Source organism: Bartonella sp. MU37NMGALS, from assembly GCF_042194015.1.
Lineage (GTDB): Bacteria > Pseudomonadota > Alphaproteobacteria > Rhizobiales > Rhizobiaceae > Bartonella > Bartonella grahamii.
Genome location: NZ_JBHIML010000011.1, coordinates 1 through 44,727 on the forward strand (window position 1 = coordinate 1; position 44,727 = coordinate 44,727).

Here is a 44,727-nt window from a genome sequence, read left to right on the forward strand (position 1 = left end):
TATGGCTAAGAAATTAGACATATCTGTAGCATTTTTATCTTCTGTCGAGATTGGCAAAAAATCTGTTCCTGTAGGACAAAAGATAATTGAACTCTATGCTTTAGATCAAGAGAAGGCTTTACTCTTAAGAAAAGCAGCTTATGCTTGTCGCAAAAGTTTTACAATCAAGACTTCTGATCGGTTGAGGCGTGAAGCTGTTGGCATGTTTTCTAGATTTATAGATATTTTTACACAAGAGGATTTAGAAAAATTCAAACAAATACCAGAAGTAATTCGCGAATCAAACAGAGAGAAAAATGCTACCTTTGTAGAGAAATGTTAAAAAACCCTATTCCTCTAACTTTATTCAGACATTCCTCACAGTAAAAAAGATGTATAAATACAGCAAGTTATAGGATAAGAAAAAGAATCTGGTGGGCGTGACAGGGATTGAACCTGTGACCCCTACGATGTCAACGTAGTGCTCTTCCGCTGAGCTACACGCCCATTCATTGATGTTGCATACACCATATAGAATGACAAACGTCAATGCCTAATTTCGTTTTCTCTTTCAACAGATGCAAATAACTTAAAAAATACTTTTTAAGCAGCGATAAGGATCTTTTCAACCTCATTGACGAGTTCACGTAAGTGAAATGGCTTAGAGAGAACCTTTGCATCAGGAGGGGCATCACTATTTGAATTGAGTGCTACCGCTGCAAAACCTGTAATGAACATTACTCGTAAATCGGGGTCAATCTCAGTAGCACGTCGTGCGAGTTCGATTCCGTCCATCTCTGGCATCACAATATCAGTCAGGAGAAGGGAAAATGGCTCTTCTTGTAAACGTTCATACGCGCTAATACCATTATCGAAATCGGCGACTTCGTAGCCTGCACGTTCTAAGGCTTTTACGAGAAAGCGACGCATATCGTTATCATCTTCTGCGAGCAGGATTCGTTTCATGATTATGTTCCAATGGCTCCATTTGTCAGAGTTTTGCCGCATCAATTATACAATATAGAGTATTTATAAAAAAGACGGTAAAATGCTCATAATTGAAATGAATGGCAAAATGGTTAATTCTTACATTCTTATTCAGAATACAGCATATTCGTTGTGAGTTGGTTAAATTCAAAATATATGTGATTTTGAAAAAAGAAGGGGTTCTCTAGAACTTTTAAGGTGATTCATTGCTATCTTTTAAATTCGATCTTTTAAATTCGCTGATTGTTATCAGAATTTCATTAAAAAACTTATGAAAACCGTTACTGTAGGGATTTGCTATATCGAGAAATTAGAAGAATATTATGTTAATTTATTGTTTTTAAAAAGTTCTCCTAAAAATAGAAATTTTATAGTTATTTGTTTTTATAGAGATTTGTAATAAATATTATAAATGCGCTTTATTTTCAGTTTTTTTTCCTTAAATAGATAAAAACTATTATTTTTCTAAATATAATATTAAATTAACACTTAATAATATATCGAAAATAGTATTTTGATGATTTATTTATAAATATGTATCATGCTATATTAAGATAGATTTATTATCTTCATTTTTATTAATTATACAAAATATTTTTATTTATATAATAGTTTTTATTAGAATGCCTGGTGAAATATTTAGGTCATGGCTTGCCTGTAGAGGCTAGAAAACGAATCATATGAGTGGTTGGAAAGTAAAATCCGTTGTATTAAGAAGTGTTTGTAGATCCAACACTCGTAGAAATTTTTTTATGGGGCGGAGTGGAAATTAAGATTTAGTGTTATTTTACAGATACATTATCGGGAATAAATGCATCAAATGCAGCCCAAAATTGCTTTTTATAATTTTCATTAACCATGATTGTGTCCAGTTCAGCGCCTGTAATAGTAATACTTTCTGTCAGGTGTGTGTGTTGGCATAATTGCCGCACTTCAATGTTATTTGCAATATTGTTTTGATTGGCAAGAATAAAGAGTGTTGGAATTCGTAAATCTCCGTGGAGTACATTTCTTTTCATAGAATCGATCGCATTAAATACCGATGCCATCCATTGGGATGTTGGGGGCTTAATGGAATGGAACGGCACTTTATGCATGTGTCCCAATTGTATATTGTTTTGTTTTGTTTTGTTTAATTTTTTCCCATCTTTCGCTGGTATAAAGCCAAGACCTATATCAGAAAGAAATTGTGTTAATTTATGTTGAAAACCATTCGTTTTATTATCGAATGGAGCAAAAAGGGGAGAAACACAGAGCAATTTATTAAACCGATGATTAATGAGATCTAATCCGCTAAGTGCCATCAATCCACCTATACCATAGGTGAGCATAGAGTAAGGAGGCGGACAATTAGGATAAACAATATTTTTAAGAAATTCATATAAGTCATTAATATCACTATTTATATCAAAACAATGATGTCGGCTTTGTTTTCTTATCTTGAAGGATTTTTTTTCTTGATCAAACCAGTCAAATATTGCTGTATGAAAACCGCGGTTAGAAATTTCATTTATTAATAAAAAATATTTTTCTAAAGTACTTGCGTAGCTTTTGAGAATAACAATTGTTCCCTTAGATTTTTCCACCTCAGGATATGTTATCGCAAAACGAATTTCGTGATCTATTGCTATTTTAAGAGTACCATGATGGATATTAGGAGGAGTGGAAGCCCAGTCTATGGGATAAATAGGTGTTTCCAATTGAAATCCTTTACAGTGTATTTGCCGCTTAGTGCAACGTGAGATAATGAGAGGACTTTGACATTTATGTAATGAAGAAAAAGGATTTTAAAAGGGGTATATTGCTTTTTAGATAGTTTTTATCAATTTAGGTTCCAAAGAGTTGAAATAAAGAAAAACAATTACCAGATAATATAGTGTGGTTGCCATGATGGGGCCGCAGGTTCACAAGTAAGTTTGCCATTTGGGAACTTTGTGAATTAATTGTTAAATTATAGTCGCTCTAGAGGAGGGCAATATTATGCGTCAGGTAGATTTTTCACCATTTTATCGTTCCACAGTAGGTTTTGATCATCTTTTTAACTGGTTTGATTCTAGAACACAACCAAATGAAGTTTCTTCTTATCCCCCTTATAATATCGAGCGTTTAACTGAAGATTCTTATAGAATTTCTATGGCTGTTGCTGGTTTCTCTCAAGATGAAATTGATATTGAAACGCATTGTAACCAGCTGATCGTTAAGGGAGACAGAAAGTCTGAAAATGATGATGAAGAGCGAGAGTTCCTTTATCGAGGTATCGCTTCGCGTGCTTTTGAACGGCGTTTTCATTTGGCTGATCATGTTAAGGTTATTGGAGCAGAACTTGGAGATGGGCTTCTTCATATTCAGCTTAAAAGGGAAATGCCAGCTGAATTAAAACCCAAAAAAATAACCGTACAGATGTCACCATCCATTACAAAAAATGATAACAGCGATATTGTCGTGTAGGAAAAGTTAGAAAATATGAGACCGAATAATTATAAATTTTTCTGAAGAATAAAAAACGCGAGGCAAAAGGTCTCGCGTTTTTTGTGTGTGTTATCCTCAGAACGAAGCTTATTTTAATAAAACCGCTTATTTCGAGTTTATGATAAAATGTTATTGAACATTATTCTAAGTTGAAGAAAAAATCCATGTATGTGCTAATTGAAATGCATGATAATCCACTTTTTAAGTAAGCTTATTTTTTTATTTTATAGCATTTAAAAAATGGTCGGAGCGGCGGGATTTGAACCCACGACCCCTTGACCCCCAGTCAAGTGCGCTACCAAGCTGCGCTACGCTCCGAGTTTGTGTAAAACGATTAAATGACTGTTTCTTTAAAGGCAAGAGAAAAAATAAACAGAATAAAATCTAAAATGCTCTTGCACTTAGAGCTTTTGAAAGTAAAAATTTTAGACATCACTATTTTGTTATCAATTCAAGATACATAACGAATCTGTAAAATTCTTTGTAATCATTAAATTTTTAGCTCTATAGTTAATAGATCTATGCATTTAATTACTTTTGCAGATTGTGAAGGGTAAGATTGGTGGCTTTAGGGGTATGAATTGGAGAAGGGGGGAGCAAATGAGTACGGGAGGTATATTTTTTCCTTATCTAATCGTTACTTTTCTAAAAAGATAAAGATTTTCAAAAGGAGAGGATGGAATGTATGGTATTGAAACGTTTTCCTTTGTTTAGAGTTTTTATAGACGAGGTATTTTGCGTTTTATGTGGACAAAAAATTGTAAGTTCTGGATTGTATAATCATAAATCTCATTTTACGGGTACGCGTTTTTATCCAAATAAACAAGGTCAGAATACTTTAATTTATGTTTTGTTGTTTTTTTTCTAAAATACTATAGAGGAAAAACTTTCAAAGTGTCTATTGAACTAAGAAAAGAGTAAATGATGAGCCGTTTTTCGGTAATAAATTTGACAGAAGCAGCAGTGGATCGTGTTAAAGCGATTATGGATGCAAAAGATGCACAGGGTATTCTTGTTGGTATCAAAAAAGGTGGTTGTGCAGGGATGGAGTATACAATTACTCTTGTCAAAGAAAAGGGGATAGATGCGGATGTTGTTGAAGTGAATGGTGCCCGTGTTTTCGTAGCACATGATGCGGTGTTATTTTTATTAGGGACGCAGATGGATTATGAAGTGACAACGCTTCGTTCTGGTTTTGTCTTTAAAAATCCTAATCAAGTTTCAGCATGTGGGTGTGGCGAATCGGTGGAACTTCGTCCTGCTACGCAGGATCAATATAAAACAAATTGAGCTGAGCTGAATTATAATTCAGTAATTTTAGAGGAACTTGTTCTTTGAGGTAGAAGAAATCTAGTATTTTTTATTGTTCATTTTTAGCTTGCTTCCAAAGCGCTTCCATTTCATTCAGGGATGCGTCAGTGAGTGTTTTAGATTGAGTGGATAGCTTTTCTTCAATATAGGCAAAACGGTTTCGAAATTTTATATTCGTTTTTTTTAATGCTTTTTGTGAATCTATCCCTAAGTGGCGTGCGAGATTAAGGAGAATAAAGTAGAGATCTCCAAACTCTTCTTCTATCTCTGAATTTTGTTTATTTTTGATGGCTTCTTTAAGCTCTTCGAGTTCTTCTTCTATTTTTTCAAAAACTTTATCACTTTTTTTCCAATCAAAACCTACTTTAGCTGCTGCTTCTTGTAAAGAAAGTGCTTCTTGGTTTGCTGGCTGGATTTGTTTTACTTGTGCGAGTATGCTTGTGGAGGAATTGTTGTTTTTTTCTTCGCACAAACTTTTTTGTTCAACCTGTTCTCTTTTTTTTATATATTCCCACTCCTCTTTTATAAATCCTCGTTTTTTTTGCTCGGCATTTCCAAAAACGTGAGAATGGCGTCGAATCATTTTTGCCGTGATTGCATAAACAACATCTTCAAAAGTAAAGCTGCCTTCTTCTTGTGCAATGGTAGCATGATAGATAACTTGTAAAAGGAGATCTCCAAGTTCTTCACAGAGATCCTTTCGGTTTTTTCGTTCAATGGCATCGATGACTTCGTAAACTTCTTCGAGCATATAGGGTATGAGGGATTCAAAAGTTTGTTTTTTATGCCAGATACAACCGCTATCAGAATTTCGTAATGCAGTGATAATTGCAACGAGATCTTTGATGTCTTTTGAGGCTAACATTTGCACTTCCTTTGTAAGCAATAGAGCCTTATGTTAGATGTCCCAACGTCTATGTAACCACATCCATTGTCCAGGATATTCACGGACCCAAGATTCAACAATATCATTTAATTTTTGCGTAGAAGCAGCTATATCGATATCATTTTTTTCATCACGTGGAAGTTCTATATGTTCATATAATTCTAAACGATGACGTCCATTGGGCAAATGAATACAACGTGCTGGATAAATATCACAGTCATATTGTCGAGCAAGTTTTATAATTAAGGGATTTGTTTTAAGAGGTCTGTTAAAAAATGTTCCCATGATACCGCGGCGAAATTTTTGATCAACGAGCATACCAACATTTTCACCTTCTTCTAATTTGGCTGCTAGTGCCCATGCTGCACCGGCCTTGGAGGGAATAAGATGCCCCATAGAAGTTTGTCGTGCTTTAAGGACTCGTTTGGCAACATAGGGATTATTGGGTGGTCTAAATAATACCGTAACATTAAGATCAAAACTTTGTGCACAAATAGGCAGAAGTTCAAAATTTCCAGTATGTGCGGTGAAAAAAATATGTGGTTTTTTTTCATTTTTTAATCGCTCAAATATTTCAACGCCTTTAACTTCAATGAAACCTGGCTCGTCCGCATGAGGATCAAAATCAAAAATTTTATCAAGAAAAATATATTCGGCTAGGAAACGTCCTATATTTTCCCACATTTCTATTGCAATCGCATGGAGTTCTTGCTCTGTTTTTTCTGGATATGCACCTCTAAGATTTGTAAGTGTGATTTGATGACGATGTAAAAGGGGACCAATTTTTTTTACCAACCAAGAAAAAAAAGAGACTCCCATTTTGGCAGGAAAGCATTTTAGAATAAATAAAGAACCAAAGAGCAGATACGCCCATAACAAGTAGGATATTTTTTTAGCTATAATTTTAATAAGATATATGAGATTTTTAAGAGAAAGCTTCATCATGATTTAATCGACTTTAAGGATAATTTTACCAAAAACATCACGACTCTCCATTCGTTTTAAAGCTGTATCAATTTCATCCAGCCCAACAATTGTATCAATGACAGGGTGTACGGCTTTTTGTGCCATTTTTTGCATGGCATTTTTCATATTTTCCATACGGCAGCCAAATGAACCGAATATCTTAAGCTGTTGCTGGAATAATTGCATGAGATTTATTGGTGCTGAAACACCAGAGGTAGAACCGCAAGTCACTAAGCGTGCTCCTTTTTTCATACATAACAAAGAACCGTTCCATGTATCTACACCAACATGCTCAAAAACAACGTCAACACCTTTTTTTTGGGTTAATTTACGCACTATACCTTCAAAACGATCTTTACGATAATTAATCACATGATCTGCTCCAAGAGAGTGTGCTTTTGCAATTTTTTCATCTGAACCTACAGTTGTGATAACTGTACAGCCCATGTGTTTTGCAAGTTGAATGGCTGCAGAGCCAATACCTGAACCACCAGCCTGTATCAGGATTGTTTCTCCTGCTTGTAGTTTTGCGTTATCGAAAAGCATATGTTCTACGGTACCAAAAGTAATTGGAGCAACCGCTGCCTGCAATTCATCACATTGAGGAGGTGATGGAACTAATAAACGTGCTGGCAAATTGACAAGCTCACACGCAAATCCATCAAGGTGAAAACCGTAGACTCCCTTTACATGGCTGCAAAGATTATCCCGTCCTTCATGACAAGCTTGGCATACTCCGCAGGTTTGTGCACCATAAATTGAGACAATCTGTCCAAGTTGGAGATGTTCAACGCCATCTCCTATTTGTATAACCTCACCAGAGGCTTCTGCACCAATGATGAGTGGCATTTTTCTTTTCGCAAAAGCCATGCCACGCCATCCCCATACATCAATATGATTAAGAGCAACGGCTTTTATCCGCACAGTTACTTCACCTAGACTAGGTGAAGATGGCGGGGAAATATTAGTGATTTCAAGCCGACGATCATCGAAGAGCTGCAGTGCACGCATTACCATCCCCTTTAAATATGTTATTAGGTTAGCGTTATAAAATTTTATTATTAAAGGATTATCCTTTATATGCAGTGATGACAAGACTCATATTTTGACCACCAAATCCAAATGAGTTGGACAAAACCGCATTGACACAGGCTTTACGGCTATGATGAGGAACAACATCTAAAGGGATAGCAGGGTCAGGATTATCATAATTTATTGTAGGTGGAAGTATCCCCGATTGAATGGTTAAAAGCGAAAAAACCGCTTCTATTGCACCAGCAGCAGTTAATGTATGCCCAATCATTGATTTATTAGAAGAGACTGGAATATGCTCTAAAAGATCACCGAATACTGTTGATAATGCAAGATATTCCATTTTCTCATTTTCAGGTGTTGAAGTTCCATGTGCATTAATATAATCAATTTCATTGATGGTTATTTTTGCATCGTCTAAAGCTTTGCGAACGGATTCAATTGCTGGTGATGCATCGGGTTTTGAACGTGTACGGTGGAAATCATCGGCTGTTTCTCCACAGCCAGCTAAAATTCCTAAAACTGTAGCATTACGGTTTAATGCGCTTTGAAGAGATTCAAGAACAAAAGCACCTGAGCCTTCTGCCATAACAAATCCATCTCGATCACGGCTAAAGGGTTTTGCTGCTTTTTCAGCAGGATCATTTTGGGTTGAAAGAGCGGATAGTAACGAAAAACGGATGAGAGATTCTGCTGAAACTGATCCATCTGTCGCAATTATGAGAGCTCGATTTGTCTCTCCCCGTCTAATAGACTCAACACCTAATTGAATTGCTGTTGCACCAGATGCACAAGCAGTGGAAAGTGTAACAGGAAGTCCTTTTGTGCCAAATGTTTTTTGAAGTTTTTCTGCAATTGCACCAAATTGTGTGGTTTCAAAAAGCGTTTCATGGAGTTTATCCTTACAGACTTTAAGAAGATGTGCATAAGAAGGTTCATTATTGAATTCTTGCTCTTGATCAAGACTAAAACGTGCGGTCCATTCAAGTTCAACAGGAGGAGCTGCTAGAAAGAGTGGTCCATTAAAATTTTTTATATCAATAGCAGCTTGTTCCAAAGCTTCTTCAGCAGCAAGATGTGCAAGCTTCTCAGAAAGAGCTGAAGCACCAAGTGTACTTTCTTTGAGAAAATCAATTGTTCCAGCAATATATGTATTTAATCCCTCAACGGGAAAACGTGTTATTTTGTGGATACCACTTATACCGCTTGTTAATTTTTGCCAATTTTCATGTTTCCCTTGTCCCAGTGATGTGACAATGCCTGCCCCAGTTATTGCGACAAGTGGACGCCCAAAATGATCATGATATTTCACGATAGAAATCCCCTTCAAACAGCTGTAAGACGCACAATACCTTCAGCTCTTTTTATGCCAATAGTTGTAACAAATATTTCACGTACTTCTTTAGAAAAAGGTTTTTCATGAGGACTTAACGCTGGAAAACATTGGTTTTTTTCAATTGAAAGTGCTGCAAGAGCTAGAGCTAGAGGAAATTGTGCTTCCCGCATATAACCAAATAATGTTGTAATGCCACGGTAAGATAGATCAGCATCATCAAGAGCATTTTGTTCTGCTTTTGTTGCTTCGTGAGCTCCTGAGGCTGCTGAAATGGCTAGGGCAGATTTAGCACTCGCAGTTTTTAACATTGTTGCAATTGATTCTCTAAGTGGAATTTTGGTTCTATCTGTTTGGTCTGTAATAATTTGGCTAATTTCAGCATAAGCACGTGCGTTGCGCTTTTCTGCATGTTCTCCACTTTCAAGAACTAGGAAGATACCACCAGAACCGGCTATAATACCGCCGCCGGGGTGGATTTCACGATTCCACACTGGGCTCCATCCATTATGGGTTAAAAGACCACCAAGCTCATGCGCCAACAACATATCATAACTTTGTGCATTATAGGAACCTCCTACAAGAGCATGGGTACTTTGACCTGATTTAATACGAGCTACAGCAATTTGAAGCGCAGAAAGCCCACTACCTTCTTCTCCCATAAATGTACGAGATGATCCAGTGACTTTATGAACAATTGAAATGTTTCCTGCCAAAAGGTTTGAAAGTTGTGCTAAAAATAATGTTGGACGAAGTTCGGTTGAAAGAGCAACATTTAACATAGAAGCATGATCGGCAACTGTGCGCGCTTTAGAAAGAATCTGTGTATCAACAGTAATATCACGCTCTCCTCCACTTGCTGCTACGATCATATCCATTGTTGAAGTGAGTTGTTCATTATTTTTCATGCCAGCATCATCAAGAGCAAGACCAGCCGCATAGGTACCAAGACGCTGCCATGTTCCCATTTGCCGTTGATCACTTTTTTTAGGAATTTGTAAACTCCAATCAATTTCGGGCAATTTATGAACCGTGTAGGGTAAAAAAGTTGTACAATCTAGGTTTGGTGTACGGATTGGATCATTTAAGAGATTCCAATGTTGATCAGTTCCTTCCCCCAGAGAGCTTATGATTCCTATACCAGTGATGAATACAGATTGATCATGCATGGTGAAAAAATTACTCCGCCTGTTTTAAGGCAACGAGATCATCAATTTTTGTACAAAGGTTTTTAAGAACAAAGTATTCTTCTGTTGCAACGGTACCTTCGTTGACTTCTTGTGTCCATTGTTCTAGAGGGACTTTTATTCCGAAAGCTTTATCAATAGCGAAAACAATATCAAGAAAATCAAGACTGTCGATTCCTAGATCGTCAATTGTATGACTTTCAGGTGTAATTGTATTGCGATCAATTTCACTGATTTCTGCAATGATATCAGCAACTTTATCAAACGTGGAAGGCAATGTACGGATTCCTTATTATAGAGTTAGTAAATTCAAAATACATTTAATATTGTTCTTCTAGCCTTTTTTTTATTTTAAAAAAAGACTTAATCCAAAATATAGCTGTCTTTATCTATAGAGATAAGAGGTTTACAGTACATGAAACACTATATCTCAATTTTTAAAAAACTTTGAAATTTTATTGCGCATTTATTTTACGAGACTATTTTTTCTATTGGCCGCAAGGACAGCAAGGGCTGTTATATTAACAACTCCCCGTGAAGTTACTGAAGGCGTTAAGATATGGGCGGGACGTGCTGCCCCGATTAGAATAGGACCAACATGGAGTGCATTTGTGAGGCTTTTAACAGTGTTGAGCGTGATATTGGCTGCATCAAGTGTTGGAAAGACAAGCAAATTAGCTTCACTTTTAAGACGAGAATCAGGAAAAACACGATCACGAAAAACTTTGGAAAGAGCAGCATCACCATGCATTTCACCATCTGCTTCTAATTCAGGGTGTAATTTGGCAAGAATTTCTGTTGCACGTCGCATTTTACGCGCACTTTCTGTGTTTTTAGAACCAAAGTTTGAGTGTGATAATAAGGCTGCTTTTGGTGTTATTCCAAATGCTTCAACTTCTTGAGCTGCCAATACAGTCATTTCAGCGATTTCTTCTGCAGAAGGATTTTCATTGACGTAAGTATCTGTGAGGAAAAGAGTACGTTGTTGAGAGATAAGCAAACTCATAGCAGAAAAACGGTGAACATTAGGATCAAGACCAATAATTTGTTCAATTAATTCAAGTTGACGTTCAAAACGTCCTTCTAAGCCGCAAATCATTGCATCTGCTTCTTCACGCATGACAGCAAGGGCAGCAATAGCCGTTGTTGATGTTCTCACTACTGTTTTTGCCATTTCAGGCGTAACACCACGCCTTCCTGTATAATGAAAAAATAAATTAACATAATCACGAAAACGTGGATCATCTTCAGGGTTTGTTAATTCAAAATCTATACCAGGACGAATTCTTAAACCAAAGCGTTTTAATCTCGCTTCTACGACATGTGGACGGCCGATAAGGAGAGGCGTTGCTGTTTGTTCTTCAATGACAACTTGTGCTGCACGAAGGACGCGTTCATCTTCACCATTCGCATAGATGACGCGTTTACGTTTTGCTGTTTTTGCTGCAGCAAAAACAGGTTTCATTGTTAAACCAGAAAGAAAGACAAATCGATTGAGGATATCATAGTAGGCTTCCATATCTTCAATGGGACGAATGGCGACACCAGTTGCCATTGCTGCTTTAGCAACAGCGGGAGCAATACGCAGTATTAAACGCGGATCAAAAGGAGAGGGGATCAGATAGTCTGGTCCAAAATTGGGTGGTTCTTTTGAGTATGCACGTGCTACAACATCTGAAGTTTCTTCACGTGCAAGGGCAGCAATCGCATGAACAGCGGCCATTTTCATTTCTTCATTAATTGCACTAGCACCTACGTCTAATGCACCACGGAAGATATAGGGAAAACAAAGGACATTATTAACTTGATTGGGATAATCAGAGCGTCCTGTACAGATCATTGCGTCTGGTCGTATAGAGCGTGCTTCTTCAGGCATAATTTCTGGTACTGGATTAGCCAGTGCTAAAATGAGTGGATTTTGAGCCATTCTTTTAAGATATTCAGGCTTTAAAACACCACCCGCAGATAGGCCTAGAAAAATATCTGCATCATCAATAATATCAGATAAAGTTCGTGCGTCTGTTTTTTGTGCGTAATTGATTTTCCAACGATCCATAAGGGTCTTGCGACCTTCATAAACAACTCCCTCTAAGTCACTAAGCCAAATATTTTCAACTTTCGCCCCAAGACGAACCAAAAGATTAAGACAAGCTAGGGCAGCAGCACCTGCACCTGAGGTAACTATTTTTGCATTTTCAATTTTTTTTCCTGAAAGATTTAAGGCATTTAATACAGCCGCAGAAACAATAATGGCAGTTCCATGTTGGTCATCATGAAAAACTGGAATATTCATTTTAGCACGAAGCTTTTCTTCGATGTCAAAACATTCAGGAGCCTTAATGTCTTCAAGATTAATACCACCAAATGTAGGTTCTAAGGTCGATATTGTTTGCACCATTTGTTCTATATCGGATGCATCAATTTCAATATCAAAAACATCAATATTCGCAAATTTTTTAAATAAAACTGCTTTACCTTCCATAACTGGCTTTGACGCCAGTGGACCAATGTTTCCTAAACCAAGAACAGCAGTTCCATTGGATATAACAGCGACTAAATTAGCACGGGAGGTATATTGAGCAGCAAGATTGGGATCTTCATGAATCGCAAGACATGGTGCTGCAACGCCTGGAGAGTAAGCAAGAGCTAAATCACGTTGATTATCAAGAGGTTTTGTTGCTTGTATTTCCAATTTTCCAGGTTTTGGGTATTGGTGATAAAAAAGTGCGGCACTGTCAAGTTCAGCTTTTGGTGAACTGAAATCACTATTTCGTTCTCTAGACATTTTTATGATATCCAAGTTAGCGTATGTGTATATGAAATGTTCCATCTACGATAAGGTTTTGTCCACTAATAGATCCTCATTTCTCTGAATATCAAAATGCATGAGCATGAGCAAACTCTTCTGGATCGTAAAACCAGTTTGATGATTCTTTTTGTTTGTGTGCATGAATAATTTCATTGATAGCAGCACTTTTCTTTCTCTCTCCTTAATAAAACTCATAAAAATTGATTAGTTTACAAAAAAATAAAATATTTTCTAACGATTACATTATCAAGCCATTATTTTTTTGCAATGTTTACAAAATAAGGAAAGAACAGAAGAACATTTCCTATCAATTTCATCCATTTTTTATAAAATATATATTTTATTTAAAGTTTCATACGGAGGTACAAGAAATTTTAAATAACAATTTGTAATTTATAAATTGTTTATTCAGCTATTTTAAAGGAGACTGGAATGTTGAAAATGGAAGTGGTGTTGTTCATTGTTTAATTGGATTCTTAATAGTGAAAGCTGTATTTTTTATATACTAACAATTATGTGTTTTAATAAACAAAGATGTGGCTGAAATGGCTGTAATTGCGGATTTTATAACATGAAAATCATATATTTTCCATAACGCTTTTCTTTATAATTTATAATGCATCATTTCGTATGTTGGATGGGAAATTTGAATACAATAAGATTCTTTTATTTAAAATTCACCTAATATAATAAAAAATATTTACTTACATAATTCAAACGAGAGTAATGTGTGGATAAAAAACATTTAAAAAATAAATAGAAATGTTTCTATGAGCTATTTTAATGTAAAAGCATGGAATTTTTTCACAATTAGCAAAAATAATTATTACCTATTTTGTACCTTTATGAAACTATGAAAAATAAAGGAGTTAAGAAAAAGATAAGGAAATAGAAAATATGCTTTATCATTCTTAGAATGATATGTTGTTTTATAAGTCATTACGCTTCTTTAGGGTTATTGCTTAGGATATCACAGAAGACCGCACGCCAATTATCCCAGCCTTTGAAGTACAAAGCTGCAGTTAAAAGCAAAGTACTCTACAATGAGCCATTAAAACAACTGGAGAGGAAAAAAGTGGAAAAAATATCTTTTTCCACTTTTTTTATTTTTTATTGGATTCGACCACTTGCATGAGCAAGCATAGTATAAACTTTTCCGGTATCTGATATCAGGTATTTGCGAACTGAGCTGGAAGAACCAGAACTGCGCGATATATCACGTAAGAGTTTTTCAAAATCTGTAACATATTGATTCACTGAACGTTTAAACTCAAAATCGCTCATATATTTTCTCTTAATCATTTCAAATATTTTTTGTCCATTTAAGGTATAAAGGCGTTCTGTTACGATGTTTTTTTGTCCACGTTGATAATGATCCCATAGCTCAACAATGGCATTGTGATTAATAGCTTGCACTATACCAGAAGCTAATGAATTAAGAGAGCAGTTTGCAGGACATGGTTTTGTTTGCACTGATGTTAAAACATCATCACTAGGGGGAGCATCATAAAACGTTTCTTCACGTGAAGCTCTTTCTAAGAGATTTGACACCCATTTATTTGGTCTTTTTTTGCTTTGATCTTGTTGCAGAATAGGCTTAGGTGGTACGATCTTTTTAACGGACTCAGTGGAATTGTCACTTCTTTGATTAAATATTGATGATGCAGGAAATTCTGATATCAGCTGTTTTTTTGCGCCCTTTTGATCATTTTGTATAACACTGACTAGATCTTGTAACGCTGTAATCTGTTCATTCAAAGCTGTGCGAATTGTTTGCGTTGTTTCTTTTGTCTTTTCCGGAAGTTTTTTAACATTTTCATTGATATCATTATTAATCTTTGAAAGCTCTAAACGAACTTCATCAGCGGAGCGACGTATGTCTTCTGCTGCTTCTGAAAAACGCGCCGATGCTTCACTAACAAGCCTATTAAGTGATTGTTGGAATGAATTTGTGGAGTTACGTGCATTCTTATCAGAGCGTTCAAGTGCTGAGTTGAAGATTTTTTCATAATGCCCAATCATTTGATTAATTTCATGAGACTTTGAAACAAGAGCATCACTTAATACAGAAAGCGTATTATGTTTTTCTTCAAGTGTTGCACTCAGTGAATTTTCAGACTGTTCAAGAACATGAATAGTTTGGGAAAGTGTTTTTGCATGTTCACCAAAACTGCTCGTTATATGATTAATTTGTTCAAAGGTATTCTTTGAAAGCCCTTGCAGAATTTCAACATTATTATTGAGCACTTGATTTGAGGCTGACAGACGCTCTGCTACTTGGTCCGTGTTGCGGAAAAAATTACTCGCACTCTCATTAAACTGACCATCAATATTTTGAACAGCTGATAATAAAACATTACTATTTTCGTGAAAATTGTAAATTGATTGATTCAACTGTGTTAAGACGGATGAGACATTATTAACAAGTTCTTCCTTCATAACCGTTATTGTTTGAAGTGTTTCAGAGTTAGCTTTTGTTAAGCTATTCACTAAAAATTCATTGTGTGCATAAATTCTTTGTTCAGCTTCTTGTGTGGAGAGAGAGAGTTGTTCACCGATATGCTGTGTTAAAGAATCAATTGATTCTGTCGTATTTTGCGCTGCTTGATTTAAGTGATTTGTCAGCTCTGTTATTTTTCCAACATGTTTTGAAATTTGTGTTGCTGTTTGATTTTCTGCAACTTCCAAACGGCTCGTTACATCAGAAAGTTGATAACCTAAATTATTTTTAAAATTTTGCATAGAGTGATGAAGAACATCACAGCGTTCATTAAGAACTTGCTCTATTGCTGTTGTTGATGTGTGAATGGTTTCGTTCAATAATGCTTGTGCATTATGACTGGCTGTTGCGAAAGCTTCGACAGTATGCGCTGTTTGTTCAGACAGAACGGACAGAACTTTTTCACTGGTATCATAAACAGTTTTTTTGACATTTGATACAATGCGATTGCCTGATTCTGAGAGAATATTTTCTGCTTGTGCAGTAACATTTGTAACAGATGAAAGAATTTGTTCACTCGTAGAAGAAAGAATATCAGAAGCTTTTATAATCTTATTATGCAGGTTATCTGTAACTATATTAACAGAGTCTTCTAAGGTTACACGCATATTGTCAACACTGCTTTCCAGTGCTTGTTGAATTATCTGACTTTGCTCATTATTAAGCATGAGAGACGTTTTTAACGTGTCAGAACGTTCCTCAATAACAGATGTTTGCATATCAATGGCTTCACAGATTTGGCTAAATTTTTCAGATAAGGTTTCCTCTAGCGTTGTTGTTCGTTCAAAAATTTTGTGTGCACGATCTTCTAGATCTGTATCGAATGATTCCATACGTGTTTCAAGGGTTTCAAAGAAAACACCACTCGATTGAGAGAGAGTGTTCTTTAAAATTTCGGCATGGTTTTCAAGGTTTTTGATATGATCTTGAACCGTTTCAGTAATGTTCTTATTATTGGCGACAATTGCACTTTCAACTAAATCTATTTGTTGTTTCAATGCAACATCGACACGTATATCACTTTTTGCAATGAGATTATGGATTGTTTCCATGCGTTGCTCAAGTGTGCGTGCTTGATCGGCAAGAACTTCATTGAGAGAAAAACTATTAATCGCTAAAGAGTCACGCAGAGCATCGGCACGGATATCAATGTTTCTCGCTTGTGCTTCTAAAGCATCTTGGGTTGTATTGCAGCTTTGTACAATGACATCTTGTAGTTTTTCAGTGCATTGAATGATGTTTGTAATATGATTTTCAGCTTGTTTATCAACGACTTGAATATTGTCAGCCAAAACTTTTTCAATATGAGAAGTGTTTTGGGACAAGACATCAATTTGATTTCTTAATGTATCCGCAATTTTATTCTTCTCGTTATCGAGCATGTCTGCCATAAGAGCTCGTTGATCAGAAAGTTGTACTTTAAAATCTTGTGAACGTTCTTGGATGATATCAACAATGGCATTGTCGACATACTGAATTTCTTCTCTCAGGCTTTCTTTACTTTTATCAATTGCAGAAAGAATAGCTTCACGTCCATTTGTAAATGCATGGGTAATGTCTGCTGTTTTTTCTTGGAGGTTTTCATTTATTTTCAAGACATGAGATTCCAAGAAGTTACCAAGTTTTTCAGCATTATCCTCTAAAGCCTGACTGCGTTCTATAAAGGAATCAATGATGGAATCACTATGTTCTTTAAGAGAAAGATCAACAGTGGCTAAACGTTGTTCAAAGGCTCCAATTGCTTGCGAGGTTACGTTATCAAATTTAGAAGAGAGTTTATGTGCTTGGTCGTCGAGCTTTAAGATCTTCTCATCAAAATTCTGTAGAGATTGATTATTACGATCAATAAGAGCTTGATCCAAGGCTTTAAACTTTTCATCGACAGCGTGCAAAGTTTGATCTGTTACTGCTTGTATATGTGTGGCAATTTTAGCAATATGTACTTCCGCTTTTTCAGCTGTTTCATTAAAGGTTTTTTCTATTTGCTTTTCATTATGATCAAATCGTTTTGAAAAACCATCGAAGTTTTTTCCTAATTCATGAAAAAATTCTGTGTTTTTCTGCTGAATTTGTGTTGTTGTTTCGTTAAATTTTTCAACAAGCTGATTTGTTACGCCATCACCGGCATAGGAAAGTTTTTCAACAAGGTCTTCACCTTGTTTTTGTAAAGTTTGAGAGAGAGTTTGTGCAAGCTTTTCAACATTGGTTACAATTTTAGAGGTAACTAAACCAAATTCATCACTCAGTTGTTCTTGGGTTCCTTTAATTGTTGATTGTACGCGATCTGCGTGATTCAAAATGGCGATGCGTTCATTGCTCAATTCTTTGATTAATGTGTGAATACGTGATTCATTCTCAGCATAGGCTTGTTCTAGGTTGTGAACTTCACCTTGTATGATTGCTTCAAGTTCAACAGCACGTCCGAGGGTACGTTCAATACCTTCATTCATTGCCGCTACTTCTTCACGAATGGTTTGCCCTATAGCAATAGCTTGTTTTTCAGATAAATGTTGTGGTTCACTAAGGCGCTGCGCAGCATTTGTCATAAGAAGAGCAATATTATGCAAGTCGTTTGAACGTTTTGTTAATTGAGCAACGCCCCAAGATATAAGGATAGGAATTGCTGTTCCGGCTGCTACAGCGAGTCCTGTTGGGGATGTAACAAAAGTGCTGATATTGGATAAGGAGCTGAGTCCGGTAGGTGCGAGCTTATGCGCAATAAAAGCTCCTCCCGTTGCCCATAAAGCACTAAGCGCTGTTGTATACCAGTAGACTCGAGAGGAAGAACGCTGCTTTAATAGTCCAAAATTTACAGGGGTTGTTATATCATCATTTGCAGGAAGAAGTTTTGTAGATAACAATGTATTATGAACAGTCCCACCTGAAATATCAGGTGAAGGTTTTGGAGCAAAAAGCTGTTCAACAACGGATTTATCAACAACAGCTTCATCATGAATATTAGAAACAAAAGTTGACGTACCGTTTTCAGCAAAGAATTCTTCTTCTGCCATTGCAATTTTTTGAATCAGATCATCGACATTAACAATATTTTCAGAATTATTTGATGATATTGTTTCAAATTCTGTGTCATTGAAATCAAAGTTCATAGCTTTTGTGAGGGCTTCTTCAACTTCAAATGTTTGCAATTTGGTTCTGCGTGCCATACTCGCCTCGTACTCTTACAGACGGAAAAGGGATACGTCCTCTTCCACATAATCTCTACATATTAGCTGTTAATTATTTAGAAAGGAATATGCTTAGGGAAAAATTTTAAAAACTTATCAAGATAAAGTTAACGCGGTTTCTTATACCCTGTTTAAAAATGTTATAAAATATAGTAAAAACAATTTATTATTTGAATCTAACAAAAACAAAAATACTGTTTACAACTTGTGTTTATAAAAAACTTTATAAGCCGCTAGTCTTTGAAACAAGGATAATTTAATAGCCGTTATATACACAGTTAAGGTGCGAACACCTCTCTATTAATACCGATGATCGTTAATAAATATTGTTGTCCGTTTACTTTTATTGATTCTAAACGAAGCAGATTCATCATCACATATAGTCTGTAATAGCTTAGGATATATAAAAGTATGCCTTTGGACTGTAAGATTATAAAAGAATAAACGTGGAAAAATTTTTAATTTAATATAGCTTTTTGTAAGTTGCGCTTTATTATTGCCTTAAAGAGCCGTTTTTTCTCTAATTTCAGTTGTTTGTTGCTAAATTTTGAAGCTTCTACGTTGACAATTAGATATTTTTCAGTCGATATGCATGCACGAATATTTTATGCAATCGAGATGAAGGTGTAAGAATAATGGCAGAGCGATCACAACACCTGCAAGATGTGTTTTTAAATACGGTGCGTAAGCAAAAAATTTCCCTTACAATTTTTCTTGTCAATGGCGTTAAACTCACGGGTATTGTAACTTCATTTGATAATTTTTGTGTTCTTTTGCGCCGAGATGGACATGCGCAATTGGTTTATAAGCATGCTATTTCTACGATTATGCCTGGACAGCCTGTACAGATGTTTGAGGGTGAAAGTCCTGAGTAAACATATCATTTTAAGATAGACCTCTTATCCCATTTTAAAAGTACTTAGATTGCTATGATAAATGAAAATGAGAGATTAGGAGGGGTGTTTTCGCAGAATACAGGACAGGTGCGCGCACTTGTTTTGATACCGATTTTTCAAGAAAATAGAAGTGAAAGCTCTTTGAGAGAGTGTTCTATATCTTCTCGTGTTAAAGAGGCATTGGGGTTAGCGCGTGCTATAAGGTTAGAAGTTGTTAACTATGAAACGGTTAATATTGCAACGCCTCGCTCTGCGACTCTCTTTGGAAAAGGTAAAGTAGATGCGTTAACCTGTTATATAGATGAATATTCTATTGAGCTTGCGATTGTAGATCACTTTTTAACGCCAGTACAGCAGCGTAATTTAGAAAAATTATGGAATTGCAAAGTTATCGATAGAACGGCTTTGATTCTTGAAATTTTTGGGGATCGTGCACGAACAAAAGAAGGAGTTTTGCAAGTAGAGTTAGCGCATTTGTCCTATCAAAAAGGGCGACTTGTGCGTAGTTGGACGCACTTGGAAAGGCAACGGGGAGGGCGTGGCTTCCTAGGTGGACCTGGTGAAACACAAATTGAAGCAGACAGGCGTCTTTTACAAGAGAAAATTATTCGTATTCGCCGCGAATTGGAAACTGTTATTAAAACACGTGCACTTCATAGAGCAAAAAGGAAAAAAACATCTTACCCTGTTGTTGCACTGGTAGGATATACGAATACAGGAAAATCAACTCTCTTTAACCGTTTAAGCGGTGCTGATGTTTTAGCAAAGAATATGTTATTTGCAACGCTTGATCCGACTTTGCGCAAAGTTGTTCTTCCTCATGGAAAAACTATTCTTTTGTCTGATACTGTAGGGTTTATTTCTAATTTGCCAACAAATTTGATTGCAGCTTTTAGAGCAACCCTTGAAGAAGTGGTTGAAGCGGACCTCATTCTTCATGTAAGAGATATGTCAGATCTAGATCATCGTGCACATGCTCAAGATGTTTTAGAAGTGCTTTCAAGTCTTGATATTGATATTGATGATATGGAGCATATCATAGAAGTTTGGAATAAGATTGATATGTTAGATGAGCAGGCATTGAATGTTTTACAAACAAGCGCAAAAACACGATTAAATCCTGCTCTCATAGTATCAGCACTTAAGGGGGATGGGCTCGATCAATTATTAAGAGCCATTGAAAAGCGAATTTTTGGAGAGCTGCAAAGCATTGAATATCTTTTACAACCTCATGAAATGTCGCTTATCGATTGGTTTTATGAAAACTCTGCGGAAATAGTGCAAGAAGGACATGATGATGGGTCTATTACCATTAGAGCCGTTATTACGTCTGAAGCAAAAAAACAATTAGAGAACATCAAAAAAATATGAATTAAGTTATTTTAAGCTATTGTTGAACATTTGTGCTTAAATTTTATGTTTTTATTATCTGAAAATAATATGACAGCAAGTTAAGAGGATAGTTACTACTTTCTCTTAATAAAACAATATGAAGAAGTATTTTGCTGGTTAAAATAAAGATGAGTCTTAAGTGTAATAAAAGACTATTCGTACGTACCGTATGGCGAAGCATTTTGATTGTTTTGCTATTACAAATGTTATTTATATCTTTGATTTGGTTGTATTATTTTGTCCAGCCTCGTCGTTACCAAGCAACTTTAATATTTTCATTATCTGATTCTGTAGGAAAACCGTTACCAATCAAAAAACAAGACAATGTTATCGCCTTTTTGTTTTCACAGCCTATGGTCTTCGATGATTCGCATTTTTCTTTAAGTGCTTTTAATAAGAAAAAAGATCATGAAAATATCCGTTTATCGCGTCATGGTGATTTTATCGATCTTACTTTTGAAGCTGAGACACTTGAAGCAGCTCAACGTGGCTTGGAAACTTGGTTTTCCGCATTTTCACAAGCAATCATAAAACAGAAACAATTCTTGTTAAATGATAAAGAAGACAAACGATATGATAACACTGCAATTGTTAATATCGTGCAAGGATTTCGTACATCTGTTGATTCGTTTATTCAGCATGGTGTAAAAAAAACAGAGCTTCATGATCTTTCTATGCAATTAACGCAAGCAACTTTAAAGCGTATTCATTTAACAAGTTTGAATTCAACGATTAACATGATGCGTGAAAAGGGACAGTCTTTATTGTCGTTATCGTTTATTGCAGGTAATTCAGCAATTGTTGCTCTGGAATCTAAACGTGATCTTTTGGAAACGCAAAGAGCACATATGGCGGCGCAATTGGGGTGGACACATCCTCAAATTAAAGCAATGACTGCAGAACTAGAGACAGTTTCTCATCAATTAAAAAATAAAATTTTACAAATCGTTTATCAAGTTTATTCAGATAAGGTTATTGCAACGGAATTAGAAGAACAGCTCAAAAAAAGAATGAATTTTTTTGTAAAAGATCAAGCTCAATCTTTGAATGAAATATTTAACGAGTTTGAAAATAAAATAAAAGCAGCAGTCGATGCACAAAATAAAGCGATGAGCAACTCTGCTCAACAAAGAGAAAAAATTATTGATTCATATTGGAGATTGAGTGATGATCTTCTTCTCTTGCAAAATACAAATATCCACGTGGTTACGCCAACAACGTTAGCACCAATTTCTTTTATGGCTCTTTATGGAAAAAATATTTTTGTGAGTGCATTGGCTAGCTTCCTTACTCTTTTACTAGGAATATTGTTATTTTATCCGTGCTTTAAAAGCAAAAAAGATCAACCTTCAGAAGAGGATTTGAGATCAAAAGAAAATGCTTTTGAGAAGAACGAGAGTATTTTAGTCTCTCAAGAAATGAAAAATCTTGAAGCTTTTATTACGATAGAGGGATTATCTGATGTTTTGAAATGGCGTGCTTCAACCATTATTTCAATCATTGGACCAGAGGCTGCACGGACAGCGGCAAAGCTTTCACTTCATCTCACAAAAGAGAACAAAACAATTCTGTTGGTCGATATTTCTGGTCAACAAATAGAGAAAGTCATTGGTCCACATCGCGGACTGAGTGATATTTTAACGGGCAATGCCCAGCTGCATGATGTTATTTACCGTGATTATGATACGGGGGTTGATATTCTTCCTCAGGGGTTAACAAGTGCTATTTCTGCACAAGATTTTTCAAATGACATTTCTCATATATTACAAGAATTAAAAAAAGAATATGACTTTATCATTCTAGAGATGGCAAGCGAACCAAAATATGGATTTGAGCAATTTGCAGAGCTAACAGACTATTATATTTGTAAGACTGTTCTTAATGAACAAGAATGGATGATGCGGATGGTAAGCAGCTTTCCAAAGGCTGTTTATCGCGTTGTTGCATCATAAACTTTATAAAAAAGAAATATGTATCGCATGTTATAGTGGTACGCTTGTTTTTTGCTAAAGTTATAGTACATACTAGAATACACAATGATTTGATGTTTAAATTTTAAAATGCATTGTAGTTGGAGAGAAGCGTGGGGCAATCAGAGATGGCAGTAAAGAGATTAAACAATAGCATTTTAACGCCCGTGCAAAAGAAAAATAGAAAACAAATACAGGTGTGGCTTTACTCTATTTTATTGCTTTGTTTAGCAATTGTCTTAGTAGGTGGCGCTACTCGTTTGACGGGATCAGGATTATCTATAACGGAATGGAAGCCAATACACGGCGTTATTCCACCGATTGGTGTGGATCAATGGCAAGAGGAATTTTTAAAATATCAACAGATAGCACAATATAAGCTGCTTAATCCTGATATGACCTTAAGTGCTTTTAAGGTCATATTTTGGTGGGAATGGGCGCATCGTGTTCTTGGGCGTCTTGTTGGTCTTGTCGCTTTATTGGGGCTCATTTGGTTTTGGGCGACTAAGCGTGTTGAAAAAAATATCTTACTCCCGCTTATTGTCGTGCCTATTCTTATCGCCTTTCAAGGCTTTATTGGTTGGTGGATGGTTGCTTCAGGGATTGGGCAAAGTAATTTAACAAGTGTGAGCCAATATCGTTTGGCATTTCATCTTATAACGGCATGTTTTGTTATTGTTTTTGTTACTTATTTATCTCGAGGACTTGCAGAATATTCAGAAAAGCCAGCAAATAAAAAGGTGCAATATTTTGCGGCTTGGCTTGTTGTTCTCGTTTTGATAGAGATTTATTTCGGAGCTTTGGTTGCAGGGCTTCATGCTGGAAAAGTCTATAATACATGGCCTCTTATGGATGGGCAGATTATTCCTGATGGTTTGTTGCAGCTTCGTCCTGTTTGGCTCAATTTATTCGAAAATTCATTAATGGTTCAATTTATTCATCGATTTTTTGCTTATTTTGTATTTATTGTTTCAGTTGTTCATGCTTCCTATGTACAAAAAAACATTCCACATTCAACCCATTCTCGTCGTGCATTTCTTATCTGTGTTATGATTATTATCCAAGCACTCTTGGGTATCTTAACACTGTTACATGAGGTTCCGATAAGTTTAGGGCTCATTCACCAAAGTATGGCACTAGCAGTGTTATGTTTTGCGGTTGCGCACTGGCGAGCAACGAAAGGGGCATATCGCGTTGTTGAATAAAAGTTTGTATTTATAGGGAGTTTAAGTTGCTTGAAAGCATTAAATCGAGGTTCTGGATAGCCGCAGCTGATGCGCCTTTTCCTAAATTATCGAATATGGCGCTGAGATTAAAAATACCTTCACGATCATTTCCAAATACGAACAGTTTCATATTATCTTTATTGGCTAAACACTCTGGATTAAGTCTTTGAAGTGAAGCAGTTTCTTCTTGTGATGCAACTAAAATGGTATTTTGTCCATCGTAATGGTTTGCGAGAATTTCGCGCAAATCAGAACAGTTTGCTGATTTTGTGAATAAATGGCGATGCAGAGGAAGATTCACAATCATTCCTTGGGGAAAACGACCAACACTTGGTATGAAAATTGGGGTTTGGTTGATTTGTCCATAGATTTTAATTTCTGGCACATGTTTGTGTTCAAGATTAAGACCATAGATAAAATAATTGTTCTGAATATTTTGTTGAGATTGATTTTCCATTTCTAAAATCAACTGTTTTCCACCACCAGTATAGCCGGAGATTGCATTAATCGAGATGGGATAATAGGCGTCTAGCAGTCCTGCTTCACGGAGTGGGCGAATCAAACTAATGGCACCGGTAGGATAGCACCCGGGATTGGTTACATAATGTGCTGCTTGGATGCGCTTTCTTTGTCCTGTTGTCATTTCAGGAAAACCGTAAACCCAGTCTGGTGCAACACGGTGGGCTGTCGAGCTATCAATAATCCTAATGTTTTTATTTTTTTTAAGCCAATGAACTGTTTCGCGTGCAGCATCATCTGGAAGACACAAAATAGCAATATCGGCTTGATTAAGATAGTCTTGTCGCAGATGGACATTATGGCGATCTTTATGAGCAAGAGAGAGTAGTTTTAAATCTGTACGCCCCTCTAAGCGTTTTTGTATTTGTAGTCCGGTTGTGCCATGTTCACCATCAATAAAAACTTTAGTTAGCATTCTTATTTGCCTTGTATTAACTTTGCCTATTATATTCAGTTTTTCACATTATAAATTATTTTTAATCATTAAATTATTGAATTTCTTTAGATTATAGATACCTTTTGTAAAAGGTGTAAACAAATAAGAGTGTAAAAAAAGAAATGTAATCTCATTTTTTACCATTCTTGAGAGGGAAGTTTTTTGTTTTTTTTATAACAAAGAATAAGATAAATATTTGCGTCATTATTTTTGAGTGTAAGCGGTTTAAAATGTTTGGTTTGCATGGTTTGCTGTGTTATCGTTCAGTGATTTTATTTTTTTATGTTAGGAACGTGTTTTATGACTCAGCAAGAAAATGACGCACAAAAGCGCTTTTTTAATGATAATTTACAAACTGTTGATGGTGCAATCTTTGATGCAATTAGAGGGGAGTTTGAGCGTCAACAACATGAAATTGAGCTGATTGCTTCAGAGAATATTGTTTCAAGAGCGGTTCTTGAAGCGCAGGGGTCTGTTTTAACTAATAAGTATGCAGAAGGTTATCCAAGAAAGCGCTACTATGGCGGGTGTCAATTTGTTGATGTCGTTGAAGATTTAGCCATTGAAAGGGCAAAACAGCTTTTTGGTGCTGCTTTTGCGAATGTACAGCCTAATTCTGGTAGCCAAATGAATCAAGCTGTCTTTTTAGCTTTACTTCAGCCTGGTGACACATTTATGGGATTAGACTTAAATGCTGGTGGTCACCTTACGCATGGTTCATCTGTTAATATGTCAGGAAAATGGTTTGATGTTGTTTCCTATGGTGTGCGTCAAGAAGATCAGATTATTGATATGGATGAGGTTGAGCAACTTGCAAAAGAACGTAAGCCCAAACTTATTATAGCGGGTGGCTCATCTTATCCACGGCTATGGGATTGGAAACGATTCCGTGAAATTGCAGATAAGATTGGTGCTCATCTACTCGTTGATATGTCTCATATTGCCGGTCTTGTTGCTGGTGGCGTGCATCCTTCACCCGTTCCACATGCGCATATTGTAACAACAACAACACATAAGTCGCTTCGAGGTCCTCGTGGTGGTTTAATATTGACAAATGATGAGTCTTTATCCAGGAAAATTAATTCTGCAATTTTTCCTGGTCTTCAAGGTGGTCCTTTAATGCATGTAATTGCTGCAAAGGCTGTTGCATTTGAGGAGGCTTTGCGTCCCTCTTTTAAGAGTTACAGTGCCAATGTGGTCGCTAATGCGAAAACTTTAGCAAAAATATTACAGAGTAATGGTTTTAATATTGTTTCTGGTGGTACAGATAATCATTTATTGTTGGTTGATCTACGTTCCAAAAATCTAACAGGTAAACGTGCTGAATTGGCTTTGGGGCGCGCTCATATTACCTGCAATAAAAATGGTATTCCTTTTGATCCTGAAACGCCATCTATAACATCGGGAATTCGCTTGGGATCACCTGCTGCCACAACACGTGGTTTTTCAGAAAAAGAGTTTATTCAAGTTGGTCATCTGGTTTCAGAAGTTCTTGATGGTCTTCGGAGCGCAAAAAGTGATGAAGATAATTATGCCGTTGAAATGGCTGTTGAGAAAAAGGTAAAAGATATAACGAGTCAATTTCCTCTTTACTCTTATCTTAGTAATCGTTAAGGACACAAAAGATGCGCTGTCCTTACTGCCAATATGAGGATACACAGGTTAAAGATTCACGTCCAGCAGAAGAGGGGGCAGTGATTCGCCGCCGCCGTGTGTGTTCCGTTTGTGGTGGTCGTTTTACAACTTTTGAACGTGTTCAGTTGCGTGAGCTATTGGTTGCTAAAAAAAGTGGACGATGTGAACCATTCGATCGTGATAAGTTAATGCGATCAGTTGATGTGGCTGTACGTAAGCGCAATATTGATCCTGATCATATTGAACGAGCAATTTCTGGCATTGTGCGCCAGCTTGAAAGTTTGGGAGAACCGGAGATTGCTTCAGAAAAAATTGGACATCTTGTTATGGAAGCATTGAAAAGAATTGATGATATTGCTTATATTCGTTTTGCTTCTGTGTATCGAGATTTTCGTAATGCAAGCGATTTTCACGATGTTATAGATGAATTGTCAAAGGGTATTGCGGATACAGAATCTCGTTTTGATGAATAAAAAATTGCAAGATGAACGGTTTATGGCTGCAGCTATTCGTCTAGCAGAGCGTCATGTCGGTCTTACAGGTGAGAATCCTTCCGTTGGTACGTTAATTGTGCGAAACGATAATAGTGCGGGGGCATTTATTGTTGGCTATGGCATAACAGCTATTCATGGGAGTCCTCACGCGGAAGTGCAAGCTTTACATATGGCTGGTTCTTTGGCTCAAGGAGCGACTGCTTATGTTACTTTAGAACCTTGTGCGCATTATGGAAAAACTTCGCCATGTGTGAATGCACTCATTGATTCAGGTATTTCTCGAGTTGTTGTTGCGTTGACTGATTGTGACAAGCGTGTTGATGGTCATGGTATTGCTCTTTTGCGAGCGGCGGGTATTGAAGTGGTTGAGGGCATTTTAGCTGAAGAGGCTTTTGAATCTTTATGGACGCATTGGTGCATAAGGAAGATACAACGCTGTGCGGTCACTTTTAAAATGGCAATTTCTGCTGATAATGGTGTTGGGAAAAGAGAAAAGGGCAGCGTAAAAATTAGTGGAACACTTTCTCATGCCCATACGCATATTTTACGCGCTCAAAATAATGCTATCCTCGTTGGTATTGGTACTATATTAGCAGATGATCCACAACTCAATTGCCGCTTGCCAGGGATGGAGATGCGCTCACCAATTCGTATTATTTTGGATGCAGATTTATCTATCCCCCTTGATGCAAAAGTTGTCCAAACAGCTATGAAAATTCCTACATGGGTTATTTGCGATGTGGATCTTTCAAAGAAAAGCAAAAAAAATGCATTGGAGCAATATGGTGTGTCTATTTATTCAGTAGAGATGAACAATGGTTGTGTAGAACCCTTTGCTCTTTTACAGATGCTTTATAAACATGGGATTAATAGTGTTTTATTGGAAGGGGGCGTAAAGACAGGGGAAAAGTTTTTGAATGCTGGTTGTGTTGATCATTTGATATGTTTTCATACCCCCATGGTTTTAGGAAAAAATCGTATTGAAGCCCCTCATTTTGGAAATTATCTCTCGCAGTTTTATGAGATTGAGACAAGAATGTTTGGAAATGACCGTTTTTATAAATGGAGACGTAAGACATTATGTTCACAGGAATTATAACGGATATTGGTTGTATTGAAGATGTTCAACCTTTAAAGCAGGGGATGCGTTTAAAGATTTCTACACGCTATGCTATAGAAAGCTTAGCAATTGGCGCATCAATTGCTTGTTCAGGAATTTGTCTGACAATTGTAGAGCGAGGATTAAAACAAGAAGATTCTAATTGGTTTGTTGTCGAGGCGTGGGAAGAAACATTACGTTTAACGAATCTTGCACAATGGACAAAAGGAACTTTTGTTAATTTGGAACGTTCGCTTCGATTAGGTGATGAAATGGGAGGACATTTGGTTTCTGGTCATATTGATGGTTTGGTTGAAATCATTGATCAAAAAAATGAAGGGGATGCAATTCGTTTTTATTTAAAAGTTGCAAGACAATTTATACCTTTCATTGTCAATAAGGGATCTATTGCACTTAATGGGACATCTTTGACTGTTAATGGTGTTGAGGATTGTGTTTTTGATGTTCTTATTATTCGCCATACACTCGAAATGACAACGTGGGGACAGGCTAGAATTGGAGATCGGGTCAATTTGGAAATTGATCAACTTGCTCGTTATGCTGCGAAACTTTTTGCTTTAAAAAGAGAAGATGAATAAACCAAAACTCTATTGATCGTTTTCAGAATTTTATGCTTTATAACCTTGATTTTTTTGATTCGTTTTTTGTGGAATTCCATTATGATGAAAGAGATACGTAAAAAGCCTCACGTATTGATTGTTGAAGCACGTTTTTATGAGGGGATTTCTGATGCGCTTTTGAGAGGTGCAGTGAATACTTTGCAAAAAGCTGAAGCAAGTTATGATGTTGTAACGGTTCCTGGAGCATTAGAAATACCAAGTGCAATAGCTTTTGCTGAACAAAATAAGATATCTTATGATGGTTATGTTGCTCTTGGTTGTGTTATTCGGGGCGAAACATATCACTTTGAAATTGTTGCTAATGGTTCTTGTCGTGCATTGATGGATTTAACTATTCATCAGCACTTGGCTATTGGAAATGGTATTTTGACTGTTGAAAATGAAGAACAAGCATGGGTGCGTGCGAATCTAGATGACAAAAATAAAGGTGGTTTTGCGGCTGAAGCTGCTTTATGTATGATCGCTCTAAAAAAGAGATTTGGAGATAATCGTTAAATATGGCTGATATAAAAAGCAGACATTTTCCGCGTTCAGCCAATAAACGTGGAGCAGCAAGACTCGCTGCAGTTCAAGCCCTCTATCAAATGGATATCGTGGGTTCGGGGGTGATGGAAATAGCAGCTGAGTATGAAGCTTATCGTTTGGGAAAAGATATCGATGGAGACCAGTATCTTGAAGCTGATTTTCAATGGTTTTTGGCTATTATAACGGGTGTTGTAAAAGATCAAAAGCAGCTTGATCCTCTGCTTCATCAACAGCTTTCTGCAGAGTGGTCTCTTTCACGTCTTGATTCTATATTGCGAGCAATTTTACGAGCAGGTTTATGGGAGTTGATCAACCGTAAAGATGTTCCTGTTGCGGTTGTCATGAATGAATATGTTGACATAGCTAAGGCGTTTTTTGAAGGTGATGAGCCAAAACTTGTTAATGCAGTTCTCGACAGTATGGCAAAAAAAGTCCGCCCATAAGAGCTAGAAATCCCCCATTATTAGGTCAGATATTATCAGACCTAATAATATTGAGACGGTATGTAGACTATATGATTTAGTTATGGGGTGGCAAATTCGCAGGGCCTTTTATAATTTGAATTAAAAAAGGATGTTCTTTTGTTACAGTTGGTGTTGTTTGTGCAATAAAATCAAACACTTGACCGTCTTGTAATCCGTAATTAGCAACTTTTGCAACCTGATTATTTTTATTGAAGTAAATGGCTAAAACTTTGCGATCAATAATCTTTGTTTTCATAAACTGCATCCCACGATAGCGTGTCTGTGAGATGTAATAAAAAACTTCATTATCATATTTTGTTTTTAATGAAGGGGTCCCTAAAGTTAAAAGAACTTGCTCTTGACTTGAGCCAACAGAAATAGAACTTAGAGCATTTCTATCAAGAACATAGCCCTCTCTATAAATTTGGCTCGAACCTGAAGAATCGAGAAGACCACATCCAGCAAGCATTCCTATGCTTGTTATTGATAGACCAATCAATAATTTACGTTTGATTAAGGCTATTATGTGAGGCATTTGAAACAATGATATCTCCTTTTTATACTGAGATGTAGGACAAGAAGGCAACCTCAAGTTTTTTCTAATTTTAGCTTAATCTACCGTAGCTTACACTGAGCTTCCCTGTTATAAAGTGAATTATGCCATATAGAATTTCTTTAGAAAAGAAAAAAATGCATGAATACTTGATATAAATAAAAACACAGTGCTTTATGCGTTTTTATCTTTGGGAGTTGTCAATGAATGTTAAAAATATTCCTCAAATGACATTTGCTTTGGCTTATCCAATATCCGTACGTTCTCTACCTGCTAAAGGTATAAGGGTTCATTTTTGTGCAAACAAAAAAGAATGTACAAATTTAGCTCAGAACCATGATTTAATTGAAGTAAAATCTTGTGAGGGAAATTTCCATATTTTCCCGTGGAAAAAACGCGGAGTACGTATAAAAGGTCTGTTGCAAGCGCGCATACTACAGTTATGTGTTGTTACATTAGAACCATTAGAAAATATCCTTTGTGAAAATATTGAGGTTGTTTTTGTTCCTGAAGATTCAAATTTGATGAAGCCCAAAATATCAGAGGATACAGGAGAATTGTTTTTAGATGTGGAGGGGCTTGATACTCCTGAAGTGTTTTATGATGATAAAATTGATATTGGTGCAATCATGGAAGAGTTTTTTGAGTTGTCTATTAATCATTATCCACGTAAAGAGAGAATAAAGATGGATATGGTTGAAAATTTAGAAGAAGCAGAGCAAAAATTCTCGCCATTTTCTGTTTTGAAAAATTGGAAGTGATTGTAAAAACATAAAATATCTATTGTATGCTAAACGATATTTTCTGCGGAGCGATTTTTGCAAGATTTGCTTTGTGAGTGTTCAGGAGCCAAAAATCATAATATGTGTTTAAAGATGTAAATGAAAAGATGTGGGATATGCAAGCGTGATTAGAATTTCTGTGGATGTCATGGGCGGTGATTACGGTCCAGAAGCAGCTATTGCAGGAGCAGCAATTGTACAAAAATATTTATCAAATATTTATTTTCTGTTTTATGGAATAGAGGAGGACGTTCGTCCAGTTTTAAAAAAATACCCTTGTTTGGATTCTGTATCGCGCTTTTGCCCTACAGAAAGTTATACACGCATGGATGAAAAGCCAAGCCAAGCACTTCGTAATGGACGTGGTAAATCATCAATGTGGTACGCCATTGAAGCGGTAAAAAATGGTGAAGCTGATGCTTGCATTTCTGCTGGTAATACGGGTGCACTCATGGCCATGTCTTATTTTTGTTTGAAAATGCTCGCAGAGGCTGAACGTCCTGGTATTGCGGGTATCTGGCCAACACTTCGCAGTGAGAGTATCGTTTTGGATATTGGGGCAACAATTGGTGCCTCTGCTGGTCAGTTGGTTGATTTGGCGGTTATGGGAGCGGGTATGTTTCGCGCTTTATATCACACTGAAAGACCAAGTGTTGGGCTTTTAAATGTGGGGGTGGAAGAGGTTAAAGGACTTTATCAAATAAAAAAAGCAGGAATGATATTGCGTGAAGTGCAATTAGAAGGATTGGAATATAAAGGATTTGTTGAGGGCAATGACATTGGAAAAGGAACAGTCGATGTTGTTGTAACAGAGGGGTTTTCTGGTAATATTGCTTTAAAAACCGCAGAAGGAACCGCGCGACAGATAGGAGAGATTTTAAACTCCGCACTGCGCAGTTCTTTTTTAACATCTCTTGGCTATTTTTTATCGCGGGGTGCTTTTCGTACGCTGAAACACAAAATGGATCCCGATAGGGTGAATGGAGGAGTGCTTTTGGGGTTGAATGGTGTTGTGATCAAAAGCCATGGGAGTGCTAATGCTAACGGTTTTGCTTCTGCTATCCGCGTTGGTTATGAGATGGTTAATAATGGACTTTTGAAAAAAATAACAGCTGATTTGCGACGGTTTCATGAGAATAAAGAAACACTTTTTGATCAAGAAGGTGAAGAGACAGTGAATGGAGAGTCCTTATGATAAGCTCTTATAATAGAAATGAAAAATTTGAAGAAAAGGTAAGAGCTTAATGATTCGGTCAATTATACGTGGTGTAGGAAGTGCTTTGCCGAAGAAAAGTTTATCAAATGATGAGATTGCAAAGTTTGTTGAAACGTCAGATTCATGGATTGTTCAGCGTACAGGAATACGCCAACGTTATATTGCCAGTGAAAATGAAACAACTGTTTCTTTAGGAGTTGAGGCTGCGCAAGCAGCACTTACAAATGCTGGTTTAACAATAAAAGACATTGATTGTATTATTTTAGCAACGTCCACCCCGAATCGTACTTTTCCTGCTTCTGCTGTTGAAATTCAGCGTGCTTTGGGAATGAGCCATGGATTTGCTTTTGATATTCAAGCTGTTTGCTCTGGTTTTATTTTTGCTTTAACAACAGGAGATTCTTATTTACGGTGTGGAGCGGCTAAAAGAATTTTAGTTATTGGATCCGATACATTTTCTCGAATTTTAGATTGGGAAGATCGTACGACATGTGTTTTGTTTGGTGATGGTGCGGGTGCTGCTATTTTGGAAGCACAGGAAATTGAGGGGGGTATTGCTTTTGAGCGTGGTATATTGTCTGCGAAATTGCGCTCTAATGGTGCTTATATAGATAAGCTATATGTTGATGGTGGACCTTCAACAACACAAACGACAGGCTATTTGCGTATGGAAGGACGAGAAGTTTTTAAATATGCTGTTGGTATGATAACGGATGTGGTTGATGATTGTTTTGCAGCTGCAGGTATGGATTCTTCACAACTAGATTGGTTTGTACCTCATCAGGCTAATAAGCGCATTATTGAAGCATCTGCTAAAAAACTGGGAATTTCACTAGATAAAGTTGTGATTACCGTTGATCAACATGGTAATACGTCTGCGGCATCAGTTCCGTTGGCTTTAACAACAGCTGTTTGCGATGGAAAAATAAAAGAAGGAGATCTTATCATGTTAGAGGCCATGGGAGGTGGATTTACATGGGGAGCAATTCTTATTCGTTGGTAAATTATGGCTACTTGACCATATTTCAAGAAAACGTATAAGTCATTTTGTAATTTTTAATATTTTAATAGGTGGTTATAATGACAAGTAAGACAGTAACGCGTGCAGATTTAGCGAGCGTAGTTTGTAAAAGAGTGGGCTTGTCACATACTGAATCAGCAGCTTTAGTCGAATTGGTTTTGGATGAGATTTGCAACTCACTTGTAAGAGGAGAAGCGGTTAAATTATCTTCTTTTGCAACTTTTCAGGTTCGCAGTAAAAACGAACGTGTTGGACGCAATCCAAAAACAGGTGTTGAAGCACCTATTCCGCCGCGACGTGTTGTGACGTTTAAGGCTGCCAATGTCCTTAAACAGAGAATTTTAGATTCGCATCGTGCAAGACAGAAAAATGATATCTCATAAATAAACGCTATGGTATGTTTGGTATTTGTTAAAAAAATTATAAAACAGGGGTCTTTGTTTTTTTTAGAAAAAGACTGTTGAGTAAGTGGTCAATGATGGTCTTATTTTTGACTAATCTTGTTGAGAAATTGAGACAGAATGAGTCATTGTAAAGTAATTTATTTTGTTTTAAATAAGGTGTTACAAAATGGATAAAAGCTCTGATGCTTTTCGCACAATTAGCGAAGTAGCCGAGTTATTGGAGCTTCCGCAGCATGTCTTAAGATTCTGGGAAACACGTTTTAGGCAGATTAAACCAATGAAACGTGGGGGAGGGAGGCGCTATTATCGTCCGGTCGATGTTGATTTGCTCAATGGTATTAAGCAGTTATTATATGATCAGGGTTATACGATAAAAGGTGTGCAACGCCTTTTGAAAGAAAATGGTGTTGCTTTTGTGACTGCATTGGGTAATGGTGATCTTGATGCTATGAATGTAGTAATAGAGAAGAAACATGCAGGACAAACTTCTGAAAATGCTAGCAATAAGCCTAAAAAATCTTCTTTTGGGCTTTTGAGTTTCATGAGGAATGAGGGAGAAACATCTGTCGGTTCTGTGAATCTTTACAAAGATAAAACTGATAAAGCATTGTTACAAGAAATTCTGTTTGAGCTCATTGAATGTAAGCGTGTTCTTGATAGAGCACGATAATAATGATATTTTTTATTTTATATGTGTTTCTTTTTTTAGCAAAGCATGTGTTTTGAAATTGTTTTACAAATAAATATCTAGCGTCTAGCGCGGCAATGTTTTTCGTAGATATTTAGACGTTTTATGGGGGCGCCTAGAGTTTTATATGTTCAACGAGTAGTCATGTATCGTATATGTATATTTAGCGAGTTTTTTATAAGAGTTTTTAATTTGGTAAAATATGAAGAGGGGAAAGAATAAGCACTGAGTTTTGCCATTTTTCTTTGATTCGACTTTATAAAAAGTTAAGGCAATATCTCATCAGTGCAGATTGCGGGATGTATAATGCCATTGGTTTACCAATTCATGTGCTTGTTTTAAAGCGATGTTTCTTAAGGATCCTTAAGCTTATTTTACCATGTAGTTTAGTCTACCCTCAATGATTGCAACAATCCTTAGCACTTTAGGCGGTTCATTGTGGGCATTTTAAAAGTCCTTTCTCAATAATTTTTAACCACACACTCATTCCGCTTTTCTCGTGCCAAAAAATAATTTTGATAGATTCAACATAAACATATTTAAAACGAGAGAATCCTATGATATTTGAAACTTTATTTAATATGAATAAAGATATATTATCATTATAAATCAACATGCTGTCTTTTTTATAAGAGCTTATCTTACGAATAAGATATATTATTGTTCAGCTAATTTTACATATTTTTATTAATAAACGTAATCTTGTTTTCAGTCTCCTTGATTGATGTTACTATCATTATCGTAATGATCTATCTATGATAATAGCACCATCTTTTCATTATAAAGGTAAAAGATGAATGTTATCATTAATATTCAATTATCTATGATTTTTACATTTAAACAGCTCGTAGCGTACATTCAATTTTTTCACCAATCCACCTTGTAAAGAATGATCACGTGCTTCTTTCTGGTGTTCGGTAATTGTGTATAAAAGCAAAATGCACGACGTTTCATTTTGTGCAAAAATTGAAGATTTATAGTAAAAAATTAACGTATTACCATCTTTTGTGATGTTATGCATTTATTACACGTTGCAAATCCGGAGGTGTTGCCTCATTTAAGAGTTGTTTAATCATATCTTCTACAGATAAAAGGGTTTGATTTGTACTTCCTAAGCGGCGCATATTTACGCTGTTTGTTTCAGCTTCACGTTTACCACATACCAAAATTACGGGGATTTTTTGTAAAGAATGTTCTCGTATTTTATAGTTAATTTTTTCATTGCGGAGATCTGTTGTTGCGGAAAGTCCAATAGCTCTAAGTTTTGCTGTTATTTTTTGGGCATATTCATTTGCTTCGGACGTAATTGTTGCAACAACAACTTGTTCAGGAGCAAGCCAAAGTGGCATATGTCCAGCAAAATTTTCGATTAATATACCAAGAAAACGCTCCATTGATCCAAAGATAGCACGGTGGATCATAACAGGTTGACGTTTTTCTGAATCTTTATCAATATAGAATGCACCAAAACGTTCGGGGAGATTAAAGTCTATTTGTGTTGTTCCACATTGCCATTCGCGACCGATAGCATCCTTTAATGTATATTCAAATTTTGGACCATAAAATGCTCCTTCACCTGGAAGGATGCTTGTTTTGATTTGTCCTGCAAATTTTGTTTCAATCGTTTTAAGGACAGATTCCATGATACTTTCTGCATGATCCCATAATGCATCAGACCCAACTCGTTTTTCTGGACGTGTTGAAAGCTTAAGACTAATTTCTTTAAAACCAAAATCAGCATAAGTTGATAAAATAAGATCATTAATACTGAGACATTCATCGGCTAATTGTTCATCAGTACAAAAAATATGCGCATCATCTTGCGTAAAACCACGCACACGCATAAGACCATGTAAAGAGCCCGAAGGCTCATAACGATGAACAAGTCCAAATTCAGCAAGTCTGATAGGCAAATCACGATAAGATTTTAAACCATGTTTAAAAATTTGCACATGACCAGGGCAATTCATGGGCTTAAGGGCATAAACATTCCTATGATCTGAATCTTCTGCTGCTGGAATTACTTTGAACATATTCTCCTTATACCAGCCCCAATGGCCAGATATTTCCCAGAGTGATCTATCGAGAACTTGTGGTGCATTAACTTCAGCATATTGATGATCATCAAGGCGTCTACGCATATAGTTGATCAAGTTTTGGAACATTTTCCAACCTTTTTTATGCCAAAAAATCATTCCTGGCCCTTCTTCTTGAAAATGAAATAAGTCCATTTCACGTCCCAAGCGGCGATGATCACGTTTTTCAGCTTCTTCTAGCATATGGAGGTAGGCTTTTAAGTCATTTTCATTTGCAAATGCTGTTCCATAAATTCTTGTGAGCATTGGATTATTGGCATCGCCACGCCAATAAGCTCCTGCGACTTTCATTAATTTGAAAGCATTCCCAATTTGCCCTGTAGATTGCATGTGCGGTCCGCGGCAAAGATCAAACCATTTTCCTTGATAATAAATTTTTAAATCTTGATTTTCAGGAATGCTATCAATAAGTTCAACTTTATAAAATTCCTTTTTCTCAGAAAAAATTTTTCTCGCTTTTTCACGAGACCAAATTTCTTTTCTGAAAGGTTTATTGCGTTGGATAATTTCACGCATTTTCTTTTCAATGACGGTGAGATCATCTAATGTAAAAGGTTGTTGGCGTGCAAAATCATAATAGAATCCATTCTCAATGACAGGACCTATTGTTACTTGCGTTTCAGGAAAGAGTTCTTGCACTGCTTCAGCAAGGACATGGGCGCAGTCATGCCTTATGAGTTCAAGAGCGCGTGAATCTTCTCGGGTAATAATCTCTACTTGACCAGATTGTTCCAATGGATCCGATAAGTCTCGTGTGATACCATCAAGCCTATAGGCGACAGCTTTTTTTGCGAGTGATTTAGAAATGGATTCTGCTAATTCCAGACCAGTCATTTCGGAGGGGTAATTACGTTTTGAACCATCAGGAAAAGAAAGAGAAACAGAGCAAGACATAAAAACACCCTTTTAATCCAATTCCGCTAACGATTGCGGATGGTTTCGTGAAAATTGAGTAAAAAGCTTATAGACTGATTTTTTATCAATACATACGAAAAAAGAAAAGGATTATTTGTTGTGTTTGTCAGAAATTTTCCAGTAACGCCAAGGTTTATAAAAACAGCAAGAATTTCCAAGAGAAATAGGTACTGGGTCAAAGCCATCTGTTCCAAAGGGCCCACAACGTATGATACGAAAGAGTCCCATCCATGCACCAGCCCAAAGCCCATGGCGTGCAATCGCTTCATATGTATATTCTGAACAAGTCGGGGCATGGCGACATTGATTGCCTATAAGACTTGAAAGTGTTATTTGATAGAAGCGTATTAAGAAAATACCCAATAATCGTCCAGGTGTTTTTTGCCAATTGCCTGTGTAATTTCGAGTCAATTTTTTTTGTCGAGATTGTGATTTGAACATTTATTTTTCTTCAATTTTTTGAATGCAGTCTATCGTTGCATCAAAGGGTAGTAGTGTTGCTGCATGGCGCATTTTATAATCTTTAATGGGCTGTAAGCAAGAAAAATCCTTAAATGGAGCTTGAGGAGAAGGACCATTTTGCGTTAGCATTTGATAAATAACTTCACGCAATATTTTAAGATCTTGTGTTGTTTGTCCGATGATATGAGATGCTAAAAGTGAAGCCGATGCTTGCCCTAGCACACATGCGTGTATTTCATGGGCAAAATCCGTAATAATACCATTTTCCACTTTTAAATCTACAGTGATTGTCGAACCACAAAGGTGTGCATGTTTTTTTGATGTTGCATCAGGATTATTAAGACGCCCAATTTTTCCTATATGTGCAGCATATTTAAGTATTTTATCATTATAGATATTATCAATCATGCGCTATTGCCTGAAATTTTGAGAGTCGTGATTGTTTAAACTTTTAATTCGCTTATATAGAGATTATACAAAATGAAATAGGTATGGAGCAAATGCTTTGTATAGAGTAAGCTTGGAGTTTTTGAATGCGTAATGTTGTTAAAGAAGACGCGAAGGATTCTTTTTTATCTGAAGAAAAGCGTCCGAGTATTGAAGAGGTGGAAGAAGCGATTCGTACATTACTCTTATGGATAGGGGAAAATCCAAATAGAGAAGGGCTTTTAGATACTCCAAGACGTATAGCCAAGGCATATCGCGAGCTTTTTAGTGGTTATAGTCAATCGGTTAAAGAAACCTTAGGTACAGTTTTTGAAGAGGTTTCAGGATATAATGAAGCCGTAATCGTAAAAAATATACCTTTTTATTCACACTGTGAGCATCATATGATCCCAATTATTGGGAAAGCACATATAGCATATCTTCCTAATGAAAAAATTGTTGGCCTTTCAAAAATTGTGCGTGTTGTAGATATTTTTTCTCGTCGTTTACAAACACAAGAAGCTATGACAGCGCAAGTGGCTCACGCGTTAAAAACGTATCTGAAGCCTCATGGTGTAGCAGTATTGATTGAGGCGGAGCACATGTGTATGGCTATGAGAGGAATCCAAAAACAGGGCTCTACAACAATTACAAAAAACTTTCATGGTTATTATGAAAAAGATCAAGCTGCACAAGCACACTTTATGATGATGATTCAAAGATCGTAGTAAAGTCGATATTTTTAGTAATCTCTATTAAGTTATAAAGCATCCGGATAAAAATAAATTATGAGAAAGAGAAAATTGGCTTGTACCTTTCTTTATGATTTGTTAAAGGCTAAAAACCAGAATGTTTTTCTTCCCACGTGCGGTCGTGGCGGAATTGGTAGACGCGCAGCGTTGAGGTCGCTGTGGGGCAACCCGTGGAAGTTCGAGTCTTCTCGACCGCACCAGTTAGCGGTGAGTCTCTGTAATGAGATGAAGTTATGTAGAGAGAGGGGATTTATGCGCATTATAGAAAAATCTTTTTTGTATGTTATTTGTTGATGTGTTGCTAATAATGTTTCATTTTTTATTACTTTATCTGTGCATTTGAAATGTTATATTTTTATAGGGTGGGGGTAAAGTTGCAGTGAGAAGTATAATGATTTTGAGATATTTAACACTTCTTATTTGTATTTCTTTATTGTCAGCATGTAGTGATTCACGCGCTGTGCTTTGGCATGGAGTGCATGCAACTCCTTCTATGACTGCAGTAGAAAGAGAAGTTGAAGAGAACCCAGTTTCTCCAAAAGCCATCATTCCAGTGTATGTTGCAACAAGTCGTATGATGCAAAATAATTACGCTCAACCTTATGGTGCAGAGCGATCAAATAAAGTACATTACAATCGCGTTGACGTAGGAATTCCTCAGCAACATACAAAGGGAGTTGTTGAAATAAATGCCTATAAACCTACGCATGATAAGTATTTTGCAGCAGTAGCATTGCAAAAATACGATAATAAAGAACAGTTTAAACAGCAATTAAATGCTGCTTTAGAAAAAAAGCCAAAAGGAAAAAGAGAAATTTTTCTTTTTATCCATGGGTATAATAATAATTTTGCAGATGGTACATTTCGTACAGCACAGTTTACACATGATTATTCTTTAAATGTTGTCGCTGTGCATTATTCTTGGCCTTCTGCCGGATCTGTTCCTCTTTATATTTATGATCGTGACAGTGCTAATTTTGCCCGTGACGGATTGATAGAGCTTTTAACACTTATTAGTGAAACCAATGCTGATCAGATTTCGGTTATTGCGCATTCTATGGGCAATTTTGTTATAATGGAAGCATTTAGAACTTTAGCCTTACAGAAAAAATATAAGCCTATTCGTCGTATTACAAGTTTATTAATGGCGGCACCAGACATTGATGTTGATGTATTTGAGCGCCAACTTAATGATATAAAAAAACTCCCGCAGCCAACAGCTATTTTAGTATCTAGAGCGGATAAAGCTCTCGCGGTTTCAGGACGTCTTACGGGTGGACATCATCGTGTGGGCGATGGCTCAGATATTGAAATGTTGCGTAAAAATGGAATAGCTGTTCTTGATTTCTCTCATGTGGATGGGGGAGCACACAATGTCTTTGCATCTTCACCAACGTTGATGGCTCTTTCTCGAGAAGGTTCTTTGGCTTCCACAATTATGCAAGGTACAGAATTGTCACCTAGTCAAGCCCTTCTTGCTGATGGTAGTAGTGTGTTGGAGAAAACAACACATCTTATCCTTTATACACCTGTACGTTTTCTCTCTCCACGGATTCCACGTTGATAGTGAAAAGAGAGAAGGGGACATCGAATAATGCATTGGAGGTAATATTTTTTAGCACTTTCTTTAGAATGGCTTTGTAAAATGGAAAATAAATAGCGGGATGAATGTAAAAAACAGTCATTAGGTGAGTTTGTGATGATTGCACGGAAACGCTATGTTAATACGCCTACAGTTGTTGATTATTTATCTCATTCCGCAATTAAGTTGTTAGATATTCATGCTATGCTTGTGAAGGTGAGAAAAGGTGATATGGGGGAAAAAGCAAATTTATTGCGTCAAATTGATTCTACAAAAAAACAGTTAGATGAGATAAGCCATGCTCTTATTTTAGAATATCGTAAACGCCAAGAAAATGAGCGTTTTTTAAAACAAATTCTGCTATCCATTTCCGATCAACTTTTTGCACTTAACAATGGTTTTAAGGAAACAGGACGTCTTTTTTTTCAAGAAGTTAGAATACTTCAATCTCAGATGCAATGTTTATATGAGGGAAAGGAGAGGCTGCATTTGTTGAATAGCCAAGAAGCTTTTTGTTCTCCATCAAAGATTGATGAAGTTATTAAACAGTTACAAAAAGCACGAGAAAAGCTTATTCTTGAAAGCCCACATCTCTTTGAAAAAAGCACAAAAGCTAAACAATAAAGTTCTTTTAGTTGAACAGACAGATAATTTGAGTTTTACAGCAAAAAACGCTGTTAAATAGAAGGCTATAATCTTTTAAAAGAAAAAAATTGCTTTAATAAATGAAACGCATGTACTTTATAATCATACTCCTTATCCGATTAAAGCTTTAAAAGACTTTAAGGCTGATGCATTAGGTGGTTTTATTGAAGAAAATGTTTGTGGTAAGAACTTTACAAAAAACTTTCTGATTCTTTTAATAATGGCTCACCGGATAATTTTGCCAATGTTACGGAGTTGTTAGTATATTCATTAGAAACTTAAACTCTAACCTATTTTCTTAATAGGAATTAGTTGAATTTAAAGCATTAAAAAAGAAGTTTGATAAAATAATACGTTTTATAAATTCACGTTTAGCTCTACCTTCTCCTGAATTTAAAAAGGATCGGAAAATGAATAAGCTACACGTAATTAAAACATCATATGGTGCCCCCAGAGAGCGAATCAGGCTTTAGCAACAAGATTCAAAGTATATAAAGATGTGTAAGAGCATATTGATGTCTATAGCTTTTTATGATTCAATAAAAAAAGTAAGTATTAAAGAAAAAATCTCAAATCAGAAATTAAAGGTGGTCTAAAAGGTGGACCAAAAAAGGTGGACGAGCAATGCTTGAAAAGGTGGACGAGAGGGGACGTTAAGTGAGGGCGATTCATCGGTTATCAGCATTACTTGTAAAGTCCTCTCCACAAGGAAAATATTGTGATGGAGCAGGGCTATGGTTGAATGTTCGAAAAGACAATACACGCTCTTGGTTTTTTCGCTATACGCACCACAATAAGCGCCGTGAAATGGGACTTGGTCCTGTTACAAAACTCTCTTTAAAAGAAGCGCGTGAGCTTGCAAGATATTATAGTGATATTCTTAAAGAAGGCAATGATCCTATTGTCTTTCGAGAACAGACTATTTTAAAACAGCAAAGCAATATCTTCCAAGAAATTGCAAAAGCGGCTTTTGAAAGCAAAAAAGCAGAGTTGAAAAATGAAGGTAAAAACGGCCGCTGGTTTTCTCCACTAGAGTTGCACGTTATTCCACACATAGGTAATTTACCTATAGAAAAATTAACAGCCAATATCATTCGCAATGTTCTCGCACCCCTTTGGCATGAAAAAGCAGATACGGCAAGAAAAGCACTTAATCGTATTAACATTTGCTTGAAATATGCTGCGGCTCTTGGTTTAGATGTTGATCTACAGGCTTGTATGAAGGCACGCGCGCTTTTAGGAAAACCACGTACGACATCAACAAATATTCCTGCTATGCCATGGCAAGAAGTGCCGGTTTTTTATCAAAACTTAAAGGATGATATCCTTTCAAATTTAGCATTGAAGTTACTTATTTTGACGGGAGCACGGTCATATTCATTGCGCTATTTGCGCCTTGAACAAATTGATAAAAAGATATGGACTATACCAAAAGAAAACATGAAAGGTATTGTAGGGAAAGTTTCAGACTTTCGCGTGCCACTAAGTGATGAAGCTTTGAGAGTTATTGAAAAAACTCTCCCCTTTGAAAAGAATGGTTTTCTCTTTTCTGGTCTTAGAGGCAACCCCATTTCTGATGCCACCATGGCAAAATATATGACAATTTGCGGCTTAACCTATCGTCCCCATGGTTTTCGTTCAAGCTTACGGGATTGGATAGCAGAGACAACGTCAACACCATTTGAGATTGCCGAAACTGTTCTTGCCCATTCAGTTGGGAGTTCAGTGACAAAAGCTTATATGCGAACGGATTTTTTAGAACAGCGACATGTTCTCTTGGAACAGTGGGCTTCATTTATAACAGGAAAGGCTTGACATTATTTCTGTAATGTGTATTTTCGAATCAGGTGCTTAACAAACACCTTAAAACAACTAGCGGATTGGTTACCGAAATAACTAATTTTCCGCATATTAAAAGCTTTGACTCATTGTATGTTAGACGCATATAATGATTTCGTCGGGTGTGGTTATGCTATAAAATACCTTCACGGGGAAAGCATAACGACGGGCTAGTTGCCGTGTTTGTTAGCACCCGGCACTCTTTTTTAGAGTGTCATTAACAAACCTCTAACAACTAGGAGTTCACTATGAACACTCTCATAGAAATTAAAGAACAAATCATTGGACAAGAAACTGTTCAAACTGTTAACGCACGCGAGTTGCATACGTTTTTAGAAGTTAATATACGCTTCAACGATTGGATTTCACGACGGATTGAAGAATATTCTTTTCAAAAAAATCAGGACTTTGTGAGTTTTACTAAAAATTTAGTAAAACCTAAAGGCGGTCGTCCAAGTACAGAATACCACATCACTTTAGACATGGCGAAAGAGCTCTCAATGGTGGAACGTAATGAGAAAGGACGTCAAGCACGCCGTTACTTTATTGAGTGTGAAAAGAAACTAAAAAACCAAGCTGTTGATTATGATAATGATACGCGCTTTGATTTGCCAAGTTATTGGGAAGGTATGAACGCTGGCGAAAAAGTTTTATATCTTTTAGGTCCTATTCATATGCGTCTTCTTGATGCCTTCAGAGTAGATGAAGAGAATAGAAAATATAAAGCCCTCATTAAAGAAGCTAAGCGGGTTTTAGCAACATCTGTTACGAAAGCTGCTTAGTTTTAAAACCGATTTCATCTCCCCGTTTCAAAAGCGGGGAGGGGATAAAGCTTTCAGTTTTTGGTTAGCCACTGTTTTAAATGTACAAAGACATTATTGATAGTCTCCATGAGACGAGCAAAATTAAGAATCCATTTTCTAAAGAATTTCGCGCGTCTCAGAGTATGTTTAGAGTCGGATATTTGGTTTTTGTGTAAAAATACTTACAAACGCATCCATAATACGTGAAAAATCAAGGGCTAATAAGAGTATAATGAGTACAATCCATTTCGTATAACGAGACATCACCTTTACACTTTTGTAGGTCATGATGATTTCTTGAAGTATTTCTTTTTCTGCTTCTGTAAGCTCTGTATCGTCTTGTGTTTTTTTTCTAGCCATGTTTCCACCCACACACGCGTTCACCTAGATTATTGTGCTTTAAGATCTCTCTTGCTAAGTTTGAACTAATGGTGTTCAGATCTTTCCAGCTTAAATAAATTGGCAACCAGCCAACACAAGAAGAAGCATATTTATTTGTCGCGCAACCAATCAGAGAGAGCAGCACGCACATCAGCATCACTTTTTTGATTAACTTCACTTTCCACCTCCAGACGTGTTGTGGCTGCTTTTAAAGCTTTTTC

General features: G+C 36.5%; 39 protein-coding genes and 3 tRNA genes. 24 read left to right on the plus strand and 18 right to left on the minus strand.

Annotation, left to right across the window (positions count from 1 at the left end; translation table 11 throughout):
* On the plus strand, positions 1 to 322 hold a 322-nt coding region (locus tag ACFIJP_RS06615), incomplete at its 5' end, for an XRE family transcriptional regulator (protein ID WP_375626435.1).
* 89 nt (positions 323 to 411) lie between these two features.
* Here the strand turns inward: ACFIJP_RS06615 and ACFIJP_RS06620 are convergent.
* The 3 genes from ACFIJP_RS06620 to ACFIJP_RS06630 all read right to left on the minus strand — a co-directional run bounded on the left by ACFIJP_RS06620 (position 412) and on the right by ACFIJP_RS06630 (position 2,666).
* Positions 412 to 486: transfer RNA gene (locus ACFIJP_RS06620), tRNA-Val, on the minus strand.
* A gap of 96 nt (positions 487 to 582) precedes the next feature.
* Positions 583 to 945: a cell cycle two-component system response regulator CpdR gene (gene cpdR / locus ACFIJP_RS06625; RefSeq protein ID WP_005773448.1), complete on the minus strand. Its 363-nt coding sequence runs from the start codon at positions 943 to 945 to the stop codon at positions 583 to 585.
* Between the two features lie 803 nt (positions 946 to 1,748).
* Positions 1,749 to 2,666, minus strand: coding sequence for an alpha/beta hydrolase (locus ACFIJP_RS06630; protein ID WP_375626438.1), 918 nt, complete (start codon positions 2,664 to 2,666; stop codon positions 1,749 to 1,751).
* Between the two features lie 280 nt (positions 2,667 to 2,946).
* On the opposite strand from ACFIJP_RS06630, the gene ACFIJP_RS06635 reads away from it, so the two are divergent.
* Positions 2,947 to 3,414: an Hsp20 family protein gene (locus ACFIJP_RS06635; RefSeq protein WP_375626440.1), complete on the plus strand. Its 468-nt coding sequence runs from the start codon at positions 2,947 to 2,949 to the stop codon at positions 3,412 to 3,414.
* Between the two features lie 262 nt (positions 3,415 to 3,676).
* Here the strand turns inward: ACFIJP_RS06635 and ACFIJP_RS06640 are convergent.
* Positions 3,677 to 3,753 (minus strand) — tRNA-Pro (locus ACFIJP_RS06640).
* A gap of 606 nt (positions 3,754 to 4,359) precedes the next feature.
* Between ACFIJP_RS06640 and ACFIJP_RS06645 the strand changes: the two genes are divergently transcribed.
* Positions 4,360 to 4,725: an iron-sulfur cluster assembly accessory protein gene (locus ACFIJP_RS06645; RefSeq protein ID WP_015856470.1), complete on the plus strand. Its 366-nt coding sequence runs from the start codon at positions 4,360 to 4,362 to the stop codon at positions 4,723 to 4,725.
* 70 nt (positions 4,726 to 4,795) lie between these two features.
* On the opposite strand, the gene mazG is transcribed toward ACFIJP_RS06645, so the two are convergent.
* From mazG to ACFIJP_RS06685, 8 genes are all read right to left on the minus strand, one after another.
* Positions 4,796 to 5,611 carry a nucleoside triphosphate pyrophosphohydrolase gene (mazG, locus tag ACFIJP_RS06650; RefSeq protein WP_375626442.1) on the minus strand — a complete coding sequence of 272 codons (816 nt, stop codon included), beginning with the start codon at positions 5,609 to 5,611 and terminating at the stop codon, positions 4,796 to 4,798.
* A gap of 33 nt (positions 5,612 to 5,644) precedes the next feature.
* The gene (locus ACFIJP_RS06655) at positions 5,645 to 6,574 is read right to left on the minus strand and encodes a lipid A biosynthesis lauroyl acyltransferase (RefSeq protein WP_375626495.1); all 930 of its coding nucleotides are present in this window, start codon (positions 6,572 to 6,574) and stop codon (positions 5,645 to 5,647) included.
* Between the two features lie 6 nt (positions 6,575 to 6,580).
* The gene (locus ACFIJP_RS06660; RefSeq protein ID WP_375626444.1) at positions 6,581 to 7,609 is read right to left on the minus strand and encodes a zinc-binding dehydrogenase; all 1,029 of its coding nucleotides are present in this window, start codon (positions 7,607 to 7,609) and stop codon (positions 6,581 to 6,583) included.
* A 58-nt stretch (positions 7,610 to 7,667) separates the two neighbouring features.
* Positions 7,668 to 8,942 (minus strand): beta-ketoacyl-ACP synthase, encoded by a 1,275-nt coding sequence (locus ACFIJP_RS06665; RefSeq protein ID WP_375626446.1) that lies wholly within the window; start codon positions 8,940 to 8,942, stop codon positions 7,668 to 7,670.
* A 14-nt stretch (positions 8,943 to 8,956) separates the two neighbouring features.
* On the minus strand, positions 8,957 to 10,132 hold the full coding sequence (locus ACFIJP_RS06670; protein ID WP_375626448.1) for a beta-ketoacyl-ACP synthase: 1,176 nt from the start codon (positions 10,130 to 10,132) through the stop codon (positions 8,957 to 8,959).
* A gap of 10 nt (positions 10,133 to 10,142) precedes the next feature.
* Positions 10,143 to 10,427, minus strand: coding sequence for an acyl carrier protein (locus ACFIJP_RS06675; protein WP_375626449.1), 285 nt, complete (start codon positions 10,425 to 10,427; stop codon positions 10,143 to 10,145).
* A gap of 189 nt (positions 10,428 to 10,616) precedes the next feature.
* A complete protein-coding gene (locus tag ACFIJP_RS06680; RefSeq protein ID WP_375626451.1) occupies positions 10,617 to 12,935 on the minus strand; it encodes an NADP-dependent malic enzyme in 2,319 nt (772 codons plus the stop codon).
* Positions 12,936 to 14,069: 1,134 nt separating this feature from the next.
* Positions 14,070 to 18,623, minus strand: coding sequence for a hypothetical protein (locus tag ACFIJP_RS06685; protein ID WP_375626453.1), 4,554 nt, complete (start codon positions 18,621 to 18,623; stop codon positions 14,070 to 14,072).
* Between the two features lie 656 nt (positions 18,624 to 19,279).
* Here ACFIJP_RS06685 and hfq point away from each other — a divergent pair.
* The 4 genes from hfq (at position 19,280) to ACFIJP_RS06705 (ending at position 24,107) form a co-directional block, all read left to right on the plus strand.
* Positions 19,280 to 19,519, plus strand: a complete 240-nt coding sequence (hfq, locus tag ACFIJP_RS06690) for an RNA chaperone Hfq (protein ID WP_005773461.1) — start codon at positions 19,280 to 19,282, stop codon at positions 19,517 to 19,519.
* 54 nt (positions 19,520 to 19,573) lie between these two features.
* Positions 19,574 to 20,911, plus strand: coding sequence for a GTPase HflX (hflX, locus tag ACFIJP_RS06695; protein ID WP_375626455.1), 1,338 nt, complete (start codon positions 19,574 to 19,576; stop codon positions 20,909 to 20,911).
* Between the two features lie 149 nt (positions 20,912 to 21,060).
* Entirely contained in the window at positions 21,061 to 22,884 is a 1,824-nt protein-coding gene (locus tag ACFIJP_RS06700; RefSeq protein WP_375626457.1) for a hypothetical protein, read from the plus strand.
* A 146-nt stretch (positions 22,885 to 23,030) separates the two neighbouring features.
* Entirely contained in the window at positions 23,031 to 24,107 is a 1,077-nt protein-coding gene (locus ACFIJP_RS06705; RefSeq protein ID WP_375626459.1) for a COX15/CtaA family protein, read from the plus strand.
* A 10-nt stretch (positions 24,108 to 24,117) separates the two neighbouring features.
* On the opposite strand, the gene argC is transcribed toward ACFIJP_RS06705, so the two are convergent.
* Positions 24,118 to 25,062 carry an N-acetyl-gamma-glutamyl-phosphate reductase gene (argC, locus tag ACFIJP_RS06710; protein ID WP_375626461.1) on the minus strand — a complete coding sequence of 315 codons (945 nt, stop codon included), beginning with the start codon at positions 25,060 to 25,062 and terminating at the stop codon, positions 24,118 to 24,120.
* 321 nt (positions 25,063 to 25,383) lie between these two features.
* Here argC and glyA point away from each other — a divergent pair, with 321 nt between their 5' ends.
* The 6 genes from glyA to nusB all read left to right on the plus strand — a co-directional run bounded on the left by glyA (position 25,384) and on the right by nusB (position 29,920).
* A complete protein-coding gene (glyA, locus tag ACFIJP_RS06715) occupies positions 25,384 to 26,697 on the plus strand; it encodes a serine hydroxymethyltransferase (protein ID WP_375626463.1) in 1,314 nt (437 codons plus the stop codon).
* A gap of 11 nt (positions 26,698 to 26,708) precedes the next feature.
* Positions 26,709 to 27,191, plus strand: coding sequence for a transcriptional regulator NrdR (gene nrdR, locus ACFIJP_RS06720; protein ID WP_015856456.1), 483 nt, complete (start codon positions 26,709 to 26,711; stop codon positions 27,189 to 27,191).
* Positions 27,184 to 28,311, plus strand: a complete 1,128-nt coding sequence (gene ribD, locus ACFIJP_RS06725) for a bifunctional diaminohydroxyphosphoribosylaminopyrimidine deaminase/5-amino-6-(5-phosphoribosylamino)uracil reductase RibD (RefSeq protein WP_375626465.1) — start codon at positions 27,184 to 27,186, stop codon at positions 28,309 to 28,311. Before nrdR ends, ribD begins: the two co-directional genes overlap by 8 nt.
* On the plus strand, positions 28,293 to 28,910 hold the full coding sequence (locus tag ACFIJP_RS06730; RefSeq protein ID WP_375626467.1) for a riboflavin synthase: 618 nt from the start codon (positions 28,293 to 28,295) through the stop codon (positions 28,908 to 28,910). The genes ribD and ACFIJP_RS06730 overlap by 19 nt, the downstream gene beginning before the upstream one ends.
* Before the next feature lie 81 nt (positions 28,911 to 28,991).
* Positions 28,992 to 29,447, plus strand: a complete 456-nt coding sequence (locus tag ACFIJP_RS06735) for a 6,7-dimethyl-8-ribityllumazine synthase (protein ID WP_375626469.1) — start codon at positions 28,992 to 28,994, stop codon at positions 29,445 to 29,447.
* 2 nt (positions 29,448 to 29,449) lie between these two features.
* A complete protein-coding gene (nusB, locus tag ACFIJP_RS06740) occupies positions 29,450 to 29,920 on the plus strand; it encodes a transcription antitermination factor NusB (RefSeq protein WP_375626471.1) in 471 nt (156 codons plus the stop codon).
* Positions 29,921 to 29,996: 76 nt separating this feature from the next.
* Here nusB and ACFIJP_RS06745 read toward each other — a convergent pair whose 3' ends face one another.
* Complete coding sequence (locus tag ACFIJP_RS06745) at positions 29,997 to 30,476, minus strand: outer membrane protein assembly factor BamE (protein ID WP_375626497.1); 480 nt, start codon at positions 30,474 to 30,476, stop codon at positions 29,997 to 29,999.
* 221 nt (positions 30,477 to 30,697) lie between these two features.
* Between ACFIJP_RS06745 and ACFIJP_RS06750 the strand changes: the two genes are divergently transcribed.
* The 5 genes from ACFIJP_RS06750 to ACFIJP_RS06770 all read left to right on the plus strand — a co-directional run bounded on the left by ACFIJP_RS06750 (position 30,698) and on the right by ACFIJP_RS06770 (position 34,587).
* Complete coding sequence (locus ACFIJP_RS06750) at positions 30,698 to 31,255, plus strand: DUF177 domain-containing protein (RefSeq protein WP_375626473.1); 558 nt, start codon at positions 30,698 to 30,700, stop codon at positions 31,253 to 31,255.
* 145 nt (positions 31,256 to 31,400) lie between these two features.
* Positions 31,401 to 32,471 carry a phosphate acyltransferase PlsX gene (plsX, locus tag ACFIJP_RS06755; RefSeq protein ID WP_375626475.1) on the plus strand — a complete coding sequence of 357 codons (1,071 nt, stop codon included), beginning with the start codon at positions 31,401 to 31,403 and terminating at the stop codon, positions 32,469 to 32,471.
* A 49-nt stretch (positions 32,472 to 32,520) separates the two neighbouring features.
* Entirely contained in the window at positions 32,521 to 33,495 is a 975-nt protein-coding gene (locus ACFIJP_RS06760; RefSeq protein WP_375626477.1) for a beta-ketoacyl-ACP synthase III, read from the plus strand.
* Between the two features lie 77 nt (positions 33,496 to 33,572).
* Positions 33,573 to 33,896: an integration host factor subunit alpha gene (locus ACFIJP_RS06765; protein WP_375626479.1), complete on the plus strand. Its 324-nt coding sequence runs from the start codon at positions 33,573 to 33,575 to the stop codon at positions 33,894 to 33,896.
* Between the two features lie 187 nt (positions 33,897 to 34,083).
* Positions 34,084 to 34,587 (plus strand): MerR family transcriptional regulator, encoded by a 504-nt coding sequence (locus ACFIJP_RS06770; RefSeq protein ID WP_375607116.1) that lies wholly within the window; start codon positions 34,084 to 34,086, stop codon positions 34,585 to 34,587.
* Positions 34,588 to 35,618: 1,031 nt separating this feature from the next.
* Here ACFIJP_RS06770 and thrS read toward each other — a convergent pair.
* From thrS to ACFIJP_RS06785, 3 genes are all read right to left on the minus strand, one after another.
* A complete protein-coding gene (thrS, locus tag ACFIJP_RS06775; RefSeq protein WP_375626481.1) occupies positions 35,619 to 37,595 on the minus strand; it encodes a threonine--tRNA ligase in 1,977 nt (658 codons plus the stop codon).
* Between the two features lie 111 nt (positions 37,596 to 37,706).
* The gene (gene yidD, locus ACFIJP_RS06780) at positions 37,707 to 38,057 is read right to left on the minus strand and encodes a membrane protein insertion efficiency factor YidD (RefSeq protein WP_375626483.1); all 351 of its coding nucleotides are present in this window, start codon (positions 38,055 to 38,057) and stop codon (positions 37,707 to 37,709) included.
* Entirely contained in the window at positions 38,058 to 38,486 is a 429-nt protein-coding gene (locus ACFIJP_RS06785; protein WP_375626485.1) for an iron-sulfur cluster assembly scaffold protein, read from the minus strand.
* Positions 38,487 to 38,611: 125 nt separating this feature from the next.
* Between ACFIJP_RS06785 and folE the strand changes: the two genes are divergently transcribed.
* The 6 genes from folE (at position 38,612) to ACFIJP_RS06815 (ending at position 44,104) form a co-directional block, all read left to right on the plus strand.
* On the plus strand, positions 38,612 to 39,232 hold the full coding sequence (folE, locus tag ACFIJP_RS06790) for a GTP cyclohydrolase I FolE (RefSeq protein WP_375620182.1): 621 nt from the start codon (positions 38,612 to 38,614) through the stop codon (positions 39,230 to 39,232).
* A 139-nt stretch (positions 39,233 to 39,371) separates the two neighbouring features.
* Positions 39,372 to 39,456: transfer RNA gene (locus tag ACFIJP_RS06795), tRNA-Leu, on the plus strand.
* Positions 39,457 to 39,647: 191 nt separating this feature from the next.
* Complete coding sequence (locus ACFIJP_RS06800) at positions 39,648 to 40,820, plus strand: alpha/beta hydrolase (protein WP_375626487.1); 1,173 nt, start codon at positions 39,648 to 39,650, stop codon at positions 40,818 to 40,820.
* A gap of 135 nt (positions 40,821 to 40,955) precedes the next feature.
* Positions 40,956 to 41,462 (plus strand): hypothetical protein, encoded by a 507-nt coding sequence (locus ACFIJP_RS06805; RefSeq protein ID WP_375626489.1) that lies wholly within the window; start codon positions 40,956 to 40,958, stop codon positions 41,460 to 41,462.
* A 678-nt stretch (positions 41,463 to 42,140) separates the two neighbouring features.
* Complete coding sequence (locus tag ACFIJP_RS06810; RefSeq protein ID WP_375626491.1) at positions 42,141 to 43,298, plus strand: tyrosine-type recombinase/integrase; 1,158 nt, start codon at positions 42,141 to 42,143, stop codon at positions 43,296 to 43,298.
* Between the two features lie 272 nt (positions 43,299 to 43,570).
* A complete protein-coding gene (locus ACFIJP_RS06815; protein ID WP_375626493.1) occupies positions 43,571 to 44,104 on the plus strand; it encodes an antA/AntB antirepressor family protein in 534 nt (177 codons plus the stop codon).
* Between the two features lie 168 nt (positions 44,105 to 44,272).
* Here ACFIJP_RS06815 and ACFIJP_RS06820 read toward each other — a convergent pair whose 3' ends face one another.
* Positions 44,273 to 44,485 carry a hypothetical protein gene (locus tag ACFIJP_RS06820; protein ID WP_375620805.1) on the minus strand — a complete coding sequence of 71 codons (213 nt, stop codon included), beginning with the start codon at positions 44,483 to 44,485 and terminating at the stop codon, positions 44,273 to 44,275.
* Positions 44,486 to 44,727: the final 242 nt, after the last annotated feature.

Excerpts from the sequence above, each read along its gene's own strand:
- cpdR (WP_005773448.1), bottom strand. The coding sequence starts at position 945 with ATGAAACGAATCCTGCTCGCAGAAGATGATAACGATATGCGTCGCTTT.
- ACFIJP_RS06635 (WP_375626440.1), top strand. The coding sequence starts at position 2,947 with ATGCGTCAGGTAGATTTTTCACCATTTTATCGTTCCACAGTAGGTTTT.
- ACFIJP_RS06645 (WP_015856470.1), top strand. The coding sequence starts at position 4,360 with ATGAGCCGTTTTTCGGTAATAAATTTGACAGAAGCAGCAGTGGATCGT.
- mazG (WP_375626442.1), bottom strand. The coding sequence starts at position 5,611 with ATGTTAGCCTCAAAAGACATCAAAGATCTCGTTGCAATTATCACTGCA.
- ACFIJP_RS06655 (WP_375626495.1), bottom strand. The coding sequence starts at position 6,574 with ATGAAGCTTTCTCTTAAAAATCTCATATATCTTATTAAAATTATAGCT.
- ACFIJP_RS06660 (WP_375626444.1), bottom strand. The coding sequence starts at position 7,609 with ATGCGTGCACTGCAGCTCTTCGATGATCGTCGGCTTGAAATCACTAAT.
- ACFIJP_RS06670 (WP_375626448.1), bottom strand. The coding sequence starts at position 10,132 with ATGCATGATCAATCTGTATTCATCACTGGTATAGGAATCATAAGCTCT.
- ACFIJP_RS06680 (WP_375626451.1), bottom strand. The coding sequence starts at position 12,935 with ATGTCTAGAGAACGAAATAGTGATTTCAGTTCACCAAAAGCTGAACTT.
- ACFIJP_RS06685 (WP_375626453.1), bottom strand. The coding sequence starts at position 18,623 with ATGGCACGCAGAACCAAATTGCAAACATTTGAAGTTGAAGAAGCCCTC.
- hfq (WP_005773461.1), top strand. The coding sequence starts at position 19,280 with ATGGCAGAGCGATCACAACACCTGCAAGATGTGTTTTTAAATACGGTG.
- hflX (WP_375626455.1), top strand. The coding sequence starts at position 19,574 with ATGATAAATGAAAATGAGAGATTAGGAGGGGTGTTTTCGCAGAATACA.
- ACFIJP_RS06700 (WP_375626457.1), top strand. The coding sequence starts at position 21,061 with ATGAGTCTTAAGTGTAATAAAAGACTATTCGTACGTACCGTATGGCGA.
- ACFIJP_RS06705 (WP_375626459.1), top strand. The coding sequence starts at position 23,031 with ATGGCAGTAAAGAGATTAAACAATAGCATTTTAACGCCCGTGCAAAAG.
- argC (WP_375626461.1), bottom strand. The coding sequence starts at position 25,062 with ATGCTAACTAAAGTTTTTATTGATGGTGAACATGGCACAACCGGACTA.
- glyA (WP_375626463.1), top strand. The coding sequence starts at position 25,384 with ATGACTCAGCAAGAAAATGACGCACAAAAGCGCTTTTTTAATGATAAT.
- nrdR (WP_015856456.1), top strand. The coding sequence starts at position 26,709 with ATGCGCTGTCCTTACTGCCAATATGAGGATACACAGGTTAAAGATTCA.
- ribD (WP_375626465.1), top strand. The coding sequence starts at position 27,184 with ATGAATAAAAAATTGCAAGATGAACGGTTTATGGCTGCAGCTATTCGT.
- ACFIJP_RS06730 (WP_375626467.1), top strand. The coding sequence starts at position 28,293 with ATGTTCACAGGAATTATAACGGATATTGGTTGTATTGAAGATGTTCAA.
- ACFIJP_RS06735 (WP_375626469.1), top strand. The coding sequence starts at position 28,992 with ATGATGAAAGAGATACGTAAAAAGCCTCACGTATTGATTGTTGAAGCA.
- nusB (WP_375626471.1), top strand. The coding sequence starts at position 29,450 with ATGGCTGATATAAAAAGCAGACATTTTCCGCGTTCAGCCAATAAACGT.
- ACFIJP_RS06745 (WP_375626497.1), bottom strand. The coding sequence starts at position 30,476 with ATGCCTCACATAATAGCCTTAATCAAACGTAAATTATTGATTGGTCTA.
- ACFIJP_RS06750 (WP_375626473.1), top strand. The coding sequence starts at position 30,698 with ATGAATGTTAAAAATATTCCTCAAATGACATTTGCTTTGGCTTATCCA.
- ACFIJP_RS06760 (WP_375626477.1), top strand. The coding sequence starts at position 32,521 with ATGATTCGGTCAATTATACGTGGTGTAGGAAGTGCTTTGCCGAAGAAA.
- ACFIJP_RS06765 (WP_375626479.1), top strand. The coding sequence starts at position 33,573 with ATGACAAGTAAGACAGTAACGCGTGCAGATTTAGCGAGCGTAGTTTGT.
- ACFIJP_RS06770 (WP_375607116.1), top strand. The coding sequence starts at position 34,084 with ATGGATAAAAGCTCTGATGCTTTTCGCACAATTAGCGAAGTAGCCGAG.
- thrS (WP_375626481.1), bottom strand. The coding sequence starts at position 37,595 with ATGTCTTGCTCTGTTTCTCTTTCTTTTCCTGATGGTTCAAAACGTAAT.
- yidD (WP_375626483.1), bottom strand. The coding sequence starts at position 38,057 with ATGTTCAAATCACAATCTCGACAAAAAAAATTGACTCGAAATTACACA.
- ACFIJP_RS06785 (WP_375626485.1), bottom strand. The coding sequence starts at position 38,486 with ATGATTGATAATATCTATAATGATAAAATACTTAAATATGCTGCACAT.
- folE (WP_375620182.1), top strand. The coding sequence starts at position 38,612 with ATGCGTAATGTTGTTAAAGAAGACGCGAAGGATTCTTTTTTATCTGAA.
- ACFIJP_RS06800 (WP_375626487.1), top strand. The coding sequence starts at position 39,648 with ATGATTTTGAGATATTTAACACTTCTTATTTGTATTTCTTTATTGTCA.
- ACFIJP_RS06805 (WP_375626489.1), top strand. The coding sequence starts at position 40,956 with ATGATTGCACGGAAACGCTATGTTAATACGCCTACAGTTGTTGATTAT.
- ACFIJP_RS06815 (WP_375626493.1), top strand. The coding sequence starts at position 43,571 with ATGAACACTCTCATAGAAATTAAAGAACAAATCATTGGACAAGAAACT.
- ACFIJP_RS06820 (WP_375620805.1), bottom strand. The coding sequence starts at position 44,485 with ATGGCTAGAAAAAAAACACAAGACGATACAGAGCTTACAGAAGCAGAA.